This is a genomic window from Methylocella sp. (assembly GCA_037200525.1).
GTDB lineage: Bacteria > Pseudomonadota > Alphaproteobacteria > Rhizobiales > Beijerinckiaceae > Methylocapsa.
Genome location: JBBCGG010000001.1, coordinates 1878989 through 1936659, shown reverse-complemented (window position 1 = coordinate 1936659; position 57671 = coordinate 1878989). Strand labels below are relative to the sequence as shown.

The 57671-nt window shown below is 60.4% G+C and carries 51 protein-coding genes and 2 pseudogenes (2 of these 53 running past the window's edge); 33 read left to right on the top strand and 20 right to left on the bottom strand.

The window, feature by feature from the left end; genetic code table 11:
• Positions 1-125, top strand: the final stretch of a protein-coding gene (gene ureC / locus WDN46_09355; protein MEJ0093627.1) for an urease subunit alpha. The gene continues 1579 nt to the left of window position 1, outside the view; the window shows 125 of its 1704 coding nt (coding positions 1580-1704); its start codon lies beyond the left edge, outside the window; its stop codon occupies positions 123-125.
• A gap of 57 nt (positions 126-182) precedes the next feature.
• On the opposite strand, the gene WDN46_09350 is transcribed toward ureC, so the two are convergent.
• Positions 183-569, bottom strand: coding sequence for a transposase (locus tag WDN46_09350; GenBank protein ID MEJ0093626.1), 387 nt, complete (start codon positions 567-569; stop codon positions 183-185).
• Between the two features lie 351 nt (positions 570-920).
• Between WDN46_09350 and WDN46_09345 the strand changes: the two genes are divergently transcribed.
• The 7 genes from WDN46_09345 (at position 921) to WDN46_09315 (ending at position 8206) form a co-directional block, all read left to right on the top strand.
• Complete coding sequence (locus tag WDN46_09345) at positions 921-2174, top strand: urea ABC transporter substrate-binding protein (GenBank protein MEJ0093625.1); 1254 nt, start codon at positions 921-923, stop codon at positions 2172-2174.
• A 63-nt stretch (positions 2175-2237) separates the two neighbouring features.
• Positions 2238-3854 (top strand): urea ABC transporter permease subunit UrtB, encoded by a 1617-nt coding sequence (urtB, locus tag WDN46_09340; protein MEJ0093624.1) that lies wholly within the window; start codon positions 2238-2240, stop codon positions 3852-3854.
• Entirely contained in the window at positions 3851-4945 is a 1095-nt protein-coding gene (urtC, locus tag WDN46_09335) for an urea ABC transporter permease subunit UrtC (GenBank protein ID MEJ0093623.1), read from the top strand. The genes urtB and urtC overlap by 4 nt, the downstream gene beginning before the upstream one ends.
• Positions 4945-5673, top strand: coding sequence for an urea ABC transporter ATP-binding protein UrtD (urtD, locus tag WDN46_09330; protein MEJ0093622.1), 729 nt, complete (start codon positions 4945-4947; stop codon positions 5671-5673). Before urtC ends, urtD begins: the two co-directional genes overlap by 1 nt.
• Positions 5674-5675: 2 nt before the next feature.
• Positions 5676-6368, top strand: coding sequence for an urea ABC transporter ATP-binding subunit UrtE (gene urtE / locus WDN46_09325; protein MEJ0093621.1), 693 nt, complete (start codon positions 5676-5678; stop codon positions 6366-6368).
• Between the two features lie 30 nt (positions 6369-6398).
• Positions 6399-7337 carry an acetamidase/formamidase family protein gene (locus tag WDN46_09320; GenBank protein MEJ0093620.1) on the top strand — a complete coding sequence of 313 codons (939 nt, stop codon included), beginning with the start codon at positions 6399-6401 and terminating at the stop codon, positions 7335-7337.
• A gap of 569 nt (positions 7338-7906) precedes the next feature.
• The gene (locus tag WDN46_09315; GenBank protein ID MEJ0093619.1) at positions 7907-8206 is read left to right on the top strand and encodes a hypothetical protein; all 300 of its coding nucleotides are present in this window, start codon (positions 7907-7909) and stop codon (positions 8204-8206) included.
• 79 nt (positions 8207-8285) lie between these two features.
• Here WDN46_09315 and WDN46_09310 read toward each other — a convergent pair whose 3' ends face one another.
• Positions 8286-9347, bottom strand: coding sequence for a cytochrome P450 (locus WDN46_09310; protein MEJ0093618.1), 1062 nt, complete (start codon positions 9345-9347; stop codon positions 8286-8288).
• A 735-nt stretch (positions 9348-10082) separates the two neighbouring features.
• Between WDN46_09310 and WDN46_09305 the strand changes: the two genes are divergently transcribed.
• Complete coding sequence (locus WDN46_09305) at positions 10083-11291, top strand: histidine kinase dimerization/phosphoacceptor domain -containing protein (protein MEJ0093617.1); 1209 nt, start codon at positions 10083-10085, stop codon at positions 11289-11291.
• A gap of 56 nt (positions 11292-11347) precedes the next feature.
• Positions 11348-11716: a hypothetical protein gene (locus tag WDN46_09300; GenBank protein ID MEJ0093616.1), complete on the top strand. Its 369-nt coding sequence runs from the start codon at positions 11348-11350 to the stop codon at positions 11714-11716.
• Positions 11717-11865: 149 nt separating this feature from the next.
• On the opposite strand, the gene WDN46_09295 is transcribed toward WDN46_09300, so the two are convergent.
• The gene (locus WDN46_09295; GenBank protein MEJ0093615.1) at positions 11866-12924 is read right to left on the bottom strand and encodes a hypothetical protein; all 1059 of its coding nucleotides are present in this window, start codon (positions 12922-12924) and stop codon (positions 11866-11868) included.
• A gap of 288 nt (positions 12925-13212) precedes the next feature.
• On the bottom strand, positions 13213-13929 hold the full coding sequence (locus WDN46_09290) for an MgtC/SapB family protein (GenBank protein MEJ0093614.1): 717 nt from the start codon (positions 13927-13929) through the stop codon (positions 13213-13215).
• 357 nt (positions 13930-14286) lie between these two features.
• Between WDN46_09290 and WDN46_09285 the strand changes: the two genes are divergently transcribed.
• Together WDN46_09285 and WDN46_09280 are read left to right on the top strand one after the other, a co-directional pair.
• On the top strand, positions 14287-14616 hold the full coding sequence (locus tag WDN46_09285; protein ID MEJ0093613.1) for a hypothetical protein: 330 nt from the start codon (positions 14287-14289) through the stop codon (positions 14614-14616).
• 315 nt (positions 14617-14931) lie between these two features.
• Entirely contained in the window at positions 14932-15144 is a 213-nt protein-coding gene (locus WDN46_09280; GenBank protein ID MEJ0093612.1) for a hypothetical protein, read from the top strand.
• 61 nt (positions 15145-15205) lie between these two features.
• Here WDN46_09280 and WDN46_09275 read toward each other — a convergent pair whose 3' ends face one another.
• A complete protein-coding gene (locus WDN46_09275) occupies positions 15206-16045 on the bottom strand; it encodes a lytic transglycosylase domain-containing protein (protein ID MEJ0093611.1) in 840 nt (279 codons plus the stop codon).
• Between the two features lie 412 nt (positions 16046-16457).
• Positions 16458-16730, bottom strand: coding sequence for a hypothetical protein (locus WDN46_09270; protein ID MEJ0093610.1), 273 nt, complete (start codon positions 16728-16730; stop codon positions 16458-16460).
• A 279-nt stretch (positions 16731-17009) separates the two neighbouring features.
• Between WDN46_09270 and WDN46_09265 the strand changes: the two genes are divergently transcribed.
• Positions 17010-17978 (top strand): c-type cytochrome, encoded by a 969-nt coding sequence (locus tag WDN46_09265; protein ID MEJ0093609.1) that lies wholly within the window; start codon positions 17010-17012, stop codon positions 17976-17978.
• Between the two features lie 134 nt (positions 17979-18112).
• The gene (locus WDN46_09260; protein ID MEJ0093608.1) at positions 18113-18589 is read left to right on the top strand and encodes a cupin domain-containing protein; all 477 of its coding nucleotides are present in this window, start codon (positions 18113-18115) and stop codon (positions 18587-18589) included.
• A 320-nt stretch (positions 18590-18909) separates the two neighbouring features.
• Here WDN46_09260 and WDN46_09255 read toward each other — a convergent pair whose 3' ends face one another.
• Positions 18910-19122: a cold-shock protein gene (locus WDN46_09255; protein ID MEJ0093607.1), complete on the bottom strand. Its 213-nt coding sequence runs from the start codon at positions 19120-19122 to the stop codon at positions 18910-18912.
• A 375-nt stretch (positions 19123-19497) separates the two neighbouring features.
• On the opposite strand from WDN46_09255, the gene WDN46_09250 reads away from it, so the two are divergent.
• A complete protein-coding gene (locus tag WDN46_09250; GenBank protein MEJ0093606.1) occupies positions 19498-20007 on the top strand; it encodes a phosphate-starvation-inducible PsiE family protein in 510 nt (169 codons plus the stop codon).
• A gap of 194 nt (positions 20008-20201) precedes the next feature.
• Here WDN46_09250 and WDN46_09245 read toward each other — a convergent pair.
• A pseudogene (locus tag WDN46_09245) lies at positions 20202-21295 on the bottom strand (NADH:flavin oxidoreductase/NADH oxidase).
• An 82-nt stretch (positions 21296-21377) separates the two neighbouring features.
• On the opposite strand from WDN46_09245, the gene WDN46_09240 reads away from it, so the two are divergent.
• Entirely contained in the window at positions 21378-21758 is a 381-nt protein-coding gene (locus tag WDN46_09240) for a helix-turn-helix domain-containing protein (GenBank protein ID MEJ0093605.1), read from the top strand.
• A gap of 16 nt (positions 21759-21774) precedes the next feature.
• Here the strand turns inward: WDN46_09240 and WDN46_09235 are convergent, their stop codons facing one another.
• Positions 21775-22230, bottom strand: a complete 456-nt coding sequence (locus tag WDN46_09235) for a hypothetical protein (GenBank protein MEJ0093604.1) — start codon at positions 22228-22230, stop codon at positions 21775-21777.
• A 402-nt stretch (positions 22231-22632) separates the two neighbouring features.
• Between WDN46_09235 and lnt the strand changes: the two genes are divergently transcribed.
• From lnt to WDN46_09215, 4 genes are all read left to right on the top strand, one after another.
• Positions 22633-24297 (top strand): apolipoprotein N-acyltransferase, encoded by a 1665-nt coding sequence (gene lnt / locus WDN46_09230; protein MEJ0093603.1) that lies wholly within the window; start codon positions 22633-22635, stop codon positions 24295-24297.
• Between the two features lie 169 nt (positions 24298-24466).
• Positions 24467-24958 (top strand): helix-turn-helix transcriptional regulator, encoded by a 492-nt coding sequence (locus tag WDN46_09225; protein ID MEJ0093602.1) that lies wholly within the window; start codon positions 24467-24469, stop codon positions 24956-24958.
• A gap of 171 nt (positions 24959-25129) precedes the next feature.
• Positions 25130-26326, top strand: coding sequence for a methionine adenosyltransferase (gene metK / locus WDN46_09220; protein ID MEJ0093601.1), 1197 nt, complete (start codon positions 25130-25132; stop codon positions 26324-26326).
• Positions 26327-27069: 743 nt separating this feature from the next.
• Positions 27070-29208, top strand: coding sequence for a TonB-dependent receptor (locus WDN46_09215; GenBank protein ID MEJ0093600.1), 2139 nt, complete (start codon positions 27070-27072; stop codon positions 29206-29208).
• 185 nt (positions 29209-29393) lie between these two features.
• Here WDN46_09215 and WDN46_09210 read toward each other — a convergent pair whose 3' ends face one another.
• The 3 genes from WDN46_09210 to WDN46_09200 form a co-directional block, all read right to left on the bottom strand.
• Positions 29394-30308 carry a glycosyltransferase family 9 protein gene (locus WDN46_09210; protein ID MEJ0093599.1) on the bottom strand — a complete coding sequence of 305 codons (915 nt, stop codon included), beginning with the start codon at positions 30306-30308 and terminating at the stop codon, positions 29394-29396.
• Between the two features lie 149 nt (positions 30309-30457).
• Positions 30458-30724, bottom strand: coding sequence for a hypothetical protein (locus WDN46_09205; protein ID MEJ0093598.1), 267 nt, complete (start codon positions 30722-30724; stop codon positions 30458-30460).
• 157 nt (positions 30725-30881) lie between these two features.
• Complete coding sequence (locus WDN46_09200) at positions 30882-31931, bottom strand: hypothetical protein (GenBank protein ID MEJ0093597.1); 1050 nt, start codon at positions 31929-31931, stop codon at positions 30882-30884.
• A gap of 528 nt (positions 31932-32459) precedes the next feature.
• Between WDN46_09200 and WDN46_09195 the strand changes: the two genes are divergently transcribed.
• The 6 genes from WDN46_09195 (at position 32460) to WDN46_09170 (ending at position 42942) form a co-directional block, all read left to right on the top strand.
• On the top strand, positions 32460-34976 hold the full coding sequence (locus WDN46_09195) for a response regulator (GenBank protein MEJ0093596.1): 2517 nt from the start codon (positions 32460-32462) through the stop codon (positions 34974-34976).
• A 176-nt stretch (positions 34977-35152) separates the two neighbouring features.
• Positions 35153-36229, top strand: a complete 1077-nt coding sequence (gene recA, locus WDN46_09190; protein ID MEJ0093595.1) for a recombinase RecA — start codon at positions 35153-35155, stop codon at positions 36227-36229.
• A gap of 205 nt (positions 36230-36434) precedes the next feature.
• Positions 36435-39122: an alanine--tRNA ligase gene (gene alaS / locus WDN46_09185; protein MEJ0093594.1), complete on the top strand. Its 2688-nt coding sequence runs from the start codon at positions 36435-36437 to the stop codon at positions 39120-39122.
• Between the two features lie 138 nt (positions 39123-39260).
• Positions 39261-39665 carry a phasin family protein gene (locus WDN46_09180; GenBank protein MEJ0093593.1) on the top strand — a complete coding sequence of 135 codons (405 nt, stop codon included), beginning with the start codon at positions 39261-39263 and terminating at the stop codon, positions 39663-39665.
• Positions 39666-40228: 563 nt separating this feature from the next.
• Positions 40229-41755, top strand: a complete 1527-nt coding sequence (locus WDN46_09175; GenBank protein MEJ0093592.1) for a YcjX family protein — start codon at positions 40229-40231, stop codon at positions 41753-41755.
• 122 nt (positions 41756-41877) lie between these two features.
• Complete coding sequence (locus WDN46_09170; GenBank protein ID MEJ0093591.1) at positions 41878-42942, top strand: TIGR01620 family protein; 1065 nt, start codon at positions 41878-41880, stop codon at positions 42940-42942.
• A gap of 210 nt (positions 42943-43152) precedes the next feature.
• On the opposite strand, the pseudogene WDN46_09165 reads toward WDN46_09170, so the two are convergent.
• Positions 43153-43919 (bottom strand): annotated as a pseudogene (locus WDN46_09165) (IS5 family transposase).
• A gap of 101 nt (positions 43920-44020) precedes the next feature.
• Complete coding sequence (locus tag WDN46_09160; protein ID MEJ0093590.1) at positions 44021-44788, bottom strand: IS5 family transposase; 768 nt, start codon at positions 44786-44788, stop codon at positions 44021-44023.
• 25 nt (positions 44789-44813) lie between these two features.
• On the opposite strand from WDN46_09160, the gene WDN46_09155 reads away from it, so the two are divergent.
• Both WDN46_09155 and WDN46_09150 read left to right on the top strand, forming a co-directional pair.
• Positions 44814-45416, top strand: coding sequence for a hypothetical protein (locus tag WDN46_09155; protein MEJ0093589.1), 603 nt, complete (start codon positions 44814-44816; stop codon positions 45414-45416).
• Positions 45413-46159: an Imm52 family immunity protein gene (locus tag WDN46_09150; GenBank protein ID MEJ0093588.1), complete on the top strand. Its 747-nt coding sequence runs from the start codon at positions 45413-45415 to the stop codon at positions 46157-46159. Before WDN46_09155 ends, WDN46_09150 begins: the two co-directional genes overlap by 4 nt.
• 88 nt (positions 46160-46247) lie before the next feature.
• Here WDN46_09150 and ilvC read toward each other — a convergent pair whose 3' ends face one another.
• The 3 genes from ilvC to WDN46_09135 all read right to left on the bottom strand — a co-directional run bounded on the left by ilvC (position 46248) and on the right by WDN46_09135 (position 49703).
• Positions 46248-47267 (bottom strand): ketol-acid reductoisomerase, encoded by a 1020-nt coding sequence (gene ilvC, locus WDN46_09145; protein MEJ0093587.1) that lies wholly within the window; start codon positions 47265-47267, stop codon positions 46248-46250.
• 110 nt (positions 47268-47377) lie between these two features.
• The gene (gene ilvN, locus WDN46_09140) at positions 47378-47938 is read right to left on the bottom strand and encodes an acetolactate synthase small subunit (protein ID MEJ0093586.1); all 561 of its coding nucleotides are present in this window, start codon (positions 47936-47938) and stop codon (positions 47378-47380) included.
• A gap of 4 nt (positions 47939-47942) precedes the next feature.
• Positions 47943-49703, bottom strand: a complete 1761-nt coding sequence (locus WDN46_09135; GenBank protein MEJ0093585.1) for an acetolactate synthase 3 large subunit — start codon at positions 49701-49703, stop codon at positions 47943-47945.
• A 163-nt stretch (positions 49704-49866) separates the two neighbouring features.
• Between WDN46_09135 and WDN46_09130 the strand changes: the two genes are divergently transcribed.
• On the top strand, positions 49867-50670 hold the full coding sequence (locus tag WDN46_09130; GenBank protein ID MEJ0093584.1) for a haloacid dehalogenase type II: 804 nt from the start codon (positions 49867-49869) through the stop codon (positions 50668-50670).
• A gap of 37 nt (positions 50671-50707) precedes the next feature.
• Positions 50708-51529: an RMD1 family protein gene (locus WDN46_09125; protein MEJ0093583.1), complete on the top strand. Its 822-nt coding sequence runs from the start codon at positions 50708-50710 to the stop codon at positions 51527-51529.
• A 22-nt stretch (positions 51530-51551) separates the two neighbouring features.
• Here the strand turns inward: WDN46_09125 and miaA are convergent, their stop codons facing one another.
• Both miaA and ispH read right to left on the bottom strand, forming a co-directional pair.
• The gene (gene miaA, locus WDN46_09120) at positions 51552-52457 is read right to left on the bottom strand and encodes a tRNA (adenosine(37)-N6)-dimethylallyltransferase MiaA (GenBank protein MEJ0093582.1); all 906 of its coding nucleotides are present in this window, start codon (positions 52455-52457) and stop codon (positions 51552-51554) included.
• Positions 52458-52484: 27 nt separating this feature from the next.
• Positions 52485-53444: a 4-hydroxy-3-methylbut-2-enyl diphosphate reductase gene (gene ispH, locus WDN46_09115; protein MEJ0093581.1), complete on the bottom strand. Its 960-nt coding sequence runs from the start codon at positions 53442-53444 to the stop codon at positions 52485-52487.
• A gap of 111 nt (positions 53445-53555) precedes the next feature.
• Here ispH and WDN46_09110 point away from each other — a divergent pair, with 111 nt between their 5' ends.
• Positions 53556-54467, top strand: a complete 912-nt coding sequence (locus tag WDN46_09110) for an alpha/beta hydrolase (GenBank protein ID MEJ0093580.1) — start codon at positions 53556-53558, stop codon at positions 54465-54467.
• A gap of 10 nt (positions 54468-54477) precedes the next feature.
• Here WDN46_09110 and WDN46_09105 read toward each other — a convergent pair whose 3' ends face one another.
• Positions 54478-54930, bottom strand: coding sequence for a nucleoside deaminase (locus WDN46_09105; GenBank protein ID MEJ0093579.1), 453 nt, complete (start codon positions 54928-54930; stop codon positions 54478-54480).
• 340 nt (positions 54931-55270) lie between these two features.
• Here WDN46_09105 and WDN46_09100 point away from each other — a divergent pair, with 340 nt between their 5' ends.
• Positions 55271-57163, top strand: a complete 1893-nt coding sequence (locus WDN46_09100) for a pseudouridine synthase (protein MEJ0093578.1) — start codon at positions 55271-55273, stop codon at positions 57161-57163.
• A 6-nt stretch (positions 57164-57169) separates the two neighbouring features.
• On the top strand, positions 57170-57671 hold the 5' portion of the coding sequence (gene rsmD / locus WDN46_09095; GenBank protein MEJ0093577.1) for a 16S rRNA (guanine(966)-N(2))-methyltransferase RsmD. Its footprint extends 86 nt past the window's final position; only the first 502 of its 588 coding nucleotides appear in the window; the start codon lies at positions 57170-57172; its stop codon lies off the right edge, out of view.

Below are 57671 nucleotides of genomic sequence, written 5' to 3'. Positions count from 1 at the left end.
ACAATAATCTGGCGCCGAAGATCGAAGTCGACCCGCAAAATTACCAGGTGCGGATAGACGGCCAAATCATCACTTGCGAGCCCGCCGATGTATTGCCCATGGCCCAGCGCTACTTCTTGTTCTGAATTTCAGAGTGGCGAACTGCGCCCGTCGCCGCAAATTGCTGAAGTTGTCGAGTCGCATCATCGAAGGCCGCGCACGAACGCGAAGCGGCCAGCCGATGCGCCGCGCATGGGCTCGGAACCAATCGCCGAAGGCCCATTGCGCTCGCAGCCTTGATCTGGCCGCCCTGCAACTTTGGTAGCATTCGAGGATGGGATCTTCATCGCCGTCCCATCCAAACGAGCGGAGAGACTATTGACGAGAGTGCGGAGCCTCAAGTTCTCAAGCTGGAGCTCCTTCATTTCGCGAACCGCCGGCAAGGTCAGGCCGCCGTAGCGTCTGCGCCACCGATAAAACGTGCGCGGCGTTATCCGCGCGGCGCTGCAAATCTGAGCGATGGAGAGACCAGCGCTCGCCTCGAGGAGCAGATGTAGGATTTCACCTTCGGTGTGCTGCGAGCGTCGCATCGGAATGAGTCCTGCGTCAGTTATCGGACCGATTGGACAGGAACTTCCGCGCTTCTCAGATCAGTTCAGTGAGTTCCAGCCGCTTGCTGGGCTAGTCTTGGCGAACAGCCGCGACGATAACGCCAGGCGCCGCTTACTGAGACAGAATGTCGCTTCAAAAGATCTGAGAATCCGTCACCGCGGCGCGTCAACAGGGTACATGGGCCGCCCAAAATGTCAAAAGTGACATAATCCATTGGAATATCGAGCTTTTGCCGCTCATTTGGGCAACGCTGTGCAATATTTGAAGTTGCCTCCCATAGAGCCATGGGACAAAAGCTACGCCCGTCTTTGACAAATAGGGTGTCGTTCATGAGCACGTTTTCACGGCGTTCGTTCCTCCAAGCGACGGGTCTCGCCACGGCAGCCCTCGCCTCGCCAATTGGCATGCCGGCGATCATCCGCTCCGCTCGCGCGGCGACGGGGCCCGTGAAGCTCGGCTGCCTATTCTCCTCCTCCGGCACAATGGCCAATATCGAGGGACGGCTGAACTATGTCGTCCGCATGGCCGCCGAGGAGATCAACGCCAAGGGCGGCGTCAACGGCCGCACCATTGAGGTTGCGGTGTCCGACCCGGCTTCCGACTGGCCGCTCTATGCGCAGATCGGCAAGCAGATGTTAGAGCAGGAGAAGGTCGCGGCGTTGTTTGGCTGCTGGACATCAGTGTCGCGCAAATCGGTGCTGCCGGTCGTCGAGCACGCGGACGGCCTTCTGTTCTACCCGCTGCACTTCGAGGGCGAGGAAAATTCCAAGAATGTCGTCTACGTGAATTCGCCGCCCACGAGTTCGGTGCTGCCCGCTGTGGATTACCTGATGGGCGACGACGGCGTCAGCGCCAAACGCTTCTTCATGTTGGGATCCGATTACGTTTGGCCCCGCACCATCAACAAACTACTCAAGGGATACTGGAAGTCCAAGGGCATTCCGGAAACCGCCTTGAAAGAGGAATATGTCCCGCTGGGGTTCTCCAACTTCCAAACGCTGGTCAATCAGATCCGGTCATTTGCGGATCAGCCGGGCGGAAAGCCGATCGTCGTTCTCACCGTGGTTGGCTCATCGATCCCGGATTTCCTCCGCGAGTTCGCCAACCAGAGCATCAAAGCGACCGACGTTCCCGTCCTCGGGCTCGACATGGTTGAAGCCGACCTCGAAGGCCTCAACACGGAGCCGCTCGTTGGCCATCTCAACTGCTGGGCTTACCTCCAGAACGCCAAAGGAGCCGCCAATAAGGCATTCCTCAAGCAATGGGCCGATTATGTGAAGGCCAAAAACGTCCCCTTCAAGGGCAGTGTGGCTATCGACCCGATGGTGTCGGCTTATGATTCCGTGCATCTTTGGGCGATGGCGGCCGCCAAGGCCGGCTCGTTCGATGTGCCCGAAGTCCGCAAGGCGTTCGCCGGCCTCAGCTTTGATTGCCCATCGGGCTACAAGATCGCCATGACGGCCGAGAACAATTATGTGTCCCGCGGCGTGTTCATAGGGTCCGTGAACGAACAACAAGGGTTCGATGTGCTCTGGCAGTCGAAGGACACCCCGAAGCCTGTCCCGTTCGGCTTACAGGGATAAGCATTGCCAAACAAAGTGGAGTTACCGGCCGGCGCATTGTCGCCGGCCGCGATTGGGATTGTAATGCTGCGTCGTTTCTGCGTCGCCGTCTGTCTTGCTGTGACGATGGCGGCGCCTGGGTCGCTCTACGCGGCGGACGCGGCGCGCCCGGCTTTGATCGCTGGACTTTGCGGCGAGGCTGCCGCGCTGAACGAGACCGGAGGCGCCTTAGTCGGGCTGGCGGCGGAAGGTTCCGACGATGACCGAAACTGGGCGGCGCCGATCGCCCGCGCCGTGCTCGACCACAAATTTACTTGCGACGCGGCTGGAGCCGTAGTCGCAACCGGCGGAGCCACTCTCGACGCGCTGACCGGCGCGCCGCGGGAGGCGGGGGAAGACGCGCACGCCCCGGTGCTCAACCTGAAGAACCGGGGTATATTTGAGACTGCCGAGGCGGCTCTCGCCCTGCGCGCCGCCCCCGACGCAACTCGGCGCAGCGCGGCTCTGCATACGCTGGAGCGTAAGGCCGCGAGCTTGCCCGAAAGCCTGTTCGACGGGGCGGCGAGGGCCGAGCAAGATCCCGCTTTGAAGCAGCAGATCCTCGCGATCGCCCATGCGGCCGCGCTGAATTCGGCCGAGCCGGCAAAGCGGATCGCGGCTCTGGCGCAGATCGCCGAAAATCCGAACCGCCGCGCCATGACGGAAGTCGAGGCGCTAACAGCCGATCCGGCCTATGCGACCAATCCGGAATTCAAGCGCGCGGTCGACGCCGCAGTCACTAAGATCTCACGCGGCATCGCCATCGGCGACGTGCTTGCAACGCTCTACAATGGGCTGAGCTTCGCCAGCATTCTGTTCATGGCGGCAATCGGCCTCGCGGTAATTTTCGGTCTGATGGGCGTGATCAATCTGGCGCAGGGCGAGTTCATCATGATCGGCGCCTATGTGACTTGGCTGGTCCAGGAAGGGCTGCGGCGTCTCGCGCCCGGCCTTGTCGACTTCTACCTCATCCTGGCGATTCCAGTCGCTTTTCTGGTTACCGCCGCAATCGGCATAGCGCTCGAAGCCGCGCTGCTTCGGCATCTCTACCGCCGGCCGCTTATGAGCCTCCTCGCCACCTGGGCCGTCAGCCTCTTCCTCACCAATCTGGTCCGCGTCACCTTCGGCACGCAGAACCTGCAATTTGTCACGCCGTTTTATGTCACGGGCGGCGTGCCCGTCATCGGGGATTTCATTTTTACGTGGAATCGCATGTTCGCCATCGTCTTCGCGATCGTGACGCTGGCTTTGACCTGGGCCATCGTGCGGTTGACGCCGCTTGGCCTCAACATTCGCGCGGTTACGCAGAACCGGATCATGGCGGGCTGCATCGGCATCCCGGTGCGGCGGGTGGACATGATGGCGTTTGGCCTCGGCTCGGGCCTTGCGGGATTGGCCGGCCTCGCTCTAGCGCCGGTCTATAGCGTCAATCCTCTGATGGGACAGAACTTCATCATCGACAGTTTTATGGTGGTCGTGCTCGGCGGCGTCGGCACGATCGCGGGCACGGTCGTGGCCGCGCTCGGGATCGGACAGATCAATGTGCTGATAGAGCCGCTCTGGGGCGCAGTTGCGGCCAAAGTCATCGTGCTGCTGATGATTATCGCTTTCCTGCAATGGCGCCCCGAGGGCCTCTTCGCCGTCAAAGGCCGCCGCAAATGAAGCCCTGGACGTCGGACCGGCCGCTGCTCCTGTTGCTGGCGCTCATCGCGGCGGTAGCTATCTTGCTCGCCGTCTCGGCTGCGACCTCTTCCGGCGTTTCGCCCTATGTGGCGAACGCGATCGGCCAACTCGCGGCCTTCGCGGTGCTGGCCCTCTCGCTCGACCTTATCTGGGGCTATCTCGGCATATTGTCGCTTGGGCAAGGCCTGTTCTTTGGGATCGGCGGCTATGCGGTCGCCATGTACCTCTTGAAACATTCGTTTGAGGTCACGGGCACGGCGCCGGATTTCATGCAGTTCATGGGCTGGAAGGAATTGCCGTTCTATTGGGCGGGTTTCGGATTTTTCCCTTATGCCCTGCTGGCCGCCGCAATCGTCACCCTGCTGATCGCAGGCGCATTCGGCTATGTGTCCTTCCGGTCCCGCGTCGGCGGCGTCTACTTCGCGATCATCACTCAGGCGCTCGTTTATGTGGCGATGCTGCTGATGTTCCGGAATGATACCGGGTTCGGCGGCAATAATGGCATGACGGGCTTTTCGGTCGTCTTCGGCTGGCCGATCGGCGCCGACGGCGTGGTGATCGCCATGTCGTTTGTCTCCGTGCTGGCGCTGGGCCTCACCTTGCTTGGCTGCCGCATGTTGCTCGGCAGCCGTTTTGGCGCGCTCATGCTGGCCGCGCGCGACGATGAAGTCAGGCTGCGCACCCTAGGCTACGATACGCTTCGCCTGAAGCTGGCGGTCTGGTGTTTGGCTGCGCTCATCGCAGCGCTGGCGGGCATTCTCTACGTGCCGCAAGTCGGCATCATCAATCCGCGTCTCCTCGCGCCCGATCTTTCTCTCGAGATCGCCGTCTGGGTCGCGATCGGCGGCCGGGGGCATCTTATTGGCGCCGTGATCGGCGTGCTTCTGGTCAACGCCCTGAAATTCTGGCTTTCGACCGCGGCGCCGGAGCTATGGCCCTTCATCCTGTCGGCGCTCATCGTCCTCGTGGTGTTGGTTTTCCCGAATGGGCTCGTCGACCTCGGCAAGATGAAGCTCGCGCGTCCAATGGGTCCGAAGCGACTTGCGACTGGCGCGCGGGAGCTGCGCTGATGTCTGGGGTTGCGCTTCTGGTTGACGCCGTAACCGTCGAGTTCGGCAGTTTCCGCGCCATCGACTCACTGTCGCTCGCGATCGACTATGGCGAGGTCCGCGCGGTCATCGGCCCCAATGGTGCCGGCAAGACAACCTTGCTTGACGTCATTTCCGGCATCACCCGCCCAAAACGAGGTCGGGTAGTGTTGGACCAGATGATCGACATCACGCAGCAAAACGAGTCGGAGATCGCGCGGTCGGGCGTTCGGCGAAAATTCCAGAAGCCAAGCATTTTTGAAGGGCTGAATGTGCGCCAGCATATCGTCATCGGCGCGCAGGCGGGGTTTCGACGCACAATGTCCGAACGCATGCTCGCCGAACGAGTGGCCGAAATTCTGGAAGCCGTTGGTCTCGCCAACGAGGCTCAGCGCTCCGCCTCTGAACTCGCTCATGGGCAAAAGCAATGGCTCGAAATCGGCATGGTGTTGGCTTCGAACCCCAAAGTTCTCATGCTCGACGAGCCGGTCGCCGGCCTGACCGACGAGGAAACCGAGCGCACGGCCGCTCTGGTGCGCGGATTGAGGCGCCGGGACCGCGCCATCGTCGTGGTTGAGCACGATATGGACTTTGTCGAGCGCATAGCCGATCGGGTCACGGTTTTGCACGAAGGCAGAACCCTTTTCGAGGGCTCCATGGCCAATGTGCGAGCCGACGAGCGCGTCGTCGAAGTCTATCTGGGGCGCTGACCATGCGATTTCGCGTCGAAAATCTCGATCAGCACTATGGAAGCGCGCAGGTTTTGCGGCGCGTCGATTTCGAGATCGAACCAGGAGAGTGCCTGGCGGTGCTCGGTCGCAATGGGGCTGGCAAGACGACCCTGCTCAAATGCCTGATGGGCGTCTTGCCGACGACTCAGGGCCGGATTCTGGTCGACGGCGCGGATATCACGGGCTGGTCTTCCCACCGGCGCTCGGTTTGCGGGCTCGCCTATGTGCCGCAGGGCCGCGAAATCTTTTCCGAACTAACCGTGGGAGAGAACATCGAGGCGGCCGCCCGCGCGCATGGGACGTTTGGGACCGGGCTCATCGATGAAACCCTCGCGCTTTTCCCGGTGTTGAAGCAGATGTGGCGTCGCCCCGGCGGCGCGCTCTCGGGAGGACAGCAGCAACAGCTCGCCATCGCTCGCGCGCTGGTGACCAAGCCCGGCCTGCTTATCCTCGACGAGCCGACCGAAGGCATCCAGCCCAATATTGTGGCGGCCATAAAGGACGTTCTCGCCGCCCTCAAGGGCAAGATCTCTCTGTTGCTCGTCGAGCAATATCTCGACTTCGCAATCAGTCTCGCCGACAGCATCGTAGTCCTGTCCCGCGGGACGGTAATCGAGGCTGGCCGCGCCGATGCGACCAGCCGTGACCAACTCACCCGGCATATCGCCATCTGACAACAAAAAAGAAAGTAACGGAGCCATTTTATGTCGCGACGCCACGAGATTCCCGCAACGCCCGAAAACATGGTGTGGGGCTACTTGGACAGCACAACGAAACCAGTGTTGGAAATCGCCTCTGGCGATGTGGTGACGCTTCACTCATTTCCGGCCGGCGGCAAAGAGACCTTGCCGGAAGATCGAAGCCTAGTCCCTGCCGATTACCTCGCCGCGCTGGACACGCTTACGCAGGGACCTGGTCCCCACTTTATGACCGGACCTGTCTATGTCAAAGGCGCCGAGTATGGTGATGTTCTCCAGATCGACATTCTCGACGTGAAGGTGCGGCAGGACTGGGGGTTCGTATCGATCCTGCCCCTGCTTGGAACCTTGCCGGACGAATTCACCGATTACGAAACCATTCATCCGACCGTCGACCATGCGCGCAATGTATGCGTGACGCCATGGGGAACGGAGATCCCGCTTGATCCATTCTTCGGCATTATCGCCGTAGCGCCTCCAGCGGCATGGGGCCGCTGTGGTTCGCCCGTGCCGCGCAGCTTCGGCGGCAACATGGACAATAAGGAGCTGCGCCCGGGGACGACGCTCTATCTTCCGGTCTTCAACGAGGGCGCTTTGTTCTTTGCGGGCGATGGGCATGGCGTGCAGGGCGATGGCGAGGTATGCATCACCGCGCTCGAGACCGGCGTCACCGGCGTTTTCCGCCTGACGGTCCGCAAGGACATGAAGCTGTCATGGCCCTTCGCGGAGAACGCGACCCATCTGATGTCGATTGGGCTCGATGAGGATTTGGATGACGCCGCCAAGCAGGCGGTGCGCGAAATGGTCGCCCACATTTGCGCCCGCACGAACCTCACTCGCAATCAGGCGTATATGCTTTGCTCGCTCGCCGGCAACCTGCGCGTGACGCAGCTCGTTGACGGCAACAAGGGCATCCACATGATGTTCCCGAAGGCTTATCTATAGCCGCAAGATTTGCAGGCGGCGGGATGTCAGGCTCCATCAGCTTCGATCATAACGCCGCTGGCAAGAGTCGAGTCAGGCGGAATGACGCTTGAACTCAAACGACACGCCGCATCGTTGATATATACCACGAACACACAAATGAGGGCCTCTAGGGCTGCGCCGTTCTGCGTTTGTACGGCCGGATCCAGTGGAAACTTGCCGCTGGGTCCATCGCGCCCCGAGCGCGCTTCAGGACGCAAACTGAATCGCCAATCCTCGGCAGCGACCGCTCAGGCATTCTGAAGCCAATAGCAACAATCTGTCGCACCCCCCCTGAAGATCAAGCTTTCGCCTCTTTAAGGCCCAACGATCGTGTTCCCGTAGCTTCCGACTGAAACGGCTCGTTTCTTGCGGGAGGGACGGGTCCGGTTTTTAGCCGGGTTCGTGATCCATCGGCTGTAACGCGCCGAGCCAAGTCAGGCGCGGTTAGGATCACCAATAAGTCAGAGGTTCGTTCAAAGGGCGGCCCGCACATTCTTTGATGAGGCCGGAGTTCTGAATGGTTGAGAGGCCCGAGTGGAAGGTTAGCAATGGCATATGAAATTAAACGTGAAGACCAGACCGCGATCGAGCCAGGCGATCTAAGCGATGCGGAAGCCGCCCTGATAAGGCTCCTGCGAAGACGCAGAGCTGGATATCATCAACTCACGATCAGCTGGTTTGGTCTACACTGGTGCGTCGAGGCGAACGACCTAAGGGTGAACGCGCCGCGCGGGGTTGGCTATGGCGATTCATTCGAAGAAGCCTGGAGCGCGGTCCCTACAAGGCTGGACAGGCCCGAGCGCCATGCGAGCGATAGGGGGACCGAACGTCCGCGGCGCTTCGCCTAAAAGATTGTGAATCTTTCTTCGCCCGGCAAAGGACCGCAACTCCGTTCAGGGAGCCGCCGTCGCGTGGTCGTAACTTTCATCATGAGGCATGGATCGGCCACTTGACGCTCATGCCGTCAAGGCGGCGGATGCCGACGTGCCCTCTTGGCCGCGGCTCCTCGCCGGCCAACCGAAGTTGCGGGATGCGCGCAGTAAGCGCGGCGAGCCCTTCCTCCAGTTCGGCCTTGGCGAGAGCCTCCCCAATGCATCGATGAGCGCCGCCTCCGAATACGAGAGGCCAACGCTGCTGGTCTGTTCTGCGGATATCAAACGTGTCGGGGTTTCGATAGAGCTCTTGGTCTCGCATCGCCGACATGGTCGAAAGCGTCACCAGTTTTCCGCGTTCAAGAACGCGCCCGTCGATCTCAATGTCTTCAAGCGCGAAGCGAGAGACTGAGGCGACGATCGGCTCGAAACGCAACGCTTCCAATACGGCGCCAGGAATGAGCGCGGGATCGCGACATACCGCGTCCCATTGTTCGAGATGTTGCAGAAGCAATGCAACTTGGATCGCCAGAGCGCCTCGCGTGGTATCGCTGCCGCCGATGATCAGCGACACGATCTGAATCACGATTTCATTTGGCGAAAGGTCGCCGCTCTCATTGGCCGCCGCCAAATAAGAGGTCAGGAAATCGTCTTTTGGAGCTGTGCGGCGCGCCTCCAGAAGTTGATCCGCATAAGCAAACAGTTGTTTTCCGGCGTTCTGCATATCAGGCACGTCTTCTGGCGCGAATGACAGACTGAAAACCCGGGACACGTTATAAACTAGGCTTGTGAAGTGAGGGATGTCCGCTTTCGGCAACCCAAGGATTTCGCTGATGGTATGCGCTGGTAGTTGCGCGGCGTAACAATCCAGTAAGTCGACCTCCCCATCAGCGTACCAGCCGTCGATCAGATCCTCGACAATCTTGCGGATGCGCGGCCGGAAGTCGGCGATGAGGCGGGCCGCAAATGTCGCTGAAAAAGGCGAGCGCCGCCGCCGGTGATCAGGCCCGTTCGACGTGAGCATTCCGTATTTGAAGAGATCGAACAGCGGGCCGTCCAAAATGCCCACAAGTGTTGGAAGCTCCGTCTCCGCTTGTCGCACGCAATGGTCGGTCATTAGTCGTCGAACGTCGCTTGCGCGAAGGACGATGTCGACGCCATCGTTATTCCTGGTGATGAATGGGACCAACGGTCTGTGGCGGCCGAAGACGGCGTGTGGGTCGCTTTCAAGCTCTTCGAGTGAAACAATTACCGATTCTGCCGCCGCGACGGCATTTCGCTCGTCATACATCTCTTTTCCTTTCGGCCGCGGTCTCGTTCCGATCGATGCGATGGCAGGCGGAGCGCTGAATCGTACCCTGTCGGACAGCGATTACGGTCTGATTGCGGGTCGCCGCGGATTGGTTACAGCCGCAATGTCGCAGCGCTTTGGCGAAAAGCGGCGGCGGGCGGGATCGACAAGGTTTCCCTCGGGGCCTAGCGTCGAAACATTGATCCGCTTCGACGGAATCACGTTGATGTGATAATTGTGATACGTTCCGCTATGCGGAAATCACGCCTCCCGCCGCAGTAATCGAGGTCGAGCGATCGCTCGGCCGCATAGGACCGCCGTAAAAGCGGGCCGCGTGGCCGCTGCATTTTGGCTCATTCGGACCTAAGCCTTGGCTTGTACTCCTAAGCGCCGAACGACAAACACAGCGAGGCAAAACTTTGCGCTCGAAGTCGCCCGCGTGTAACATTTGGCCCGATCACCAGTTGCGAACCAAGCTAGGTAAGAACGCCGGAACGAGGCCGCCAAGTCGACTGCGATCTTGCCGAAGCTAAAACTCTAGCCACACGATCGGAACGCCTTATGTGTCCGTCTGATAACGGCGATACGCCGATCGTCGAGCCCACGCCTCAGAGCGATGGCCCCGATCTCGCGCAACGCGCCTTGCAACAGCGTATCCGCCAGCAGGAGATATTGGCCAAGTTAGGGGTCACCGCCCTCCAGGGCGCTTCTTTCGACAGGCTGCTTGCCGATACGGCGCGACTGACGGCCGAAGGTTTGCGCGCTGAATTCTGCAAGGTTCTTGAGCATATTCCATCCGAAAATCGATTTTTGGTTCGCGCTGGCGTTGGTTGGAGCCCCGGCATTGTTGGCGTTGCCAGCGTTGGCGCTGATCTAGCCTCGCCGGCGGGCTTCGCTCTGCGAACCGGCAAGCCTGTGATTTCAAATCATCTCGAAAATGAAGAACGATTCAGAACCCCGGATATTCTTCAGCAGCATGGCATCCACCGTGCAATGAATGTCATCTTGCAGGGCGAAGGAAGACCATTCGGGGTGCTTGAGGTAGACAGCCGATCCGAAGACGAGTTCGAGGAGCATGATTTGGCGTTCTTGCAAGGCGCCGCCAATATTCTCGGCATGGCGATCGAACGAGACCGCCACGAGCGCAGTCTCAAAGCCGCTTTGGAGCGCCAGCAGTTTCTGCTGAAAGAGACGAACCATCGCGTGAAAAACAGTCTCACAATCGTCGCGAGCATGCTTCATCTTCAAGCCCGCGACATTGATGATCCAAATCTCACCCGGCATCTCGACGAGGCCTCAAACCGAGTGGCGGCTGTGGCGAGAGCTCATGATCAGTTGTACCAGGGCTTCGATATCGAGCGGATGGATATCGGGAAGTATATTGAAACAGTGTGCAAGGACTTGGACGCCGGCGTTTCACAATATGACATTCATACTCATGTGGATTACGGGATCGAGATTTCCGCCGATCGCGCGATATCAGCGGCGCTGATCGTCAATGAACTGATCACCAATGCCGTGAAGTACGCATATCAGGGGCAATCAGGCGGCAAGATCTGGGTGACTGTCGCGCGTTTGGAGAATGATAGTTTTTCAATCTCCGTGCGCGACGAGGGAGCCGGCCTGCCGTCGGACTTTGATCCCCGAAAAGCCAAGGGACTGGGAATGAGGATCGTCAGGTCGTTTTCTCAACAATTGAACGGCGCCTTCACATTTCGAACCCACGATCCCGGCGCCGAGTTCATCATCACCATTCCGCGCCAGGGTTGAACCTAACGGCGATTTTCAGAGTTTAGCCGCGGAACCATAATCGGGAGAGGCTTGTCTTGAAACTGCTTTCGAATAAATGGGAAATCAATCCCGCGCGCGCCTTCGCGCGAGCAAGGATCTATGCCGTCGTGATTCTGATATCGACGCCATTCGTTCTCGCTGGACTAATCCCGGTGGATCCAGGCTTTCCGGCGTTGCAGGAGCCTGATTATCTCAGCGCTGTCATTGGCCAGGATGCAGCGATTTGGACGCTGCTGCTTTCGAGCAGCGCATTGATTGCGGCCGCTTTTGGAGCGGCATTCACAATAATGATCGGATGGCGCAGCGACCGGCTCCAGGTAGCCAAACTTAAGCGTGAAATCTACGAGATTCTCCATCCCGAGACGGCGCCGCGACGCGACGACATCGCATCCGAGAGCCTTTGATCGCCGTTGAGGTCCAGACCTCATGAAGCGATGAAGAGACAGGCCGCATAGCATGAGGGGCCATACCTGTGGATATGGCCCCGGCGTACCGTCGCGCATACGGCGACGGTACGCAATTGTAGGAAGCAGTTCCGTGCCGAGGCGGCGGCTCAGTGGGACGTTAGGATGGCGGCGCTGCTAGGCGCGGCGCTTTCGTTAAGTATCTTCAAAAAAAGCTTGCCTGCGGTGCTCTCTATAGCCAGCGCCGCATTATCCGTCCCGGCCACCGTTGCGTCATGGAAGAGATCTGGCGTTGAGGGCGTCAGCATATTGCCCGTTGCTGTGCCCCAAGCGGCCGTACCGTTTGACCTCCACGTCCCGTTAACTGCATCATATTCCTGCCAGTGGACCTTATTTTTTGTGTCTGCCGTCGCCACATCGGCCCAACGATTTCTGCCCTCTCCGTAAGCCACGGCGGCCGGCCCGATGCTGGACGTGACCGAACCGGGAATGGGAGCCCAGCCTGTCGTCGATCCATTGGCGGATTGAATCGTGTATCGAAAATGGCCGGACGCATCGATGAGCGCCAGAAACAGTTCGCCCGGCGAAGACGGAGTGTTCAAGATAGTGGTGACAGCGGTGGAGGAGGTCGTCAGGCCGTTGCCGGGAACCTCGGAGGCCGGAGTCACGCCGGCAAAGTTGGACCCATCGAGAGAGATCTCGAAGATGTGATTGTCTTGTCCCGTAATGATAATCACCAAGAGATTGCCAAGCACTGCGAGGCTGGGGCTCACGTTCGTAAACTTGGATAGCTTGTCGCTAAGCGCTAACCAAGGCGTGAAGCTGCTGGGCGGCGTGAAAATAGAGGTATAAACCCTCCCATCGGTGCCGTGATGAGCCAGAACAAACTGGCCATTGAAAAAAATGGCCCTGGGCGCCGTCTGAGTCGTTGCGGTGATTCCGGTGGTCGGAATCGGCTTCGTGGCTCCGCCATTGAAGCTGAACGACATTGTAAGATCGGCATTCCTCGTGACGACTAAACGGGAGCCGTCCGGCGATTCGGCAACGGCAGGAGTATCGACAGTTGTCGCATCACCGGGGGGTATGGCGGCCCAAGCCGTTTCGTCTATCCCATTGGCATAGGCCGGCGCGGTGACGGTTAATCCGATGAAGGCGAGCGCAGCGAGACGCGCGATCGCGGCGCGTGAAGGTTGAAACGACTTCGTCATTTTTGCCTCAGCAAAACAATAATTAAAGCGCGCTTCGCAAGTTGCGGAATACAATATGCGTGTCGCGGTTACTTATGTCTCCGTATCGTATTGCCGAACGATTTCCAAAATCGCTAATTACGTTACGACCGTCTTATCCACCATTCCTGACTGTTATTTATTGGGAGCGCATCTTCGCAGCGATCTTGGACTCCGCGAGGGCATCTAAGCCAGACCTTCGACAAAGCGATTTCGCTCACGCGTTCAAGGACGCACGGCGCTTCAGGCGCATCGAGATCTTGTCAGGCGTTACTCGGTCGAGCCGGAGGACCAGCTTGCGTAGGAAACAAGCGGCGACTGCTCCACGACCGTGGCGACCGCGTCGAGTTCGGCTGGATCAACTGCGGTGCTGACCAAGGTTGCAACGATTTCGCTGAGATCAGGAGAGCGTTCGAAAATCTCGATCTGACGGATCGGATAGCTCGCGTCTTCAAGCGCTTCGGTCAACAGGTCGCGAACCTCGCCGACGCTTTCGGGTCTTGCAGCGACATGCACTTCATAGATCGCCTCCGACGTCAGCTCGTCGATCGGAGCGCGGTTGATGGCGTTGACGAGTGGCCGCAAGAGCGTGTTGCCGGCGAGCACTACGAGCGTCAGCACGGCAGCCTCCGCCGCAAGCCCGACGCCGCACAACGCGCCCACCGCGGCGGAACACCAAAGCGTCGCGGCTGTGTTCAAACCGGAAATCTGCGCGCCATCTTTCATGATGACGCCGGCGCCGAGAAAACCTATCCCCGATACGACATAGGCGGTGATCTGGGTGGCTCCAGGCTGCCCATTGATACGCACGCCGATGGTGACGAAGGCTGCGGCTCCGACGGCCACCAATACATTGGTGCGGAGTCCGGCGTTGCGCTGACGCCACTGGCGCTCCGCCCCAATCAAAGTCGCCAGCACGAAGGCGATGACGAGGCTGATGCAAAGGTCGAGCAATTTGTCTGCATCGAAATCGCGGATGATGGACACGTTTGGACTCTCGATGTGAACCACTGCGGCCCGCGCCGCCCACGCGACTCATAGCGATTGTCGCAAATCGCCAAGCTCAAAGGAAGTCCGCGGTTTTGGCGGAGGGACGATTCCGAGCGCCCGTCCCTATCGTCTGGACTTTATCCCGATCCCGGCGGCTCTCAACGATGCGCGAAATGCGGTTGCGCAAGCTTGAGCCAAACGGCCCTACGGATGAACTCAATGCGGCGTTGTGTGACCACCGCGCCACACGGGCTGAAATAAGGCATTTTGATGGCCGCTCTTGCCTCAAAGCTGTTGTGAGCTGGCCATAAGGGGGGCAGCTTGAGGCGTTACTTCTGTTACGGAGTCATTTCGATGAGCGACCATCCCCTCCGGCTTTCCGAGCCTTCTCTGGCGCCGCCTCACCCGATGGCCATAACCATCGACGTTACGGAATTCATCGCGCTGCGAACGATCGTCATGGCTTTAGCCACCATAATGGCGGTGGAGTTGGAACAAGCGGGAGGCGCAACGGCCCAATCCTGGATAAATGGCATCGCGGAAATTTGCGCGGACGCCATTTTAGAATCGGAGATGACGGTCCCTGATGGACGCAATGTTGAAAGCATGCGACGCCGAGCGATCGATCACCTGAACGCCATTCTCGGCGGAATAAGATTTCCTTCGGCGTCGCAAGGAAATTAAGGTCTGCCCCATCCTTGGCGCCGCGATGGCGCTATGTGGCGGCGTTTCGCGCCCCTCGACCTAAGCCAGGCATCCCCCTGGCTTTTTTTTCGGAAATAGCTCAGCGAGCGCGCCACCCGCTTCTGCTCGAAGAGCGATTATTTGAGAGGGCGGCGACGTTACCCAACAACCTCCACATTCCATCAAAGTAATTTGCAGTGTGCTTGACTTAAATCTCCGCCTGACCGCATCCTGCATCTTGAGCTAAGATGTAGCGCCGCGATCAACGGACCAAATCGTCGACCATTTGACCTCACTCTGAGCCGAGGCAGTTCTATGACCGAGAGATGGTTCAAGTTCACTGCGATCGGCCGCGAGGACGAATACGGATTCGGCACGATGGAGGAAGCGCTCGAGCTCGGCGGAAGCCGCTGCACGCCCTATCTTTTGGACGACGCCGAAGTCCTCGAACTTGACCTACCCAATCGGCAAGATGAATTGAGGATTCGCGACGCGCTTGCGGCCCGGCGAGACGCGCTTGACCCCTGAATGAAATCGCTACGTTTGCCCGGGCGTCACGACCGTTCGGCCAAGCCGTGGCTGCGTAGGTTCAACTTCGCAGCACCGCGCACGCGCCGCCGATGCGTAGAATCCTTTCGCATAGCGCGTTAGCGGCCGCGCGCGACGCCGCCGGCGCGCGTATCTGATAGTAGGGCTTGAATCCGCGGCTGCGCACAATGCCGCCGATGACCATCGGTTCAACATCGCCAAGAATAGCGGAATAGCTGCTCCGCGCGCGCGCATATGCGCTCAGCGCCGCCGCCTTCGAGAAACTGCCGGCAAGTTGGACGCCCCACGGAGCCGTAAGCGCCGAGCCGGCATAGCGCTCAGGCTCTATGCGGCGAATGATGGCTGCCATTTGCAAGCAGGACAGAGTGGAGGCCATTGCGCTATCGGTTATCGTCGACGCCGCGGCGACGCCGACCCAATCTTCGGCAGGATGCCGCGTGATGGACAAAACGTAACCTCGCGTCTCGGCCGGCAAATCGCCGTGGCCTGCGAGCCAATTTGAAACGCGGGCCGGCCCGGCATTGTAGGCGGCGGCGGCCAGTCCAAGATTGCCGAAACGTTGCTTGAGGTCGTCGAGAAGTTCGGCCGCCTTTGGTATCGCCTCTTCGGGATCAAAAGGATTGGCGAGGCCACGCTCGTCGGCGGTTCGCGGCATGAATTGCGCGATGCCCTGCGCCCCTGCCGAACTGATGCTGTTGGGCCGAAAGCTGCTTTCCTGCCAAATCAGCCGCGTCAGGAATGCGACGGGCAGACCCTGAGATCGCGCCGACGATTCGATGAGACGGCAGACGGATGCATCAATCGATTCATCCTTGTGCGGCGCGGCATCGTCCGGCTCCGCCAAGGCGGAGCAAGCATAAAGGAGGGAAAGCAAGCCCAATGCCTGAAGTATCGACCGCAGCGGCATTGAGATATCTCAACATGCTTTCCATCACGTGACAAGAATCGTAACTCATTCGAACGGGCCGGCTCCCGCAAGGCCATTCAACCCTCTATTGTCTTCGCCGATGCAGCCCGCGCGCGGATCCGAGCGAGATTCATGTTGGCATTCGCAGGGGAGAGCCCCCATCGGACTCGGGAGTTCGACAGGGGCAGCCACAAACCAGCTACCGGACCGCCATCGTTGGACCTCGAAGAAAGGCGGGGCATTCTCTTCGAAGAAGATGGCGAATCGTCCGGCTCTCCGCGCGGGCAAACGCCCGCATCGACCGGGAAATCCGGCCACCCATATTTACGATCGCGCAGCCGATAAAGTTTTGAGCGCTATTCCACATTCCGGCGCCGCGACGAAGCTACCGGGCTTTTTTGATCACTTGGTCCGCCTTGGCGTCGATCTTGCGCTCTTCCGACTTTGACATCCGCCCCGCTTTCACAGCTTGGCTGGCGCGCGCCTTCGCATTGGCCGCGTGGCTCTTGTCCGGCATGGGATAGGCTTTTTTTCCTGGTTCGCCGAATGTCCTATTCGGTAGTTTTGCGCGTTGTTCTGAGTCGAGCTTGGACATTGTTCGCTCCCTCCGTGATGCATTGGCGCTACGGAAAACAAATTGCGCTTTCAATTGTTCCAATACTCATAGAACGCCGCTCACCGTCTTCAGCCCAGCCTCCGATATTCTTGGCGAGGAAGCGGCCCCTCTCCGGCGAGAGAGTGCAGCGGAAATCGCCGAGCTAACCTCGAGCGCCGCGCACATGAATGACAGCCGTAACGCGAAGGGCCGAGGCTGAAACCGCTTCGTCATTAGGGCGCCCATAGTTTTAGTTGGTTAGCGCGCCGCGCGCCGGCGGCGCCCACGGCGGGCAATTCGTCTATCGAACCTCGAGGCGCCCAATATAGTTTGAGGGATAGCATGTCTAATATTATCGGCCTGGCGATATTGATAGTCGCCGCCGCATTGTTGGTCTGGCTAAGCATTCGCGCTTGGCGGCTGAAAAACAGCGCTTTAAAATGGGGTGGCGTGGGCTTGGCGTCTCTGCTGGCTGTAGGCGTTTCGTTGGTAAGCGCGCTCATGATCATCGGGCTGTTTAAGTTGCAAGCCCGCAGCGCCGAGGCTCCAGACATGAAGATTGCCGGCTCCCCCGAGCAAATTCAGCGCGGCGAGGCTATCGCCGATAGCTTCTGCGGCGCTTGCCATTCAAGAACCGGCGCGCTCACCGGCGGCGTCGATTTCGCTAAAGACTTCCCGCAGCCTGTGGGCTCGTTTGTGCCCTCCAACCTCACTCCGGCCGGGCAATTAGTCCACTGGTCAGATGGCGAGATTTTTCGGGCGATCCGCAACGGCGTCGACGCGGATGGGCGCTGGCTGATTTTTATGTCCTACATCAACGCCGGCAAGCTGAGCGACGACGATATACAGGCTCTCATCGCATACATCCGCAGTGTGCCCGCCGCCGGAAAGGCAACCACGAATCCGCCGGACCAGCTCAACCCGTTGGGGGTAGTTATGCTGGGCGCTGGCATGCTGAAGCAAGGTAACCCGGTATTTGCCGGCGTCATCACGGCGCCGCCAAAGGGCCCTACCGCGCAATATGGGGAATATATCTTGTCGTATCAGGATTGTCGCTTATGCCACGGCGCTAATTTGACCGGCGGCGTGGAAGGGCAGCTGGGGCCTGTAGGCCCCGACCTCAATCTTGTAAAAGAGTGGACCCTAGAGGAATTTACCGCCACCCTCCGCACTGGCATCGACCCCGGCGGCCATGAAGTCAGCAAGAAAATGCCGTGGCGTCCCATCGGAAAAATGGACGATGAGGAACTAGCCGCGGTCTACGCATATCTCACTCACATGCCCAGCTCCCAAAGCGCCGCGACAAACTAAACCCATATGGCGAGGGGCGCGCGATGCGCGGAAAGTAAAGCCGGATGAGCGTGACAAAGCCGTCGCAGGCGGTACGATGCGACATGTCTCGCTTTCTCTGGCGGACAGCACTTGCGATGGGAGCATTGACGTTCATGACCAGCACAGGACAGACAGGAACGCTAGGCGCGGCGGCGCCGACGTTGCATTCATCAGCCCAAGTCACTGACGCGCCCGGCAAAGGCCTATTGCCATTGATCAGCCCTCATATGGCCGCCGCTCCCTCGCTCCACCATCTCGACGCTCAGCCAATCGAGCAAGTGTCTCCATTGGTGCAGCGCCAATATCTCCACGGCTCTCAATCCACTTTCACAAAATGGATAATGAAGAAAGGCGCGGTGGTGCCGGTGCATCACCACGCCAATGAGCAGATCACATGGATTGTTGCGGGAGAAGCGGAAGTTTATTCGCAGGGCAAGAAATATGTGATGCGCGCCGGCGACATCATGATCATTCCACCCAACGTTCCGCACGAGTTCACGTTCACCGAGGATACGATCGATATCGATATCTTCTCGCCGCAGCGGCAAGACTGGATAGACGGAACGACAAGCTACTACGCGAAGGAATAGATTGAGGCTGAACCTTCATCCTCGCGGCCCCGCAAGCAACCGACGCGGTGCGCTCAGCCGATCGGTCTTCGATGCCTACAGACATGGACCTCTGATCGCTTGGCGATCGATCGACCCATAAAAATGAAAATGCCCCGCTACCTCAATGGGCTGCGGGGCAAGCAAGGCGCAGGGTGCCCATGAAGAATAGGGCCGCATCGATCCTTCGGGCCGCCAGTACATCCGTGGTCGACCAGGCGGATCGATGCTGACCCAGCGAGCCCATGAAACTAAGCCCTAGAAATCGGGCTCGTAAAATTTCACGGGCTCCGGCGTTGCGATCAGCCCAAAATCTTGAGGTTGTCGGCCGACATCTTGCCGCTCTTGCGGTCGGAGACGAGCTCGAAGCTCACCTTCTGGCCGTCACGCAAGTCGCCGATGCCCGAGCGCTCGACGGCGCTGATATGGACGAACGCATCACTGCCGCCGTCGTCCGGCGCAATGAAACCAAAGCCCTTCTGGGCGTTAAACCATTTCACGGTTCCCGTAGTCACTAGGAAACCCTTTCACAAACAGAGTTATAGCGGGCCCGCCATCGCGGGCAGTCGAAATCGCATTTTTCAGGAGAAGAAGAATGTTAGCGCAATGCTGACGTAATCAGCACAAGGCCCAGTCATCTGGCCATCTATCGACCCAATCAACATGGTCCGAGGCCAGTGAAAATGCAAGGATACTTTATGAATTTCTTCTGAATCGAGAATTTCAACCCCAAAAATGTCGGCTGGATCACCGCCCTCATCTCGCGGCCGCTGGATCGCGCGTTGCGCATGAATGGATTTCGACGAGTTTTTGTGGCTAGGTCGAAAAGCGCCGGGCCTGCGCCCAACCCAGCCGCAAAGCGGCAATCATACAACCGATCTGGGACGGACATGAACAGCGACGAAAACGCGGATGGCGATGGAACAGGCATTGGCGCGGCGGCCAGCCGCGCTTTTCTGAAAATCGAAAATTTTGCCTATATAGCTTTGGGCTTGCTGCTGGCTTTGGCAGCGCTGCTCGGCATAGGCGGCGCCGTGACGTCGCTCTGGAGCGCCGTGCATGAATATGGCGAAGCGGACTCGCTCGTCCTCGCGATCGATCGGCTGCTGTTCGTGCTGATGATCGTTGAGATATTGCACACTGTCCGCGTCTCCTTCCGGTCCGGCGCGCTGGTGTGCGAACCATTCCTGATCGTCGGACTGATCGCCTCGATCCGGCGCGTGTTGGTCATCACGCTGGAGTCCTCGCAGGCTAAGCAGCTCAGCAAATGGACTCCTGACTCGCAGGCATTTCTCAACTCCACGATGCTGGAGCTCAGCGTGCTTGGCGGCCTGATTCTCGTTATGGTAATTTCGATCTTCATGCTCCGCCATAGCAAGCGATCCGCCTCGGAAGCATAGCGAACCAGGGGCCCCAAGAATGCTTGGCGCGACCAGCGACGCTCAGAGACAACTCGTCCGCGTCATCTAATCCCATCGCAGCTTTCACCGTCGAGGCCCGCAATTCCTTGATGACACCCCGCTGGCCCCGGCGATCAGCGCAATGTTCCGAGGCATTGCAGGCTCCGTTAACGACGAATGGCGGCGGCGCTTGCTCAGGCGGCGCGATAACGCTCCAGCCAATAAGCGTATGGGGCCGGAAGCGTCCAGGCCGCCTTATCGACGCCGAGTTCTCGGGCCGCGCGATAGGGCCAATGCGGATTCTCGAGCAGCGGGCGACCCAGCCCCACGAGATCGACTTTGCCTTCTCGGATCAAGGCGTCAGCCTGAGCAGGCTCGCTGATGAACCAACTTGTCGCCGCCGGAATATGCGCCTCGCGGCGGACCCTTTCGGCGATAGGGGCCATGAAGGCCGGCCCCCAAGGAATGGCGGCCGTCGGAGTGGAGAAGCCAACGCTGAGGTCGATTAGGTCGAGCCCGCCGCTTTTGAGACGTCGAACCAGTTCGATCGACTCCTCGAGCTCGCCTTCGCGGCCATCGAATTCCGTGACGCCCAAACGCGCGGCCAGGGGCAAATTTTCCGGCCAAACCGCGCGCACCGCGGCCAGAGTTTCCACCAGGAAGCGGCTGCGGTTCTCGAAATTGCCGCCATAGGCGTCCTCGCGCTTGTTCGACCAGGTCGAGAAAAAGCTCTGGCCCATATAGCCATGCGCAAAGTGCAGCTCCAACCATTCGAAGCCGGCCTCGCGCGCCCTTTTGGCGGCGGCGACGAAATCGCTTCGGACGCGGCGGATGTCATCAAGGCTCATCGCGCGCGGCACGCGCGGCAAATGTGCGCCAAATGCGATCGCCGAAGGCGCGATCGGCTGCCATCCGCGAGGATCGCCTTCGGGAATGTGGTCATCCCCCTCCCAAGGACGGTTGGCGCTGGCCTTGCGGCCGGCATGGCCGATCTGGATGCCGGGCACGGAGCCTCCGGCCTTGATCGCCTTCACCGCGCCGGCGAACGCGCTCGCCTGGGCGTCGGTCCAAAGGCCGGCGCAACCGGGCGTATGCGCCCTTCGGGCGACACCGCCGTCGCCTCGACGATGACGAGGCCCGCGCCGCCGCGGGCGAGACCAGCGAGGTGAGCCAAGTGCCAATCATTGATGATCCCATTTTCCGCGGAATACTGGCACATGGGCGAGACCGCGATGCGGTTCTTCAGCGTGATGTCTTTGAGGGTGAAAGAATCGAATAACGAAGCCATGCGGGGAAAACTTTCCAAAACAATTGCGAAACAGCCAGAGGCCCGATATGTTCTATTATTCGATAAATTACGAACTAACAATATGGGCCGCCATGAAGGACTTCAACGCGTGAGGACGCTGCATCATCCGGATTGCGGAGCCATTGAGCTGACGCGGGTGCTTTACGCGCTGAGCGACCCTGTGCGCTTGGAGATCGTCCGGCAACTCGATCGCGAAGGCGCGCAGACTTGCAACGCTCTCGATGGCGGCCGTCCGAAATCGAGCATGTCGCATCACTTTCGCGTGTTGCGCGACTCCGGCGTCATTCTGACGCGGACGGACGGACCGTCTCACATGAACGAACTCAGGCGCGCGGACCTCGATCGAATGTTTCCAGGCCTCCTCGCCGCAGTGCTTAACGGCGGCGGCGCTTCAAGAAGCTTGGACGGCGAGCGTTCCCGGCCCGCCGCGCCGTCAGACTAAAGGGCCGAACCCGCGGTCACTGACAATAGTCCCAGAACCCGTTCTGCTGGCTGGGGTCGGTATAATACCAGCACATGCCGGGCTGGGGCGGCGGCGGAGCCCAGGACGCCACCGCCGCGGCGGTGAGGAATCCGATGGCGAAACCGGCCGCGATGGCTCCGCCAGGAGCCCAACGATAAGGTCTGACCCAAGCGCGGTAGCCGGGACGGCCGTAGCCAGGGCCAACGAAGCCAGGACGCCCATATCCTGGACGCCCGAAGCCCGGACGACCGTTGGCGGGACGACCGTTGCCGGGGCGCGCCGCCGGGCCATGGCCGTTGGCGACCGGTCCATGATGGGCGTCAGGCTGGGCCTGAACCGTCGTCGGGGCAAGACCGTCAGCCGATCCAGCCCACTGACCGATGGGAGCCGTCGGCATCGCCTGCGCCGGAACTTCGGCGGTGACTAAAAGCGCGGCGGAAAGGCCCGCCATTGCAAAGCGGAATATTGTATTCAGGCGCAAATTCACCTCCGTGAACTTTTGGGAATCGATAGAAGTTCGCTGGAGACTTCGGTCACGGTTCAGGCGAACATTCAACTGGGGCGCAGGCGGCGCGCTATGGCGATTCGCCGACGATCCAAATATGAGAGGACTGGCCAAATATGAGAAGGGCTGAGGGTCATAGAGCTTTCAGCCGTTCTGCGAGCTCTGGAGTCGGACACGCGCTATAGCATGATTCCGAGAAGTTCGAAGACCCTGGCCGGGATCGCGCATTGGAGCCAAAAGCGCATGATCGATTCAATTTCACGTGATCATGCGCAAATGGACGGCTGCGCGGCTCATCAAGACCCGACGCGATCCAGCAAGAGACATTTTATGTTCGCGCTCGGCGCAATGATCATCAGCGCCACCGGCTGGCGCCGCCGCCTGATCGCCTTTGCGGCGGGAGCCGTCGGAGCGCTTACCCAGGCGCCGTATAATTTTCTTCCCGCGATGGTGATCCCGATGACCGTCGCCATCTGGCTCATCGATGGCTCGGCCGAACCCAACCGGAAAGCGGTCGCCCCGCGCGCCTCTTGGCGCAATTGGCGTTCCTGGAGCCCTTGGCTCGGCTTGCCGCCGGCGGCGCGGCGCGCGTTTGCCGTCGGTTGGTGGTGGGGCTTTGGCTATTTCGTCGCCGGCCTATGGTGGATCGGGTCGGCATTTCTCGTTGAGGCCGACGAGTTCGCCTGGGCGTTGCCGCTCGGCGTATTGGGACTTCCGGCGGCGCTGGCCCTCTACCAAGGGCTCGGCTTCATGCTGGCCCGCCTCATCTGGACGCGCGGCCCCTCACGCATTTTTGCGTTCGCCGCAGCGCTGAGCTTCACCGAATGGCTGCGCGGACACCTTCTGACGGGGTTTCCGATCAATGTTTTCGGCATGGCGCTCGGCGACAATCTCGTCACGGCACAACTCGCCTCCCTCGTCGGCCTTTATGGCTTGACGGTTCTCGCGATCGCTCTATTCGCTGCGCCTGCAACCCTTTCGATCAAGCCTTTGTCCTGGCGCGCGTGGATGCCCACTCTGATGGCTTTGCTCGCCTTGGCGGCGATTTCCGGTTTCGGCGCCTTGCGCTTGCATCAAGCAAAAGACGACGCCGTCCCCGGCATCGCCTTGCGCATCATGCAGCCCAATTTGGGACAGGACGATAAATTCAGCCCGGAATACAGAAATGCGATCCTCGCCCATTACCTAAGTCTTTCGGCGCTCGATCCCGATCCTGATTCGACGGACGAAACAGTTCTGATCTGGCCGGAATCCGCGTTTCCCTTCATTTTATCGCGCGATGCGGAGGCGCTGGCGCAAATCGGCGCCGCCTTGCCGCTGGGCTCGGTTCTCGTCACTGGCGCCGCGCGAGCCGAGGAGAGTCTCGCAACCCTCTTCAAAAGTTTCGGCTTGCCGTCATCGCAATTGGTCCGCCCAAAATATTTCAATTCGGTCCAGGTCATCGACAGCAGCGGAATCATCATCGATACTTATGATAAGGTCCACCTCGTGCCTTTCGGGGAGTATTTACCCCTTCAATCCATTCTGCAGCGATTCGGTCTGCACCATTTCGTTCATGTTCCCGGCGGCTTCGAAGCGGGCCTCAAACGAAAGATGCTGACCGTGCCGGGATTGCCCCCGGTTGCGACTCTGATTTGCTATGAAGCGATTTTTCCTGGCGAAGTCCTGCCTGAAGACGGAGGCGGCGTGCGGCCCGGCCTTCTGCTCAATGTGACCAATGACGGCTGGTTCGGTCTAACCGCGGGCCCTTATCAGCATTTCGCACAGTCGCGATTGCGCGCCATCGAGGAGGGATTGCCGCTGATTCGGGCGGCGAACACGGGAATTTCCGCCATCGTTGATCCTTACGGACGGATTTTGGCGCAGTTGCCGCTCGGCGTCGAAGGGGTGCTGAATGGCCCGCTGCCGCAAAGGATTGCTGAGCCGCTTTTTTCACAATTTCCCTTCGCCAGCCCGTTTATGTTGTGGCTGGCGACCCTTTGCCTTGCGTTGGCCGGCAGAGCCCGCGTTTGACAATAAATATTAAGTGTCTTCTATTTATTTTTGCTTTTCGTCACAACCACCGGGCATTCTATCGCAATCCGCGCATATCTTCGTGCGCCCACCGAAACGGTTGTGGCGTTGAATGTTTCGCTTCTGGTGTAGAACCCAAAATGTTCTACCTTGTAGAGAAAGTTTGGCTATGACCGATCAGAGTTCGACAATGGACAAGGTGAAAAAGATACCCAATCCGATTGACCGGCATGTCGGCAGCCGCGTCCGCATGCGCCGGGTCATTCTGGGCATGAGCCAGGAAAAATTGGGCGAGGCTTTGGGCCTCACGTTTCAGCAGGTTCAGAAATACGAAAAAGGGGCCAATCGCATCGGCGCGAGTCGACTGCAGCAGATCTCGCGCACGCTCGACGTGCCGCCGGCGTTTTTCTTCGAAGGGGCGCCATCCTTTGAGATCGCGGGCAGCAATGCGCCGAGCCATAATGGGGTCGCCGAAGATTCGCATTCGACCTATGTCGCCGATTTCCTGTCCACGGCCGAGGGGCTGCATCTCAATATGGCCTTCGCCCGGATCCATGACGTGAAGATCCGTAAACGGATCATAGACCTCGTCTCCGCTCTCGCTGGCGAGGAAGCCGGCGTTGAGATGACCGCGCGCCATGCTGTTGATGAGGATGCATAGTCCAATTTCGTCCGGCTTAACGGCCGAATTCGTTCCTACGAACGAAAAGACCTAAATCGCTTGACAAAACGAACGCCATGCTGAAATTTCCGGCGAGTCGCAGGCCGTCTTGCGCAACCGTGCGCTAGGTGGCCGATGGCGACGACCTTTCTGCTCAACCGGAGACAGCCGATGGCTCGTCAGAATTACCTTTTTACCAGCGAGTCAGTCGCCGAAGGTCATCCCGACAAGGTATGCGACCGCATTTCAGACGAGGTGGTCGATCTTTTCTTTCGCGAAGGGGCCAAAAGCGGCGTCAATCCCTATCAGATCCGCGTCGGTTGCGAGACTTTGGCGACGACCAATCGAGTTGTGATCGCCGGCGAAGTGCGCGGCCCCGCCATCGAGGCGGCGGCGATCGAAGCTGCGGCGAGAGCGGCGATCAAAAACATCGGCTATGAGCAAGACGGCTTTCACTGGCGCAACGCCAAGGTCGATGTATTGCTGCACGCCCAATCCGCCGATATCGCGCAGGGCGTCGACGCGGGCGCCGGCAATGACGAGGGGGCCGGCGATCAAGGGATCATGTTCGGCTACGCCTGCCGCGAAACCCCGACTTTCATGCCAGCGCCGCTCTATTATTCCCATAAGATCCTCGAGGTTCTTGCGAACTACCGCAAAAGCGGCAAAGGCGACGGAGCAAAGCTCGGTCCCGACGCGAAAAGCCAAGTGACGGTCCGATATGTCGATGGCAAGCCGGTCGGCGTGACGCAAATCGTTCTGTCGACGCAACACCTCGACGCCAATCTGAGTTCAAACGACGTTCGCAGCATCGTCGAGCCGCATATCCGCGCGACTTTGCCGGAAGGCTGGATCACCAAGGACACGATCTGGCACGTCAATCCCACAGGCAAGTTCGTGATCGGAGGCCCCGACGGCGACACCGGTCTGACCGGGCGCAAAATCATCGTCGATACTTACGGCGGAGCGGCACCGCACGGCGGCGGCGCGTTTTCCGGCAAGGATCCGACCAAAGTCGACCGTTCGGCCGCCTATGCCGCGCGCTATCTTGCAAAGAATGTCGTCGCCGCTGGCCTGGCCGATCGGTGCACCATTCAGCTCTCCTACGCGATCGGCGTCGCCGAGCCGCTATCGATTTACGTCGATACCCACGGCACTGGGCAGGTCGCTGAAGACAAGCTGGAGGTCGCGCTGAGCCGAAGCATGCGGCTGTCGTCGCGCGGCATTCGGGAACATCTGCAGCTTAACCGGCCGATCTATGCGCGCACCGCGGCTTACGGCCATTTCGGCCGCGAGCCCGACGCCGATGGCGGATTCTCCTGGGAGCAGACCGATCTCGGCGACAAAATCAAAGCCCATCTCGGCTAGACATCGATCCTTCGGTCATCGAAGAACTCTATAGCTAATTCCGGGTAGCCCCGTCGCGCGACATCTTCTCCGCGACGGCGCTCCTTGCGTCCGCGCAAACTCCGCAAGCGGCGGATAGCGGAGTCTCCGCGCTATAACCGCCCTGCAGATCCACCTCGCTCGAGCGAGGAAGCACCGCCGCGCCAAAGCTGCGTGAGCGCGCTTTAAGCCTTTTCCAAAACTGTACCCACATCTTTGATCGCTATTGCGGCGCGGGCGGCAATCGCGCGCCGATTACTATTGCAGCAGCAATCTACACATCTTCGTGAGAGCTAAGCGTCCGGCATGCCTTGGCGCGGGGGCGCCTAGAAGCATCATATACGTTCTTATCTATTGAACCATCTATAAATGAATCCTCATTATTTAATTAGTCTAAAACAATAAATCAGAAGACGCTTAGAATAAGTATAATATAAGCCAAGTTGACGCTTTATGGCTGTAACTGGTAGACACCCTCCATCTGATCCCTGGACTGTAACGTATAGATTTGCGTACAGATCCCTATTGGGCGGGTGCATATAATGTATTCTTCGTCAAAATACCAAAAATATAATTATATTTCCTCTTTTATGAAGCTATTCCATTCGGAGTTTATGGAATCAACTCATAGTTACGACAATAACAATATAGCACTTACATCATCAGCTTATTTATCGAAGCGCTCGTCGCGTTTGCGAAGCGAAATCTATACCGCGCCGCTTCTGTTGGGTATCGCGTTTGCCAGCATTGTCGGCATCGCTGGCGCGCATGCGCAAGACGCCGGCGGACAAGACGCTGGCGCGCTGGCGCTGCCGGAAGTGAACGTCGAAGGCGCAAACGCCGCCGGAGCCGCCGTTGAATCTTTGCCAATGCTTGTGCAGGTTCCAAAGGTGGCGTTGACCGGGACGAAGGTCGAGGATTTGCCGCTCAGCATTAAAGTTGTGCCGAGCGAACTGATTAGCGAACAAGGCGGCACACATCTGGCGGACGTCGTCCAGGACGTCAGCGGCCTTAGCACGGGCGGCGCGGATTCGCATGGATTCTTCGACCGCTTTCTTATCCGCGGTCTGGATGCGCGAATTTACACCGACGGGTTCACAGACGGCGACCAACTCAACGGCATTCCGCATTCGCTGAATGGCGTTCAAAGCGTCGAGGTGCTGAAAGGTCCTGGCTCCGCCCTGCTCGGCAGCGGCCCTCCCGGCGGCACCATCAACATTACGCATTTTGCGCCAGCGTCCACTCTGGCTTACGGGGCCGGCGTTCAGTATGGCTCTTACAACACGCTCTCATCGAACTATTGGGCGACGGGTCCAACCAGCATCTCCGGCCTCGATTTTCGCATCGATGGACTGGTGCAGCATTCCAGCGGATTTCGGAGCCTAAAGAGCGGCGACTATGAAGTCCGCCCAGTGCTGCGTTGGGATATCAATGATCACGTCATCACCTTTGTCGTGGACGCGCGCCGCCTCGAAAACACGCCCGATCCTTACGGCCTGCTCTATTTCCATGGCGCCCCTATCAGCATTGCGCGCAACACGAAATATTCGACGCCGTTCAACTTTGCGCAGCAGAACCTCGTGCGCGTAGAATTGAGCGATGTCTGGACCGTCAATGATTTTCTCACGATAAACAACCGGTTCTCGTACCTGCACCGCGCCTCGCAGATCTTGCGCAATGGCGACAGCGGGACGATTGTCGGCGTCGCAGACACAGGGCGCTCGCTTCGCCTGCAATATGATGCCTCCGATGACTTCGACTATACTTTGGAGCCCGTTTGGAGATTTCATACTGCAAGCGTCGGGCATACGCTTGTGACAGGCTTCGAAGCGCAACATGAGAGCCTATTCACCAATCAATCCGACGCCAACCTGCCAAACATCGAAAATATCTTCGCCCCGATCATTCCGGAAACCTCGACCGGCAATTTGAACTTTATTCGCACCGCGACAAAGGGCGAAATCGACAGTCTCAAGGCGACCTATCTCGGCGCTTACGCTACCGATCAAATCGACGTAACGGACCAACTCAAACTTCGGTTGAGCGGCCGCCAGAACTGGTGGAGCACGACTCTGACGCCCGATATTTTCATCCCGGGCCGCATTTTCGAGGGCTCTCAGGTGTTTCTGCCGGGGGTAAATTACGGGCGAGCCGATTCGCCATTCGATTGGAGCGCCGGCATTCTTTATAAGGTTCTTCCCGGCGTCTCTCCCTATTTTGGCGTCGCGCGCAGTCATTTGGCCAACTTCACCTCCGAGGCCACGACAGCGGCCATCCAAGCCCCGGAATCGGCGCTACAGTATGAACTGGGCGTGAAGCTGAACACTCCAGACAACCGCCTGAATTTCACCCTAGCGGCGTTCAACGTCGATCGCCAAAACGTCTTCACCCTGGTCAACGACGAACCAACATTCGGCTCTCAATTTACGCACGGCCTTGAAGCTGATCTTGAACTCCACGTTACGCCGGAATGGAAGTTCCTCGCCAACGGCACGCTGCAGCAGGCGGTTCTGACGGATAATCCGTCAGCGCCGACAGCGGTCGGCAAAGTGCCGATCGGCGTTCCAGCGAAGATCTTTAACCTGTGGACCACCTACGACTTCGAGGTTTCCGGAATCAGAGGCTTCACCGTCAGCGCCGGACTGAATTACAAGGGCAAGATTTTTGGCGACCAGCTTAATACCGACATGGTGCCGGCATATACGATCTTCGACGCCAATCTCACCTACACGCAACCGAAGTGGGATGTGGCGATCGGTATAAAGAACATCGCCAACACGCTTTATTTTATCGCCGCCAACGGAGCCGGCGCCTTCGTCGGCGATCCGCGCACCGTATACGTCAAGGCGGACGTGCGCTTCTGATCCTTTGCGAGAGAACCAAAACGTAGCCTCGCCATTGGTTCGAATGTCCAGCTGGCGTCGGCCGCACATTCGCGCAAGATCTCGAACAGAGAGGAGGATCGGCAAGCAGTCGCGGCGCGGCTCTCAGGAACTCGAGCAAGGCGTTAGCGGAACGCATTGGTTGTTGGTTCGCGCGTCGGGGGCGATCAACTCCGATGGACCGGTTTGATTTTTGTCTCCGCCATTGCCACGGCCTCCTCCAGCGCACTCGTAAGCCACGCAAAATCGCCGCCGTGAGGGAACCAGGCCGCGCGGACGCCCTCGATGTCTTCGTCAACGCGCGCAAATTCGAGGGCCGGCGGAAGGCTTGAGGCCTGCAGATAGACGGCGTGACACAACGGATAGTCGCGCGCGCGCCATTCCGGCCGATGGGTCGTGAAGAAAGCCAAGCATGGTACGGAAAAGGCATCCGCTAAATGCACCATGCCGGTGTCTGTGGTCACGATGAGACCTGCCGAGGCGACGAGACCACATAATCCGGCGAGCGAGGATTCTCTAGGCAACGCTGACTGGCTCAGCACCATCCGGCCGCTGCGGGATTGCAGCCATGCCATCGTCGCGTCATGGATTGCCGTCGGCATCCGGCGTAATTCCATGGATGCTGTCGGGCATACCAGCACATAGCCGGAGGCGGCTGCGTCCTGGCGACGCTGCGCTCGAGGCGCGAGCCATGAATTGCGCTTGCGGCCGGATTCCACCTCGGCCGGATCGAGCCCGAGCCGGCTAAGAAAAAAATCTATCATGGCGACGCCGCGAAAACTCGGATCGAAGGCGAAGTCGCGCAGATCTATGACCCGTGAGAAATCCGCGGCCGCGGCGGGCGGCGGTCCAGGCGTCTCATCGGCCCAGGGCAAAGTTCGCACGGCGGCGAAATCTCTGGCCGCGTAATAGAGCTCCGGGATTAACGTCGATGAGTCGGGAAGGCGGAATAAGACGGGATGAGGCGGAATGACGCCAGCCTCGATCGCCAACTTCAGGGCCTGCAACCCGATGACGCTGTCGCCTAAACTCCGACCGAAGCCATTGAGAATGGCGACATCGGAATGATTGAAGGATTTCATGGCTGGATTCCGTTGATCTCTGTCTTGGAGGCGCCAACCCGGAGCCGCGCGTGAAAACCAGGGCGATGTCGTCAATCTCCAGCGGCGATGCTTTGTTTGTTTGGCCGTTTAGCGTCGCGCGGCGTCGCTGCCCTGGAGACCAAGAAACGTCAGCAGTTATTGCAGATCCGAATTTCCAGGCTTTTGTATAGATCGTCGATGGAGCGGGGAAGAAGCGTTGATGGCGCGCCCGCAGAAACCAGCGGCAGCGAGACTGTCGCGCCTGTGTGAGCCAGGTAGTCTTGGCTCAAAAGAGCTTTGGCGATCGTCGCATCGGCAGTCGAGCCTGGGGCGTCCACAAGGCGCGTGTTGGCGTGGGTCGGGGCGCTCGCAATGACGACCGCAGCAAACGGCGCCAAAAGGCTGATTTTGGTCAAGGCTTTCCTCTCCGGCTCCTGAGGCGGAAAGGCTAGATGGGCCGCATTTCAACGCAATTACGCCGCACGCAAGATGCGTTGCAACCATAACATTATCGCCGAAAAAGCAAGCGGCTCGGCGATGACTTTCGGGCGTGAAAACCGACCGGGGGATCGCTTATGCCCCCGGTCCCCGGCCAAGAAGTTTGGCCATTTCCTCTTCCAATGAATCAAAAGGATCAGGCGGCGACGGCTCGACAGGCGTTTGCGCAGATGTCGGCGCAGTCGTTTGAGAAGGCGCTGTCGTCTCAGCGGCCAAAGACGGGGGCGAAGGCTCGGCGTCGGGTCGCGTCTGCGCTTCCGTTGGCGCAGGCAGAGCAGACGCGGCCGGCTCGGGCGCAGGCGCTGCGGGCGCGGCGGCCGGCGGTTCGGAGACCACAGGCGCCGCAGGCACTGCCGGCAGCGAAGCCGGCTTTAAAAATGACTCCGCCAATTGACGCGGCGGCGACGGCCGCAGGAAAGGCGTGGCTAGCGGCGCGCGCGGAAAAGCGCTCGAAGGATTAGCTCCAGCTTCGCTCTTTACGGAGGGCTCGGGGCGTCCGATCGGCTCGCGCGGCGCTGGCGTGCGCTGCGGCGTCATTGGCTGCGCCGCGCGGCGCGGCGGCATCGGAAAAGCCGGGGGCCGGGGCGGCGGCGACGCTATGGGCGCCAGCGGCGGCTGATCGGCGACCCTCACTGAGGGTTCGAGCTCAGGTTCTGGCGCGAGCGCCGGGGGCGGCGGCGTTCTGCGCGCCGGTTGCGGCTGGCTCAAAGCAGCCCGGGAGGAGGGGGCCTCGATTTCGGAAGGCCACGAAATGGCGGCGGGCGCTTGCGGCGCCTCCCTCTGATCTTTCTCGCGAATCTCTTTGTCGCGACTCCTGTTGTCGCGAGCTTCCGCCCGAATGATCTCCGACTCGATGACGAGGTCGTTCGGACCGCCGATCATCAAGAGATGCTCGACATTGTCGCGCCGAATGATCACAAGTTGGCGCTGCCGATCGAGATCGAACGCGTCGACAATGCCAAGCCGAGGCAACCTCGCCCTGCCGCCTCCCGGCATTCGCAGCTTGCGTCCGAAGGCTATGCGAAAAATCAGTAAAAGCAGCGCCACCGCGACAAGCAGGGCGATTATCGCAACGGCGAACATCAAAGTCTTGTTCTCGAAAATCTTGTCGCTTAGGGCGAGCATCAGCGCGACTCACTCGAAGATATCGGACGACGATCCGCATCGTAACCAGATCGACTATGCGGGAGCGACGAAAAGATCAAGACAAACCATTGAAAATCCCGACGCTTGCGTCAAGCGCCGCCAGGGTTTCAAATCCCTCGCGTCGGGACTTTATTACTTGGAAAGGTAAAATTAAGAATCCGATCGCCAGAAAGGGCCGCGATTGCGTCACAACCAAGCTCAAGGATCGCCAAGGCGCCTCGCGCAAGGATTGCGCATGCAGTAGACCATTATTGGGGGAAATCTTCAGGATGCGATTGCAAAGCCAGGTTTTGGACCGCATCGTCGCTGAGGCGGTCAGGGGCCAACAGCGTTCTGGCGTTCGGAATTCGCAACGCGTTTGATCGCGTCTTCGCCTTGGCGTCCTGCAAAGCCTCGGCATCCTGCGGGATTTGCGCCCGAACTCGCGCGGATCAAGACAAATTCAATTAAGTTCTGCCAGTTTGCGTCGAACATTATTGACGCTTCGCTTACGCCGGATAAACATTTATGAGCGACCAGCCGATTTCCGCCGCGGTCGACCGCACCGAACGCTCGGGCAGCCCCGTTCTGGTCTTGCTTTTCGCCCTGTTTCTGGGCGCAGCCGCCGCCATTTTCTCTTTTTTACCCAAGGATGAGGCGGCAAGTCTCGTCATGGGTTTGCTCGCCCTGCTGGCCATCGTCGGCATTTTTGCCCTCTTCGCCTTCGCCGTCGGCATCCTTCAGTTTTCCGGCCAAGCCTCAAAGAACGACATCACAAAACTGGTATGCGACAATAATCCGGAGGGATTGGTCGCAACCGACGCGGCAGGCAAGATCATTTACGCCAATGAAAGCTATATGAATCTGTCCGGAGCCCGCAATCCGGCGGATCTGCGCGCGGTGGAGCGGCTCTTTTCCGGCGCCCCTGACGTCTCCGAGGCCATCTACCGGCTGGCGCAAGCCGCGCGCGATGGCAAGCCGACCGTCGAAGAAGTGCGTTTAAGTCCGCCGCTCAGCGGCGAGGGACGCGTCGGCTGGTACAAGATCAAGGTGCGGCCCCTGCCCTTCGCGAAGACGAAGCGCGCCAACCTCTGGACCGTCGCCGACGTAACCAGGGAACGCGAGAGGCAGGAAAACGTCTTTCAGGAGCTGCAGCACGCCATCGATTTCCTCGATTATGCGCCAGCGGGCTTTTTTTCCTGCGACCGCAATGGCGGCGTGTCTTACATGAACGCGACCCTTGCGGCCTGGCTCGATTACGACCTCGCCCAAGTTGGCTCCGGCGGACTCGAATTGACCGATTTTGTGGCCGGCGACGGGGCCTCGCTGCTCGCCTCGATCGCCGGCGGCTCCGGCGAGGTTCGCACCGAGCAATTCGACATCGACTTGAAACGCCGCAACGGCCAAAGCCTGCCGGTTCGCCTGCTCCATCGCGTCGCTTTCGGCCATGACGGCGCGGCTGGCCCTTCGCGCACCCTCGTTCTCAATCGCGCGCCGGGCGAGGAACCGGCGGAAGATCTGCGCGCCGCCGAGGTTCGCTTCGCGCGGGTTTTCAACTCGACGCCGATGGCGATCGCCAGTCTCGACAACGCCGGACGCATAACGCGCTCCAACGCCGCATTCGCCCGACTCATGCCCGAAGCGTTGAAGTCAGCCGATGGCGGGGCCAGCCGCTCGATCTATGCCGGCATCCTCGAGCGCGACCGCGGCGCGCTTGAAACGGCATTGGCCGCCGCCGCCCAATCGAAAACCGACATCGCTCCCGTCGACGCCGGGCTCGAGGGCGAAGGCGACCGGTCGGCTCGCCTCTTCATCTCCGCATCGGAAGAACGCGATGGCGGCGGCGCGACTATCTACGCTCTCGACACGACCGAGCAACGCACATTGCAGCACAATTTCGCGCAATCGCAGAAAATGCAGGCGATCGGACAGCTCGCCGGCGGCGTCGCGCATGATTTCAACAATGTCCTGACCGCGATCATCGGCTATTCGGATCTACTCCTCGCCAATCACCGGCCAACCGACCCCTCGTTCCGCGACATCATGCAGATCAAGCAGAACGCCAATCGCGCCGCCGGGCTGGTGCGCCAGCTGCTCGCTTTTTCACGCCGTCAGACCCTGCGGCCGCAAATCCTGCAGCTCGGCGACGTTCTCTCCGATCTGCAAATTCTGATGCGCCGGCTAGTCGGCGAAAAGATCGACCTCGACTTGCGCCACGGCCGCGATCTCTGGCTGGTCAAAGCCGATATCAATCAGCTTGAACAAGTCATGATAAATTTGATCGTCAACGCGCGCGACGCCATGCCGGACGGGGGCAAGATTTTGTTGCGCACCCGCAACGTGACGCCGGACGAATGCCCGGAGTTTGAAGAGAAGTCGCTCATCGCCGCAGACTACGTCGCAATCGAAGTCGAAGACTTCGGCCATGGCATCCCCCCGGCGGTGAAAGATAAGATCTTCGAGCCGTTTTTTACGACCAAAGAGGTCGGCAAAGGCACCGGCCTTGGCCTCTCGATGGTCTATGGGATTGTGAAACAGACGGGGGGATATGTCTTTTGCGCCAGCGTCGTCGGCAAAGGAACGACCTTCACGGTGCTGCTGCCGCGTTATATCGCCGACGCCAATGACGCGCCGCCTCCCGTCGAACCAGTGAAGGCGGCCGCCGCCGATCTCACCGGCCATGGCACGATCTTGCTTGTCGAAGACGAAGAGGCCGTCAGAGCCTTCGCCGCGCGCGCCCTCGCCTCGCGCGGCTATAGCGTGCTGCAGGCGGCGTCGGGCGTTGAGGCGCTTGAGATCGTCGAACAGAATCAAGGAAAAATCGATCTCGTCGTCTCCGACGTGGTGATGCCGGAAATGGACGGCCCGACCATGTTCGGCGAATTGCGCAAACGCGGCGTCAAGGCGAAAGTTATTTTTGTGTCAGGCTACGCTGAGGACGCTTTTGCAAAAAATCTCCCCGAAGGCGAGGACTTCGCCTTTTTGCCAAAGCCGTTTTCCCTGAAGCAATTGATCGAGGCGGTCAAAGGCGCCGCTCGCAGTTAAAGATGAAGCTCTCGTCTCGCTACCTATCCCTACTCGTTGCGATCGAAAAAATTCTTCCACCGCCTTAACTAAGAACAAATAATGAACTTGGCTAATGAGAACAAATCAGGTACATTTGACCGCAACGCAGATCACATTGCGCTCCGCGCCAAGGCTGTGCCAGAAGGATGAATCAAATGAGTCAAGCGAATCTCCGCCTCGTAGAAGGAACGTCCGTGGACAAGACCAAGGCCCTTGACGCCGCCCTGTCGCAGATTGAACGCGCCTTTGGCAAAGGCTCGATCATGCGGCTCGGCAAGAATCAGAAAGCCGTCGAGATCGAGACGGTGCCAACTGGATCGCTTGGCCTTGACATCGCCCTCGGCGTCGGCGGACTGCCGCGCGGACGAGTCGTCGAAATCTACGGTCCCGAATCGTCCGGAAAGACGACCCTGACTTTGCATGTCATCGCCGAAGCCCAGAAGAAGGGCGGCGTCTGCGCCTTCATAGACGCGGAACATGCGCTGGATACGATTTATGCGCGAAAGCTCGGCGTCAACCTCGAGGATCTTCTGGTCTCGCAGCCAGATACCGGCGAACAGGCTTTGGAGATCACCGACACGCTGGTGCGCTCCGGGGCCGTCGATGTGCTGGTCATCGATTCTGTGGCGGCGCTGACTCCCCGCGCGGAAATCGAAGGCGAGATGGGCGACAGCCAGCCCGGCCTTCAGGCGCGGCTCATGAGCCAAGCTCTGCGCAAGCTCACCGCATCGATTTCGCGCTCTCACACCATGGTCATTTTCATCAACCAGATCAGGATGAAAATCGGCGTCATGTATGGCAGCCCGGAGACGACGACAGGCGGCAATGCATTGAAATTCTACGCGTCCGTGCGGCTCGACATCCGCCGCATCGGCTCGATCAAGGACCACGACGAGGTCACCGGCAATCAGACGCGCGTAAAAGTCGTCAAGAACAAGGTCGCGCCGCCGTTCAAGCAGGTCGAATTCGACATCATGTATGGCGAAGGCATATCGAAAATCGGCGAACTGATCGATCTTGGCGTCAAAGCCGGCGTCGTCGAAAAATCAGGGGCCTGGTTCTCTTATGACAGCCAACGCCTCGGCCAAGGCCGCGAGAATTCCAAGAATTTCCTAAAAGCCAACCCGTTGATAGCGGATAAGATCGAGCTCGCCATTCGCGAAAACTCCGGCGTGATCACAGATAAAATTCTCGACGTCGCTGACGCCGCCGACGAAGAGGCTGGAGAGTAGCTCGGGGGACCGGCTCGCCATTCGGCGCTTGCGTTTTGCATTTGCCGCACTCATTTTCGCTCGCGTTGGGGGCGGCTTGCGCTGAATTGAGCCATGCCCTCAAAACGCGCGACGCGGCGCGAACTCGCAGTTGAAACCAGCGATTCGATGCGGGAGCAAAGGATCGGCTTTGCGCTTCAGCGCCAATGGATGAGATGGAAAAGACATGAACGGCGTGAACGAAATCCGCTCGGGGTTCCTCGATTTTTTCAGCAAAAACGGGCACGAGATCGTCCCGTCCGCGTCGCTCGTGCCGCGGAACGACCCGACTCTCATGTTCACCAACGCGGGCATGGTTCAATTCAAGAATTTGTTCACGGGCGTCGAAAAACGGCCCTATGTGCGCGCCGCGAGCGCGCAAAAATGCGTCCGCGCCGGCGGCAAACACAATGATCTCGATAATGTCGGCTATACTGCAAGGCACCATACATTTTTCGAAATGCTCGGCAATTTCTCTTTTGGAGACTATTTTAAGCCTCTCGCGATCGAGCTCGCCTGGAAACTGATCACACAGGAATTTGGTCTGCCAAAAGACCGGCTTCTCGTCACGGTCTACCACACCGACGACGAAGCCTTCTCCTTATGGAAAAAGATCGCCGGCATTCCTGATTCGAGGATTATTCGCATTTCAACGTCCGACAATTTCTGGGCGATGGGGGATACGGGCCCCTGTGGCCCCAGCTCGGAAATTTTTTACGATCAAGGCGACAAACTGCAGGGCGGCCCGCCCGGCAGCGCCGATCAGGATGGCGATCGTTTTCTCGAATTCTGGAACCTTGTTTTCATGCAATTCGAGCAGATCGCTCCCGATCAGCGCGTCGATCTCCCGCGGCCGTCGATTGACACCGGCATGGGCCTTGAGCGCATAGCCGCGCTGCTCCAAGGCGTAACGTCGAATTACGACATCGACCTCATGCGCGCCTTGATCCTCGCAGTCGCGGCGGCGACCGGCGTCGATCCGGACGGTCCGCAAAAGGCCAGTCATCGCGTCATCGCCGATCATCTGCGCGCCGCCGCCTTCCTGATCGCCGATGGCGTCACTCCCTCGAATGAGGGGCGCGGCTATGTCTTGCGCCGCATTATGCGCCGCGCCATGCGCCACGCCCAGCTTCTTGGCGCCCGCGAGCCGCTGATGTGGCGGCTGGTTCCGGTTCTGTCGCGCGAAATGGGGCAAGCCTACCCCGAGCTGCTCCGCGCCGAGCCGCTCATCGTCGAAACATTGCGGCTTGAAGAGACGCGTTTCCTCGACACGCTCGCCAGAGGCCTTTCGATTCTGGACGAGGCCGTCCGCGATCTTCCTCAAGGCGGCTCCTTGCCCGGCCAAGTCGCGTTCAAATTATACGACACTTATGGCTTTCCCCTGGATTTGACCCAGGATGCGCTGCGCGCGCGCGCCCTCGGCGTCGACGTCGATGGCTTCAACATCGCAATGGAGCGCCAGCGCACGGAAGCGCGAAAGGCTTGGACAGGGTCCGGAGAAGCCGCGACCGGGACCGTTTGGTTCGCCGTCAAAGAGAAAGCCGGAGCGACTGATTTCCTCGGCTACGATACCGAGCGCGCTGAAGGCGTTGTGGCGGCCGTCGTCAAGGATGGGGCGGTAGCCGATCGCCTTCGCGAAGGAGAGAAAGGCTCTATCGTTCTCAACCAGACGCCGTTTTACGGAGAGTCCGGCGGCCAAGTCGGCGACACCGGCTTTATGCGCGCCAACGGGGCGCGTTTTCGCGTCATCAACACGCAAAAGAAACTTGGCGACGTTTTTGTCCATGAAGGGATCGTCGAAGAAGGTGAAATTAGGCTTGGGCTTGCGCTCGAACTTGCCGTCGATCATCGGCGCCGCACGGCTGTCCGAGCCAATCATTCGGCCACCCATCTTTTGCATGAGGCGCTTCGTCTGGTCCTTGGCGATCACGTCGCGCAAAAGGGTTCGCTCGTCGCGGAAGATCGCCTGCGCTTTGACTTTTCACATCCAAAGCCAATTTCTGCGGAGGAGCTCGCGCGCATCGAGGACATCGCCAATCGCGTGGTCATCGAGAATGCTCCTGTCGTAACGCGCCTGATGGCTGTGGATGAGGCCATCGGCGCCGGAGCCCGCGCGCTCTTTGGGGAAAAATATGGCGATGAAGTGCGCGTTGTTTCGATGGGCTACGCGCAAGATCGCGAGAGCGAGAGCGGCGAACATTCCAACCGCGCTTTTTCGATCGAACTTTGCGGCGGCACGCATGTCGCGCGCACCGGCGACATCGGCCTGATCAGCATCGTGTCTGAAAGCGCCGTCGCCGCCGGCGTGCGCCGGGTTGAAGCCAAGACCGCGGACGAAGCGCGACGCCGGCTCAATGCGCAGGCGCGCCATCTGCAAGACATGGCCGCCCTTCTTAAGGCGCCCGAAGAGGACGCCTCCAAACGTCTCGCGAGCCTCATTGAAGACCGGCGCAAACTCGAGCGCGAGTTGAGCGACGCGCGCAAGAAATTGGCGATGGGCGGCGGCGGCGCGGCCGAGAATCCCCTGCAGGACATCGGCGGCGTTAAGTTCTTTAGCCGCTCGGTCTCGGCGATAGAGTTGAAGGACCTGAAATCGCTCGTCGATGAAACAAAGCAGAACATCGGCTCAGGGGTCGTCGCGATAGCGGGCGTCGACGGGGATGGCAAGGCCGGCATTGTGGTTGGCGTCACCTCCGACCTGACCGACCGTTTCGACGCCGTCGCTTTGGTGCGGCTCGCCGCGGCCGCGCTCGGCGGCAAAGGCGGCGGCGGTCGTCGCGACATGGCGCAAGCAGGAGGGCCGGACAGCGCGGCCGTTGACGCCGCGCTCGCCGCGATCGGCGACGCTCTACGAAAAATTCAAAGCCCTGGCTGATCGGACGAGCGCCAAAGCCAAGCTTGCGAACGACAAATTGGAGAGGATTTACCAGAGATATGCAACTCCTTTGCGCCTGAACGATTGCCATAGGCCGCCTGCGGCGTGCGGGCGGGAAACGGCGTAGGGAGAAACAAAATGATCGAGCAGGATACAAGAGGGGCGACCGAGGCCGCAGGTTTAGCGGCAAATAGCGTCTCGGCCGCGTCTAAGAATCTGCAAGCTTTCGCTAGCGAAATCGCGGAAATGTCCAGGGAGTCGCTAGAGCATGCGACAAGCACTATGGAACAGTTGCGCAATGCCCGCGGAATGTCAGAGGTGCTGGCGATCCAGACGAGCTTTGTCAGGGAGGCATTCGAGCATATTGCGCGACATACGAGGAAATTCAGCGAACTTTTAGCAGCTCTTCCTATCGAGATGACCAAGACTTACCAGGAAGCATGGTCAAAATCTATCAATGCCGCAGTGAATACAGTCGACGAAGCCAGTCGGAAAGCCGCTGCAGGCGTCGAGCATTTGTCGGACGAGTTTCGCAGACATTAATTAAGGGCTTTTTTTCAAAATTCGCTGACTATTAGCAAGGGGACCTGCCTGATCGGCGGCGAGCCGGTCAGGAATTGCGGGTTCCAGACGTTCACCAATTTATGGTCAGGCGGTTTTGCAGCGAACGCCATTCGCCGTTTGGCGGCGACTTATGGCGGCCGTCGGCGTGCGCCCTTATTGTTTGCAAACCCTTATTGTTTGCAAAGACGTGACGCAGCTTTGGCTCGGCTTCGATCCGCATCCCGGATTTGGGCGATGCCTCGCCGATGCTCCGGCTGTTTCCGCCGTCGCTTCTCCGAGGTCGAGGTTTCCCCGGCATAGCCGACATTGGACGAGACCTTGGAAAAGGCGTTCGCGCGTCGCTCCTGATCGCTCGCAGCGCGAGCGGCTCCGGCCCGCCGCCAGCTATCGCCTCGCGCTCGCGGCTCGCAATCGCCTCCACCCAACGCGATAAAGTTGTTCATGCTTGCGAATAGGCTTGATTTGAACCTATCCCTTTGGTTTGTCGCATTTACGCGCGGGCGCAGGCGCCCACCTTCGCATAGTCATCCGGACTCCCCGTCTTGCCCCTGCTCTCCGATCTTTTTTTTGAAGCCCGCGCCGTGGCGCAGAGCCTCATCGACTATTCCGCCGGGCCGCATATTCGCCTTGGCGTCACGGGACTTTCGCGCGCGGGCAAAACGGTGTTTATCACTGCCCTGATCGAACATCTGACCAAGGCGACGAGCCCGGCCATGCGCGGGCGCAAAAATGCGCTGCCGGTGTTTCGCGTTCACGCCGAGGGGCGGTTGATTAGCGGCGCGCTGGAGCCGCAGCCAGATGACGCCGTCCCCCGCTTTTCCTATGAGGACCATCTTGATGCGCTGGCTGGGCCGGATGGCCGCGTCGAGGCCCGTCATTGGCCGCAGTCGACGCGGCGCATTTCCGAATTGCGCCTGCGTCTTGAATATCAGCAAAAGACCGGGCTTCGCGCCGGCCGGCAATCGCTGACGCTCGATATCGTCGACTACCCCGGCGAATGGCTGCTCGATTTGCCGCTTCTCGCCAAGTCGTTCGCGCAATGGTCGCAGGAATCGATCCTCGCTTCGTCGAGCGCGGCTCGCGCGCCGCTAGCGGCGCACTGGCGCGGCTTCGCCGCGGGCATCGATCCCCGCGCCAAGGCCAATGAAGACGACGCGCGCCGATGCGCCGAGCTTTTCACCACATATTTGCGCGCCTGCCGGGCCGACGAATACAGCTTTTCCAGCCTGCCGCCGGGACGTTTCCTGATGCCGGGCGATCTCGCCGGCTCCCCGGCTTTGACGTTCGCCCCGCTCGCCATCGAGCCTGGAGAAATCTATGCCCCGGACAGCCTGGCCGCCATGATGGAGCGCCGCTACGAGGCCTATAAGGCGCATGTCGTCAAACCTTTTTTCCGGGACCATTTTTCGCGGCTCGACCGGCAAATTGTTCTCGTCGACGCTCTGGCCGCGCTGAATGCGGGGCCGGCCGCGATGCGCGATCTCGAAATTGCGCTCAGCGATGTCTTGACCGCTTTCCGCGCCGGGAGGACCAATCTTTTATCGTCGCTGTTCCGGCCGAAGATCGACAAAATTCTTTTCGCCGCGACCAAGGCCGATCATTTACACCATACCAGCCACGACCGGCTGGAAGCGATTTTGCGCTATCTGACCGGACGAGCGATCGCGCGCGCCGAGACCGTTGGGGCTGATGTGGATGTGATTGCGCTCGCCGCAGTGCGTGCGACGCGCGAGGCCAAAGTCAACGGCCATGGCGAACCGGCGCTCGACGCCGTCATCGGCACGCCGCTGGACGAGGAGCGAATCGGCGGCGAGACATTCGACGGCGAGAGCGAGGCGGCAATCTTTCCCGGCGAGCTCCCGGCTGATCCAAAAGCGGTTTTCCGCGACGCGCCCCTGCCGGCGCGTAATGACGGCCGTTCGGCCGCGCGGAAGACCGAAGTCGATTATCGCTTCGTCCGCTTCCGGCCGCCGGTCGCTGCGCGCGCCGAGGATGGAACCCTGCTTCCGCCGCCCCATATTCGGCTCGACCGCGCGCTCCAGTTTCTCCTCGGCGATAAACTGCGGTGAGGAATCGGTGCATGATCGCGGAAAGTTGCGGACTTTTGGGATAGGATTTTGCGTCGAAACAAAGGGATGTGGAGCATGATCGACGCGGAAGCGATTGCTCCAGATCGTCAAGAGGTTCTTTTGTGCAGCCAAACCAACGACGCCCGCCGCGCGCATTTCGCCTCGAGGATCTGAACCTCGGCGACGCCGATTTCACCGAGAAGCCCCGCGCGCCCGTGCTCATCGAGCCCGAACGCGACCCCTATGAAGCCGAGGTCGAAGCGGCGCTCGGAGCCGGCGACTCCGATGAGGCCGCCGTCGAAGTCGCGCAAAAGCAGGGCGTCGTCGCCCATTGGCTGGTGTCTTGGACCGGCCTCTTCTGGTCCGCCGCCGGAGGGCTCGTCGCGCTCAGCTTTGGCCTCTGGCTGAACCGCCTCGTTGACGATCTGTTCGACCGCGCGCCGGCCCTCGGCGTCGTCGGCCTCGCGCTGGCCTGCCTTGCCGCGCTCGCGCTGTTTGTTCTCGTCGGACGGGAAGTCGCCGGCGTTTTGAGGCAGCGCCGCATCGCCGAACTGCATATCGGGCTGGCGCAGGCGCGCGAGGCCGATGATTTCAAGGAGGCGCGGCGGCTCGTCGGAGAACTTAGCTCGCTCTATGCCGCGCGGCCGGAAACCGCCCTCGCGCGCGGACATTTGCGCGACCTCGCCCATGACATCGTCGATGGGCGCGATCTCATCGATATCGCCGAACGAACGCTAGTGATCCCGCTTGACGCGCAAGTGCAGCAGGAAATCGCCAGCGCGGCCAAACGGGTTTCGATGGTGACGGCGCTGGCCCCGAAAGCGATCATCGACGTTCTTTTCGTCATAGCGCAAGCGATCCGGCTGATCCGCCGCATCTCGATGCTATATGGCGGGCGGCCCGGCCTGCTTGGCTTTCTAAAGCTGCTGCGCTCGATCGGCGCGCATATCGCGATCACCGGCGGCATGGCCGCGGGCGACAGCATTTTGCAGCAACTCGTCGGCCACGGCATAGCCGCGAAGCTATCGGCGCGGCTCGGCGAAGGCGTTCTCAACGGACTGTTGACGGCGCGAGTCGGCCTTTCGGCCATGGCCGTCTGCCGGCCGATGCCTTACGCCATCGGTCGCGCGCCAGGCGTGCGCGATGTGGCGCCATTCCTGTTCAGCAATTCGGACGCGAAGGGTTAGGCGCCTAACGCTGAGCTCCAGCTATAATTTAGTTCGCGAGCGCCGTCCCCGCACCAATCGCACAGCTTTGCCTCGCATTTTTGTTGATGGTTGTTTTGGCAAAACCACCCCGCGCTCGCACCTTGATCCTCGATGTGAATCGTTTGGATGGGAGTTTTGGTGGGCGCGATCGAGCGTTTTGAAGCCGAGTTTCTAGGCAGTAGTGACGAATTACCTGAGCATGATAGCAATAGCGGCGAGCAATACGAAGCCTCGGTAGTTTGCGAGGAGCTTGTCGTATCGGGTTGCGACGCGCCGGAACTGCTTCAGTTTATTGAAGAAACGCTCGACGAGATTGCGCTCCTTGTAGAGCGCCTTGTCGTAGGGGAGCGGCGCGCGGCGATTGGATTTTGATGGGATCACCGGCTCAGCCTCACGCATAAGAACAGCCTTGCGCAAGTGATTGGCGTCATAACCTTTATCGGCGATGATCGCATCGGCCGCAAAGCCTTCGATCAGGGCGTGCGCTTTTGTGATGTCGTTGCGCTGCCCAGGTCCGAGAAGGAGCCGAACGGGGTTGCCGAGTGCGTCTGTCGCGGCGTGGATTTTGGTGCTCAAACCACCGCGAGAGCGGCCCAGGCCTTGGGCATCCGCCCCCCTTTGGCGATCCTTGCGCCGGCCGCGTGCTGATGGGCGCGCACGATTGTTGAGTCGATCATCAGCCATTCGAGATCGGCCTCGGCGGTGAATGCCTCAAGAAATCCGTCCAAGGCGCCGCGCTCGATCCAGCGATAGTAGCGGCGTTTCACCGCCTGATGGTCGCCGAAGCGTTCGGGCAGATCGCGCCAGCGGCCGCCCGAGCGGGCCATCCATAACAGCGCGTCGACGAAGCGTCGATTGTCGCAGCGCGGCCCGCGCTGGCCGGCTCTTCCGCCTGGCACAAGATCACAAAGCCGCTCCCATTGATCGTCTCGCAGCGCATCGACATCCCGAATCATCAAGGCTGATCTCCAAAAATCAGCCTTGAATCATGGAAAGATCCTCGCGAGAATCCCTCAAACGCCGAATTCGTCACCACGGCCTAGGCAGTAGTGACGAATTACCTGAGCATGATAGCAATAGCGGCGAGCAATACGAAGCCTCGGTAGTTTGCGAGGAGCTTGTCGTATCGGGTTGCGACGCGCCGGAACTGCTTCAGTTTATTGAAGAAACGCTCGACGAGATTGCGCTCCTTGTAGAGCGCCTTGTCGTAGGGGAGCAGCGCGCGGCGATTGGATTTTGATGGGATCACCGGCTCAGCCTCACGCATAAGAACAGCCTTGCGCAAGTGATTGGCGTCATAACCTTTATCGGCGATGATCGCATCGGCCGCAAAGCCTTCGATCAGGGCGTGCGCTTTTGTGATGTCGTTGCGCTGCCCAGGTCCGAGAAGGAGCCGAACGGGGTTGCCGAGCGCGTCTGTCGCGGCGTGGATTTTGGTGCTCAAACCACCGCGAGAGCGGCCCAGGCCTTGGGCATCCGCCCCCCTTTGGCGATCCTTGCGCCGGCCGCGTGCTGATGGGCGCGCACGATTGTTGAGTCGATCATCAGCCATTCGAGATCGGCCCTCGGCGGTGAATGCCTCAAGAAATCCGTCCAAGGCGCCGCGCTCGATCCAGCGATAGTAGCGGCGTTTCACCGCCTGATGGTCGCCGAAGCGTTCGGGCAGATCGCGCCAGCGGCCGCCCGAGCGGGCCATCCATAACAGCGCGTCGACGAAGCGTCGATTGTCGCAGCGCGGCCCGCGCTGGCCGGCTCTTCCGCCTGGCACAAGATCACAAAGCCGCTCCCATTGATCGTCTCGCAGCGCATCGACATCCCGAATCATCAAGGCTGATCTCCAAAAATCAGCCTTGAATCATGGAAAGATCCTCGCGAGAATCCCCCAAACGCCGAATTCGTCACCACGGCCTAGCGCGGCGGTCGATCGCGCGCTCCATCTTTCCCAGGCAGCGTTCGCCAATTGCTCCATCCACAACGCCAAAAAGCGCGAGGAGCCAAAGCTCTGTCCCGCGCCAGAACCGCATAAGCCAGGCAGGCGCAAGCTCTTCGATGTTCAATATGAGCAATTCGTCAGAAGCATCGCCGACCCGCAGCGTCAGCCGCCGCTGCCGGCAGCGCTCGCTTTCAGCCTGATGGACCCGTCGACAGGCAAGCCGGTCTTCTTCGACGATTGCCGCGAATCGGATGGCGCCATGATCGAAGCCAAGGGACATTATGCGGAGATGATGAGGTCAGAGTGGGGCCAAGACATCCTCGCCGACCGGTGGGCGAAGCAAGCCGAAGATCAGATCGTGGCCAGTGGGAGGCGGCGGATCGAATGGTATTTCCATGAGCAAGCGGCGGCCGATTTGGCGCGAAGGGTCTTTCAGCGAGAAGCGAACCTTAAGCGGATCAAGGTCCGTTATCGACCGGACCCTGTCGGCGCCCCCAACCCGAATTTGAGAATCAAATGAGCGCAGAGTCGATATTGATCACTCAGATAACTTCTCCCGACTACAGCATCTTTGCGTCCTGGGGCCCCCGCGTGGAGACTCCGGAGGCGATTGCGGCTCATTTCCTCGCTTGCGTCGATCGCTTGAAACAAATCCATCCTGCTTACGACAATTGGATTTTTAGGTTGAACAACCGGCCGAGGAAATTCGACGCCTTGCGCGGGAATCTACCGGCGGCGGTAGCCTCGCGCGTCGCGCGGGCGGACGATGGCGAGCCGACGCCAATCTATGGATATCGGCCCAGCACATTCAACAGCATGAAGAGCAATCCGGGCTCACTTCACTTGAGGATCAAAGCAGGCTCCGCATTGAGCAATTTCGCTGAAATCGGAACTGGTTACCAAGTCGTCCCTGATCCCGGCATCATCAGTTTTCCGGTTTTCAAGGCGGCGCTCCTGGCGCTCTCCGAAAGTTTCGATGTAACCTATTGCTCCGCCTATCCGGCGCAGATCCTGAATCTCTCCGACACAACCCGCCATCTCCGCCTCGCCTGGATGAGCTATGTATCGCCGCGCTTTGCGCCGCTGATTACGCCGCCGCCCTCCGCCATCGTCGAGCGCCCGCGCGGAGCTCTGCTGATGGCCGCGACGGAAGAAACCTTCTCCATCGACAATCCGGCCCATCTCGCCGCCGCGCGCGACATTCTCGCCGCTCTCGCCCCCTTCGAGGCTCTGCCCTGGCCGCCAGACGCCGCGCCGGAATGAAATGCGCGGCGCGACGATCTGGTCCCGAAGGCCTTGTCTTTCGGTCCAAGCGCTGCGCGCCTTCCCTCGAGGCTAGCGCCGCGAGCGCTTAGTTCTTCGCTTTATCAACCAGCTTGTTGGCGCCGATCCAAGGCATCATCGCACGGAGCTTCCCGCCGACTTCCTCGATCTGATGTGAAGCGGCCTTGGCGCGCGTCGCCTTGAACGAGGTTTGGTTGACCTTGTTTTCGAGCATCCAGTCACGCGTAAATTTACCCGATTGAATGTCGCTCAGAACCCGCTTCATCTCGGCCTTTGTCTCGGCCGTCACGATGCGCGGGCCGGAGACATATTCGCCATATTCGGCCGTGTTCGAGATCGAATAATTCATATTGGCGATGCCGCCCTCATAGATGAGGTCGACGATGAGCTTCACTTCGTGCAAGCACTCGAAATAGGCCATTTCCGGCGCATAACCGGCTTCGACCAAAGTCTCGAACCCGCCCCGGATGAGTTCGACGAGGCCGCCGCAGAGCACAACTTGCTCGCCGAACAGATCGGTTTCGCATTCCTCGCGGAATGAGGTTTCGATAATGCCGGCGCGGCCGCCGCCGATCGCAGAGGCGTAGGAAAGCGCCAGATCATGCGCATTGCCGGAAGCGTCCTGCGCGATCGCGATCAGGCAAGGAACGCCGCCGCCGCGCTTATATTCGGAGCGCACGGTATGGCCGGGGCCTTTTGGCGCAACCATCGCGACGTCGAGATCCTTGCGCGGCTCGATGAGATTGAAGTGGATGTTGAGGCCATGCGCGAACAGAAGCGCCGCGCCCTGCTTCAGGTTGGGGGCGAGATAGTCGCGATAAATATCGCCCTGCAATTCATCCGGCGTCAGCAGCATCACGACGTCGGCCCATTTGGCGGCGTCGGCGACGCTCTTGACGTCGAGGCCCTCGCCCTTCGCCTTGGCCGCCGAGGCCGAGCCCTCGCGCAGGGCGACGCAAACGTCTTTGACGCCAGAATCGCGGAGGTTCAACGCATGCGCATGACCCTGGCTGCCATAGCCGACAATGGCGACCTTCTTGGACTTGATGAGATTGATGTCGGCATCCCGATCATAATAAACGCGCATGACGTGACGTTTCCTCTTTGCTCCGCGTCTCTTCGCGGCTGAAGACGGTGGGTGGCTGGGTTCTTTTAGGCGGCGCGGCGGCCGAGGTCAAAACGATCTTCGATCGCGGCTCATATCGGATTGGGTCCGCGCGAGATCGCGGCGACCCCGGTGCGAGAAACTTCGACGAGGCCAATTGGCCGCATCAGTTCGACGAACTGGTTGATCTTGTCGACGGCGCCGGTGAGCTCGAAAACGAAGCTTTCGATCGAGGCGTCGACGACGCGGGCGCGGAATGCGTCGGCAAGACGCAGCGCCTCCTCGCGATCCTGGCCCTTGCCGGCGACTTTGATCATCGCCAGCTCGCGCTCGACGGACTTGCCGCGCAACGTCAGATCCGTGACCTTGTGCACCGGCACGAGGCGCTCCAGCTGATGCCCGATCTGTTCGATCGCCTCCGGCGTGCCCGAGGTCACGATGGTGATCCGCGACAAATGCTCGGCGTGGGCCACCTCGGCGACGGTCAGGCTCTCGATATTATAGCCGCGGCCAGAAAACAGGCCGACGACCCTCGCGAGCACTCCAGGCTCATTATCGACCAGAACCGAGAGCGTATGCACCTCGATGTTCGATTTGCCGACGGCCGAGGAATAAGGCGAGAGGGGCGCCGCAGGAGCGGTGGGAGCGTTCATCGCGTTACACCAACATCTTGCCGGCCGAGTCGATCACGCCGGCGATATCGTCGTCGTCATCGGGCATGATCATCTCATTGTGGGCTTTGCCCGATGGGATCATCGGCAGGCAGTTTTCCGTCTTATCGACGATGCAGTCAAACACGACCGTGCGCGGCGTGTCGATCATCTCCATGATCGCGGCGTCGAGATCGGCCGGATTGGAGCAGCGAATCCCAACTGCACCATAGGCATCAGCGAGTTTGACGAAATCGGGCAGAGCCGCCGAATAGCTGTGCGAGAAGCGGCCGCCGTGCAGCAACTCCTGCCATTGCCGCACCATCCCCATATATTCATTGTTGAGGATGAAGATCTTGACCGGCAGACGATATTGCGCGGCGGTCGAAAGCTCCTGCATGTTCATCAGGATCGAAGCCTCGCCGGCGATATCGATGACGAGCGCTTCGGGGTGCGCCATCTGCGCGCCGATCGCCGCCGGCAGACCATAGCCCATGGTGCCGAGGCCGCCGCTCGTCATCCAGTGGTTCGGCTCGTCGAAACGATAATGCTGCGCCGCCCACATCTGATGCTGGCCGACTTCGGTGGTGATATAGGGATTGCGCGCCTTGGTCAGCTCATAGAGGCGCTGCACCGCATATTGCGGTTTGATCACCTTGTTCGAAGCCTTGAAGGCGAGCGATTTGCGCGCGCGCCATTGCTCGATCTGCGCCCACCATTTGCTCAGCGCGCCAGCGTCCGGCGTCGCCTTTTCGGCGCGGAAGACATCGATCATCTGGCGCAGCACATGAGTGCAATCGCCGATAATGCCGAGATCGATCTTGACGTTCTTGTTGATCGAGGACGGATCGATATCGACGTGGATCTTCTTGGACCCCGGCGAAAAGGCGTCGAGACGCCCGGTGATGCGGTCATCGAAGCGCGCGCCGATCGCGATCATCAGATCGCAATCATGCATCGCATTATTGGCTTCGAACGTGCCATGCATGCCAAGCATGCCAAGCCATTTCTCGCCTGAGGCCGGATAGGCGCCAAGGCCCATCAAGGTCGAGGTGATGGGGAATCCGGTTAGATCGACCAGTTCGCGCAGCAGGCGCGAGGCCTCAACGCCGGAATTGATGATGCCGCCGCCCGTGTAGAAGACCGGACGCCGCGCGGCGGCCATCATCGCCACCGCCTGCTCGATTTTCTCCGGGTCGGCTTCGAGCTTCGGCTTATAGGTTTTATGCTGGATTTTATGCGGCCCGATGTACGCGCCGATCGCGAATTGGACATCTTTCGGGATGTCGATGACGACCGGACCCGGACGGCCGTTCTGCGCCACGTAAAAGGCCTCGTGCAACACCCGCGGCAAGTCCTCGATCTGACGCACGAGATAATTATGCTTGGTGCAATGGCGGGTGATGCCAACCGTATCGCATTCCTGGAAAGCGTCCGAGCCGATGAGATGGGTTGGCACCTGACCGGTGATGCAAACCAGCGGAATCGAGTCCATCAAGGCATCGGTCAAGCCGGTGATCGTATTGGTTGCGCCGGGACCCGACGTCACGAGAAGCACGCCGACCTTGCCGCTTGAGCGCGCATAGCCTTCAGCCGCGTGCGCCGCTCCCTGCTCATGGCGAACCAGCACATGGTTCAGCTGGTTCTGATGAAACAAAGCGTCATAGATCGGCAGCACCGCGCCGCCCGGATAGCCAAACAGCGTCTCGACGCCTTGATCCTGCAACGCCCGGACGACCATTTCTGCGCCGGTCATCAGATTGGACATATCCTAAAGCTCCCAGGATGCGACTTGATCAGAAATTCGAGCAATAAAAAAGGCCCCAGGGGGCCTCGGATATGCGCCAGCGTCAGGAAAACGGAGGCTATCTCCGCCCCGCCTCCGGCGCGCATGGTACAATAAGAGAGAGTTTCACAGGTCGCCCTTACAAATGATTTCCAACGCTATAGCGGACGCTGGGGTCTCGGTCAACATAGCCGTTGGCGCGAAAATCGGCTATTTTGGCGCAATGGCTGGCGCGTCCCCCCACTCCGAAATCAAAGCCTTATTTTTCGACGTTTTCGGCACCTTGGTTGACTGGCGCAGCGGCGTCGCCGCTCAAGCCGAGGCCATTTTGGCTCCGCTCGGCTATGCTTTGGACTGGCCGGCTTTCGCCGACGCATGGCGCGGCGAATATCAGACCGGCATGGAGGAGATCCGCTCGGGACGCATCCCGTTCTCGAAGCTTGACTTCATCCATCGTCGAAATCTCGACCGCATCCTGCCGCGCTTCGGTCTCGCCAAGGCGCCCGAGGCGGCGCTCGCCGCCCTCAATCTCGCCTGGCATAAGCTCGACGCCTGGCCCGACGCGGCCGCGGGACTGGCGCGGCTGCGCGGGCGATATATTCTGGCCCCGATGTCGAACGGCAATGTTTCTCTTATCGTCGAACTCGCGCGGCATAATGGCTTTTGCTTCGACGCCATCTTTGGCGCGGAATTCGCCGGCGATTATAAGCCGAAGCCGCGCGTTTATCTCGCCGGAGCGGAGGCCCTGGATTTACCGCCGAGCTCATGCCTGATGGTCGCCGCGCATAGTTCGGACCTTGCCGCCGCAGCGCGCTGTGGGCTTCGCACCGCCCATATCGCGCGGCCCGATGAATACGGCCCTGGAGGCCCCGGCGAGGCGTCCCCCAGCGTTCCCGTCGATCTCGCCGCCGCCGATGTCGGCCATTTGGCCGCACTCCTGGGGCTCTGACCTTTCAAACCCCCTATCGGTGCGATAGGGATAGGCCATGACCAATACGCAACCCGCAACCCCCGCCCTTCCGGCGGTCCGTCGCGCCACCGCGAGGGCGCTCCTGCTCGGCGACCGCATCGATGCGGCGGGCCTTGAGCGGTCGGACATGATTTCGGAGACCCCGCTCGCCTTCCATGTCGGGTCCAATGGGTTCGTCGCTCTCTACCGGTTTGGCGTCGCGGTGATGATCGGCCTGTCGCCGCTCGAAGAGGACGATGTTCTCAAACAAGTGAAATTGCGGGTGTCCGGCCCGCATCAGCACGTCCATGACGAATCCGCCGTCCTCGAAATTTCGCCGGACCACGACGACAAGATCCCGCCCGGCGGCGCCATCACGATGAAAGATCTATCGGCGCAGCGCCTGCTCGTCGTTTCGGATGCGCTGGCCAAAAGCGTGTCGCTCGGCCGCGACGAACGCGAGGTCAACGCCGTTTTCGACATTGTCGAGCCGTTCGCCGCCGATCTTGCGCGCAATGGACGCCCGCCCTGGAAACGCCGCTCGATGCTGAAGCTGCTTGGCCAGACGCTGCTCGTCCAGCATCGCGTTTCCGGCCGCGTCGCAGTCGAGGAAAAGCCCGACGTGCTGTGGGATCGTCCCGATCTTGAGCGGCTCTACGCCCGTCTTGAAGACGAATATGAATTGAAGGAGCGCGCCGAAACGTTGAAGCGCAAGCTCGACATGATCGTCGAAACCGCGCGCATTCTGACCGATATGATCGACGCCGATCGCGCCACTCGGCTGGAAGCGACGATCGTCGTGCTGATCGTCGCCGAAATTTTGCTCACTGTCGGGCAGATCATATTCTGGCGGCATTAGACTCTTCGGACGGCTCGACCGGCTAAGCCAGCGCCAACGCCTCGGCCTCCGCCTCATTCGCCCACTTAAAATCCGCCAGTTGGTGCCGCGCGAAGGTGTGCTGGCGCTTGGCGTAGGCCCGCGTATCGCGTTCCGCCAGTTCGGCCGCCTCGCTCAGCGATATTTCGCCGTTGAGATGGGCGATAAGATGAGGAACGCCATGCGCGCGCATGATCGGAAGAGCCGGATCGAGATGGCGCTCACGCAGGCGCGAAACCTCCTGCAACGCGCCAGCGTCGAGCATGGCGCGGAAGCGCTGGTTGATGCGGCGAGTTAGCGCGTCGCGCTCCAGCGTGAGAAAGATCGGCCGGGCGTCCATCATATCGAGCAAGGGCGGGGTCCGAAAACCCTGGAACGAGGCGAGGCTTTGCCCCGTCGCCTCAAAAACCTCAAGCGCGCGCAGCACCCGTTGCGGATCGGTCGGCCGCAACCGCGCGGCCATCAAAGGGTCGCGGCTGGCGAGTTGGGCGTGGAGGCGCGCCGGGGAAACACCCGCCGCTTCGGAGCGGAGACGCGCGCGCACCTCATCGGGCACCGCCGGAATATCGGAGAGCCCCTGCGTCAGCGCCTTGAAATAGAGGCCGGTGCCTCCGACGAAAATTGGCGTGCGGCCGCTTTGCCTCGCTTCGGCGAGAGCAATTCGCGCATCTTCCAGCCAAAGGCCGACTGAATGATTGACGGCGCCGTCGACATGACCAAAGAGACGATGCGGGGCCCGCGCCTCATCTTCGAGGCCGGGGCGCGCGGTCAAGATGGGCAGATCGCGATAGACCTGCATGGAATCGGCGTTGATCAACACGCCGTCGCTGGCGAGGGCGATGCGAAGCGCCAGCGCGGATTTACCGCTCGCCGTCGGTCCGGCGATGAGGATAGCTGAAGGTCGCGTCATGCCGCGCGGGCAATCATGCCCCCGCGCCTAGACCGCCGCCTGACGCAATTCGCGCGGAAGTGGGAAGAACACGCTTTCTTCCGCCGTCGAGACGGACTCGACATGCAATTCGAAGCGCTGAGCGAAGGCGTCCATGATTTCTTCAACGAGAATTTCCGGCGCGGAAGCGCCGGCAGTGATGCCGAGCGAGGAAATATTGCGGAACAAGTCCCATTCGACATCCTCGGCCCGCAGAACCAGTCGGGCGAGTTTGCAGCCGGAACGTTCGGCCACTTCCTTCAGCCGCTGCGAATTGGACGAATTGGAAGAGCCGACGACGATCAAGGCGTCGACGATCGGGGCGATCCGCTTCACCGCCTCCTGGCGGTTGGTGGTCGCGTAGCAAATATCCTCGCGGTGCGGTCCGACGATGCGAGGGAACCGGCGCGTTAAAGCCTCGACCATGCAGCGCGTGTCATCGATCGATAAGGTCGTCTGAGTGACATAAGCGAGATTATTCTCGTCTTCCGGCTGTAAATTCTCAATGTCCTCAAGAGTTTGCACTAGAAGAATGGAGCCGTTCGGCAATTGGCCCAAAGTGCCGACCACCTCGGGATGTCCGGCATGACCGACGAGAAGAACCTGACGGCCCTGCCTATGATGAAGTTCAGCTTCGCGATGGACCTTTGTGACCAGCGGGCAGGTCGCGTCGATGGCGAAAATCTCGCGCGCCGAGGCCTGTTTCGGAATAGATTTCGGCACGCCATGCGCGGAAAAAATCACCGGCTGCAAGGTATCCGGCACTTCGTCGAGCTCCTCGACGAAAATGGCGCCCTTCGCCTTCAGCGTTTCGACGACATATTTATTGTGGACTATCTCGTGACGCACATAGACGGGGGCGCCGTAAATCCGAAGGGCTTCCTCCACCGCATCTATCGCGCGAACGACGCCCGCACAAAAACCACGCGGGGCGCAAAGGAGAACATTTAGCTTTGGCTTGACAGTCATGCGGCGCCCAGCCTGAGATTGGTGACGATTAAGAATTCGCGGGTTCGAATGTCAAGTCCAACCCTGGCGCCAGCCTATATCACGTTAGCCGCAGAAAAAGGGAATTCTTGTATGGCCGACCTTGCTGATCTTTTTCCGGGCTTCGAGACGCACTGGATCAATACGGATGCAGGAAAATTCTTCGTCCGCGCCCGCGGCGAAGGGCCGCCCCTGCTGTTATTGCACGGCTATCCGCAAACCCATGTCGAATGGCACAAGGTCGCGCCGAAACTCGCGGAACGCTACCGCGTCGTGCTGATGGACATGCGCGGCTATGGCTGGTCCAGCGCGCCGGCGAGCAAAAATGGCGCGCTCTATTCCAAGCGCCTTATGGCCGGAGACGCCATCGCCGTCATGGCGCAGCTCGGGCATATTCGCTTCAGCCTTGTCGGGCATGATCGCGGCGCAAGGGTTGCCTATCGTCTCGGACTCGACCATCCGGAACGGCTGGAAAAGCTCGCCCTGATCGACATCATACCGACCGCCGTGCGGTGGCGGAGCCTCGATGCTGCCGAAGCCATGAAGGGTTATCACTGGCTCTTTCTGGCGCAGCCGGAGCCTCTGCCGGAAGCGCTCATCGGCGCCTCCGCTTTGGCGTTCATCGATTACACGCTGGCGAGCTGGACCAACGCGAAGAATCTTTCAGCCTTCGATCCCCGCGCGCTCGCCCATTATCGCGCGGCCTTCAATGAGCCCTCCCGCATCCACGCGACCTGCGAGGATTACCGCGCCGGCGCGACGATTGACCGCAGCGACGATGAAGCCGATCAAGCGGCCGGCAAGAAGATCTCCGCTCCGCTCTGCATCCTTTGGGGCGCGCGGGGACTCGGAGGGGGAGACGCTTCGACGCTCGACATCTGGCGGCAATGGGGCTCCAACGTCCAAGGTCAAGCGATCAAGGGCGGCCATTTTTTGCCCGAGGAAAACCCGGAGGCGACGCTGGAGGCGTTGCTGGCCTTTTTGTCGGAGCCAGCCAGAGCCTGATGCTTTAATCTCAGCGCCGCAGCGCGAAAAACTGGCGCAACAACTCGGCCGCCTCGCTCTCCCGGATGCCGCCATAAAGTTCAGGCGCATGATGACAGGTCGGCTGCGCGAAAAAACGCGGCCCGTGGTCCACCGCGCCGCCCTTTGGATCGGCGGCCGCCCAATAGAGCCGTCGCACGCGGGCGAAGGAAATCGCCGCCGCGCACATGGCGCAGGGCTCGAGCGTTACATAGAGGTCGCAGCCGGCCAGCCTTTGCGAGCCAAGCGTCCGGCAGGCCGAGCGGATGGCCAAGATCTCGGCATGCGCAGTTGGATCATGATCCTGCAACGTCCGGTTGCCGGCGCGGGCGAGGATTTTTCCCTCATGCATGATAACGGCGCCGATGGGGACCTCGCCGCGCGCGAAGGCGTCTTTCGCCTCGAGGAAAGCGCAAGACATCGGATCGATTGTGTCTCTCTGCATTCCCGATCGCGCCCCAAATGCTCAAACTGTTTTGAAATTATCGCGCCGCTTTGTCCGGTCCCTGGAGCGAGAGCGGCATTTTTCCAACAGAGTCTTAGTTCCCCTTTCGGTTCACATTCTGTTATTGGGATATATGAGCGATGACACGACCAAAGACCATCCACCAGCCCGCCAACGACCTGCCCGCCTAGAACGCGGGTCGCGCGATGACGGGGGCGCGCGAAAGCCTGGCCCTCGGCCATCGCGTGGGGATGCCCCTCTCAGGGCGTCCGGCGGAGCGCCCCGATTCCGCGACGGCGAGGCGGCGAAGTCCCGTCTGCCGCGCAAGAAATTGGCTCCCTTGTCCGAACCCGAGCGCAAACCAAAGCGCGAGGCTGTCACTGAGCCGGGCGGCGAGGACGCGTCCGACTCCCTGCAGCGGATCGCCAAGGTCATGGCGAGAGCCGGAGCCTGTTCCCGCCGCGATGCGGAAGCTTGGATCAGCGAGGGGCGCGTCGCGCTCAACGGCGTCGTGCTGACCAGTCCAGCCGTCAACGTCGGCGACGATGACAAGATCACGGTCGACGGCGCGCCGCTCGCCCCCCGCGCGCGCACGCGGTTGTTTATGTTCCATAAACCACGCGGTCTCGTGACCACGGATCATGATCCCGAAGGCAGGGAGACGATTTTTGATTTTCTGCGCCGCAATTGGCCAGAGGGTCCCCGCGTCATCAGCGTCGGCCGCCTCGACATCAACACCGAGGGTCTGTTGCTGCTGACCAATGACGGCGGCCTCGCTCGGGTGCTTGAACTTCCTTCGACTGGCTGGGTGCGGAGATATCGCGTGCGCGCAAAAGGTCAAACCGACCAGAGCGAGCTCGATCGCTTGCGCGACGGCGTCACGGTCGATGGCGTCGACTATGCGGAAATCGATGCGAGGTTCGATCGCGCGCAGGGGGCCAATAGCTGGCTGACCATTGGCCTTCGCGAAGGCAAGAATCGCGAAATCAAGCGCGTGCTCGAACATATCGGTCTTGAGGTCAACCGTCTCATCCGCCTGTCGTTTGGACCGTTCCAGCTCGGCGATCTCGCCGAAGGCGCCGTCGAAGAGGTTCGAACCCGCATGCTGCGCGATCAGCTGGGGCCAACTCTCGCCGAGGCCGCAGAGGTCGATTTTACCAGCCCGACCGGGGGCGAGGCCGAGCCCGCGCAGGCGGCCGAACCTCCGCGTCAGAAGCAGGGCCGCGCAAGAAGCTCCGAGCAAGGAGCGGATCGGCGCGCGACCCCAGCTCGCGCAAAGAGCGCCTATGGGAGCGCGCGCAACGATCGCTCGCGCGAGCCGGCGCCCGAACCGCGGACGCAGGCGCGAAACAAGCCGACGCCGGGTCCGCGCAAACATATTTCGACGCTGCGCGCCGATAGCGTCGAACAGCGCGCGGGCCGCAAAAGGATCGAACGCGGCGAGACCGCCGACCGCAGCGGCCGCACCGTGCCGGTCGAGCGTCTGGTCGTCGCCGATCAGCCGCGAGGCAAAAACCAGGACAAGGCCGCCCCGACGACGCGCAATGGCCGCCGCTTTGAGGCCGAGCGCAAAACGCGCGGCTTCGCCCCGAAGCGGCCCGAGCGCGGAGCGGAGCGAAGTCCATCGCCCTTCCCCGCCCGCAAGGATCGCTCGCAAGAGCCAAGACAAGGGCGCGGAGCGGATATGGCCGAAGGACGGAAACCGCCGCGCTTCGCCTCGGGCGAAACCCGGCCTTCCGCTCGCTATCAAGATCGCGTTCGCAGCGATGAGCAGGCGGAGAGGCCGCGCCGGACTTTTGATGATCGCAGGGAACATTCGCGGGAAGATGCGAAGCGCGAGCCAAGACATGAGCGCTCGCCAAGGGCCGCAAGCGGAGAGAAACCCCATGCCGCCGGACGCGGTCAGAATCGCGCCCATAATGAGGAGCAGGCCAAGAGGCCGCGGCGTCCCTATGATGGCGACAAGGATCGCTCCAGAACGGATGTCCGGGCAAGCCGCGAAAATGCGCCAAAGCGATTTGGCGCGGCAAAGCCGTTTGGGCAAAAATCCTCCGGCGTGCGATCTGGACCTTCAAGCAAGCCGGCGCGAGGCGAGGCGTCGGACGCGCGTCCGCGCGGCGCCGGCGCAGCGGCCGGATTTCGCGGGAAAGACAAGCGTCCGACAGGCAAAGCAGGCGGACCGCCGCGCGGGCCAAGAGGGCTCGGCAAGGGCGGTCCGCGCGACAAGCATTGATGACCAATGCGCATCGTCGGCGGCCGTTTCAAAGGGCGCACGTTAAAGGGTCCCGCCTCGGACGCGATCCGTCCGACGTCGGACCGCCTGCGCGAGAGCCTGTTCAATATCCTCGTTCATGCCTATGACGCGCCGATCGAAGGCGCGCGGGTGATGGATCTTTTCGCGGGGACAGGCGCCCTCGGAATTGAAGCTCTATCGCGCGGCGCCGATTTCGCCCTCCTGGTCGATCAAGGCGCGGAGGCCAATGCCATCATCCGCGCAAATATCGAGGCGCTGGGCGTTGGCCAGTCTGCGCGCCTAATGCGCCGCGACGCCCGCAAGCTCGGGCGCGCGCCGGAGGGCGAGCGATACGACATCGCGTTTCTCGATCCGCCCTATGGCAAGGGTCTCGCCCCGCCTGCGCTCGCCGCGCTGCGGGATGGCGGTTGGCTCGAAAAGGATGCGCTGGTTCTGATTGAGGAAACGGCGCAAGGCGAAGTCGCGCTGCCGCAAGGTTTTGCCTTGC

Excerpts from the sequence above, each read along its gene's own strand:
- ilvC (MEJ0093587.1), bottom strand. The coding sequence starts at position 47,267 with ATGCGCGTTTATTATGATCGGGATGCCGACATCAATCTCATCAAGTCC.
- WDN46_09160 (MEJ0093590.1), bottom strand. The coding sequence starts at position 44,788 with ATGATTCGGGATGTCGATGCGCTGCGAGACGATCAATGGGAGCGGCTT.
- WDN46_09130 (MEJ0093584.1), top strand. The coding sequence starts at position 49,867 with ATGATTTCCAACGCTATAGCGGACGCTGGGGTCTCGGTCAACATAGCC.
- WDN46_09225 (MEJ0093602.1), top strand. The coding sequence starts at position 24,467 with ATGACCGATCAGAGTTCGACAATGGACAAGGTGAAAAAGATACCCAAT.
- WDN46_09135 (MEJ0093585.1), bottom strand. The coding sequence starts at position 49,703 with ATGTCCAATCTGATGACCGGCGCAGAAATGGTCGTCCGGGCGTTGCAG.
- WDN46_09280 (MEJ0093612.1), top strand. The coding sequence starts at position 14,932 with ATGACCGAGAGATGGTTCAAGTTCACTGCGATCGGCCGCGAGGACGAA.
- WDN46_09210 (MEJ0093599.1), bottom strand. The coding sequence starts at position 30,308 with ATGAAATCCTTCAATCATTCCGATGTCGCCATTCTCAATGGCTTCGGT.
- WDN46_09265 (MEJ0093609.1), top strand. The coding sequence starts at position 17,010 with ATGTCTAATATTATCGGCCTGGCGATATTGATAGTCGCCGCCGCATTG.
- WDN46_09345 (MEJ0093625.1), top strand. The coding sequence starts at position 921 with ATGAGCACGTTTTCACGGCGTTCGTTCCTCCAAGCGACGGGTCTCGCC.
- ispH (MEJ0093581.1), bottom strand. The coding sequence starts at position 53,444 with ATGACTGTCAAGCCAAAGCTAAATGTTCTCCTTTGCGCCCCGCGTGGT.
- WDN46_09260 (MEJ0093608.1), top strand. The coding sequence starts at position 18,113 with ATGACCAGCACAGGACAGACAGGAACGCTAGGCGCGGCGGCGCCGACG.
- WDN46_09195 (MEJ0093596.1), top strand. The coding sequence starts at position 32,460 with ATGAGCGACCAGCCGATTTCCGCCGCGGTCGACCGCACCGAACGCTCG.
- lnt (MEJ0093603.1), top strand. The coding sequence starts at position 22,633 with ATGATCATCAGCGCCACCGGCTGGCGCCGCCGCCTGATCGCCTTTGCG.
- urtD (MEJ0093622.1), top strand. The coding sequence starts at position 4,945 with ATGTCTGGGGTTGCGCTTCTGGTTGACGCCGTAACCGTCGAGTTCGGC.
- urtE (MEJ0093621.1), top strand. The coding sequence starts at position 5,676 with ATGCGATTTCGCGTCGAAAATCTCGATCAGCACTATGGAAGCGCGCAG.
- WDN46_09250 (MEJ0093606.1), top strand. The coding sequence starts at position 19,498 with ATGAACAGCGACGAAAACGCGGATGGCGATGGAACAGGCATTGGCGCG.
- WDN46_09315 (MEJ0093619.1), top strand. The coding sequence starts at position 7,907 with ATGGCATATGAAATTAAACGTGAAGACCAGACCGCGATCGAGCCAGGC.
- WDN46_09105 (MEJ0093579.1), bottom strand. The coding sequence starts at position 54,930 with ATGCAGAGAGACACAATCGATCCGATGTCTTGCGCTTTCCTCGAGGCG.
- WDN46_09350 (MEJ0093626.1), bottom strand. The coding sequence starts at position 569 with ATGCGACGCTCGCAGCACACCGAAGGTGAAATCCTACATCTGCTCCTC.
- WDN46_09110 (MEJ0093580.1), top strand. The coding sequence starts at position 53,556 with ATGGCCGACCTTGCTGATCTTTTTCCGGGCTTCGAGACGCACTGGATC.
- miaA (MEJ0093582.1), bottom strand. The coding sequence starts at position 52,457 with ATGACGCGACCTTCAGCTATCCTCATCGCCGGACCGACGGCGAGCGGT.
- urtC (MEJ0093623.1), top strand. The coding sequence starts at position 3,851 with ATGAAGCCCTGGACGTCGGACCGGCCGCTGCTCCTGTTGCTGGCGCTC.
- WDN46_09310 (MEJ0093618.1), bottom strand. The coding sequence starts at position 9,347 with ATGACCGACCATTGCGTGCGACAAGCGGAGACGGAGCTTCCAACACTT.
- recA (MEJ0093595.1), top strand. The coding sequence starts at position 35,153 with ATGAGTCAAGCGAATCTCCGCCTCGTAGAAGGAACGTCCGTGGACAAG.
- WDN46_09285 (MEJ0093613.1), top strand. The coding sequence starts at position 14,287 with ATGAGCGACCATCCCCTCCGGCTTTCCGAGCCTTCTCTGGCGCCGCCT.
- WDN46_09180 (MEJ0093593.1), top strand. The coding sequence starts at position 39,261 with ATGATCGAGCAGGATACAAGAGGGGCGACCGAGGCCGCAGGTTTAGCG.
- WDN46_09320 (MEJ0093620.1), top strand. The coding sequence starts at position 6,399 with ATGTCGCGACGCCACGAGATTCCCGCAACGCCCGAAAACATGGTGTGG.
- WDN46_09305 (MEJ0093617.1), top strand. The coding sequence starts at position 10,083 with ATGTGTCCGTCTGATAACGGCGATACGCCGATCGTCGAGCCCACGCCT.
- metK (MEJ0093601.1), top strand. The coding sequence starts at position 25,130 with ATGGCTCGTCAGAATTACCTTTTTACCAGCGAGTCAGTCGCCGAAGGT.
- ilvN (MEJ0093586.1), bottom strand. The coding sequence starts at position 47,938 with ATGAACGCTCCCACCGCTCCTGCGGCGCCCCTCTCGCCTTATTCCTCG.
- alaS (MEJ0093594.1), top strand. The coding sequence starts at position 36,435 with ATGAACGGCGTGAACGAAATCCGCTCGGGGTTCCTCGATTTTTTCAGC.
- WDN46_09240 (MEJ0093605.1), top strand. The coding sequence starts at position 21,378 with ATGGGCCGCCATGAAGGACTTCAACGCGTGAGGACGCTGCATCATCCG.
- WDN46_09125 (MEJ0093583.1), top strand. The coding sequence starts at position 50,708 with ATGACCAATACGCAACCCGCAACCCCCGCCCTTCCGGCGGTCCGTCGC.
- urtB (MEJ0093624.1), top strand. The coding sequence starts at position 2,238 with ATGCTGCGTCGTTTCTGCGTCGCCGTCTGTCTTGCTGTGACGATGGCG.
- WDN46_09235 (MEJ0093604.1), bottom strand. The coding sequence starts at position 22,230 with ATGGCGGGCCTTTCCGCCGCGCTTTTAGTCACCGCCGAAGTTCCGGCG.
- WDN46_09200 (MEJ0093597.1), bottom strand. The coding sequence starts at position 31,931 with ATGCTCGCCCTAAGCGACAAGATTTTCGAGAACAAGACTTTGATGTTC.
- WDN46_09295 (MEJ0093615.1), bottom strand. The coding sequence starts at position 12,924 with ATGACGAAGTCGTTTCAACCTTCACGCGCCGCGATCGCGCGTCTCGCT.
- WDN46_09150 (MEJ0093588.1), top strand. The coding sequence starts at position 45,413 with ATGAGCGCAGAGTCGATATTGATCACTCAGATAACTTCTCCCGACTAC.